Source organism: Albimonas donghaensis (assembly GCF_900106695.1).
Classification (GTDB): Bacteria; Pseudomonadota; Alphaproteobacteria; order Rhodobacterales; family Rhodobacteraceae; genus Albimonas; species Albimonas donghaensis.
In genome coordinates, this window is the sequence record NZ_FNMZ01000007.1 from 115,344 (window position 1) to 170,886 (window position 55,543).

The following is a 55,543-nucleotide window of genomic DNA, read 5'->3' on the forward strand; positions in this document are numbered from 1 at the left end:
AGGCAGGCCCCGGCCCCGGCCGCGCCCATCAGCCAGCCCGCCAGGTCGAACTCGCCGGCGGTCATGCGGCGCAGCTCCCACCCCATGCCGGCGGCGATCAGGGCGGCGAGCGGCGCGAAGGCCCAGTCCCCGACCCCGACCGCGGCGATGGCCACCACGGACATGGCCAGCGCGGTCAGCGTGCGCTGGCGCAGATCGGCGAAGCCGCCCTTGCGGGGGCCGCGCCCGGCATCGGCGGGCTCGCCAGGTTCCATGACGATCAGTCGGCCGCGCCGAAGCGGCGGTTGCGCGCCCCGAAAGCGGCGCAGGCGCGCGCGAAAAGCTCCGGCGTGAAATCGGGCCAGGTCTCGGGCACGAAGGCGTATTCGGCATAGGCCGACTGCCAGGGCAGGAAATTCGAGGTCCGCATCTCCCCCGACGTGCGGATCACCAGGTCCGGATCCGGCAGCTCCCGCGTGTCCAGCGCGGCGGAGAAGGCGTCGGCGTCCAGCGCCTCGGGCGCCAGGCGGCCGGCGGCGATCTCGGCGGCCAGCCGGCGCACGGCGCCGAGGATCTCGTCCCGCCCGCCATAGTTGATGGCGATGGTCAGGTTGAGCCGGTCATTGCTCTCGGTCGAGGCTTCCAGCCGGCCCATCTGCTCGGCCAGGTCGCGGTTCAGGCGCGTCCGGTCGCCGATGAAGCGCACGCGGGCGCCCCGGCGCTTGAGCTCCTTGCCCTCGCGCCGGATGTAGATGGAGAACAGCTCCATCAACCCCTGCACCTCTTCGGAGGAGCGTTTCCAGTTCTCGGTCGAGAAGGCGTAGAGCGTCAGATAGGACACGCCCGAATCCGGCGCGGCCTCGACGATGCGGCGCACGACCTCCGCCCCGCGCCGGTGACCGGCGAGGCGGGGCAGCCCGCGGGATTTCGCCCAGCGGCCGTTGCCGTCCATGATGACCGCCACATGACGCGGGCGGCCGGCCCCGTCCCCATGCGTCGTGACCGCTGCGGCGGCCTCGGTCGCGGGGGCGGGCGAGGAATTGAACATTCGCGTCTCCTGTCGGCGCGTTCGGGCGCCGGCGGCCTGGCCCTCCGGCGCGCCCTGCGCGCGCCGAGGGGATCAGACCTGCATGATCTCTTCCTGCTTCGATTCCAGCGCCTGATCGATCTTCTTGATCGTGGCGTCGGTCATGGCCTGGATCTCGTCCGAGTAGAACTTGGCGTCGTCTTCGCTCAGCCCCGCGGACTTGGCCTTCTTGACCATGTCCATGCCGTCGCGACGCACGTTGCGCACGGCGACCTTGGCGCTTTCGGAGTATTGCCCGGCGACCTTGACCAGTTCGCGGCGTCGTTCCTCGTTCAGCTCGGGGATCGGCAGGCGGATCAGCGTGCCGTCGACCACCGGGTTCAGACCCAGGCCCGAGGAGCGGATCGCCTTGTCCACCTTGCCGACCAGGGCCTTGTCCCAGATCGACAGGGTCAGCATCCGCGGCTCGGGCACGTTGATGGTGCCCACCTGGTTGATCGGCGTGTCGGCGCCGTAGGCGTCGATGCTCACCGGGTCCAGCATGGACGCCGAGGCCCGCCCCGTGCGCAGCGAGGCGAAATCGTTTCTCAGGGACGCGATCGCCCCGTCCATTCGACGTTCGAGGTCGTCAGTATCGATCTCGATCTCATCGCTCATGGATGTCCTCCCGGCGACGGCGCGCGGCCGATGCGGCGCGCCCCCGCATCATGACTGCTCGACAATGGTGAATTTTCCGCGACCGCTCAAGACCTCGGCGAAACCGCCCGGGGAATGCAGCGAGAAGACGATCAGCGGCAGATTGTTATCGCGCGCGAGCGCGATGGCCGAGGCGTCCATCACCTTGAGGTTCTTGATCAGCACCTCGTCATAGGTGATCCGCTCGTAGCGCTTGGCGTCCGGGTCCAGCTTGGGATCGGCGGTATAGACGCCGTCCACCTGGGTGCCCTTCATGATGGCCCCGCAATTCATCTCCATCGCCCGCAGCGCGGCGGCGGTGTCGGTGGTGAAATACGGGTTGCCGGTGCCGGCGGCGAAGATGACGATGCGCCCCTTCTCCAGGTGGCGCACGGCGCGGCGGCGGATATAGGGCTCGCAGATCTGGTCCATGGGGATGGCCGAAATCACGCGCGCGTGGACGCCCAGATCCTCCAGCGCGGACTGCATGCCCAGCGCGTTCATAACGGTCGCGAGCATGCCCATATAGTCGGCGGAGGCGCGTTCCATCCCCTGGGCGGAGCCCTGCAGGCCGCGGAAGATGTTGCCGCCGCCGATGACGAGGCAGATCTCGACGCCCAGGTCATAGACCGCCTTCACCTCATCGGCGATGCGCTGGACGGTGGGGGGATGCAGGCCGAAGCCCTGATCGCCCATCAACGCTTCGCCGGATATCTTGAGCAGAACGCGCGGATAAAGGAGCGGGGACGGCGTTTTGGCGGCCTCGGTCATGCGCGAGTCTCTCCTGTCGGCTGGCGCGCGCAATCTGTCCGAAGGGGGGCGCGGATGCAAGGCGCGCGGGGCCGCAGGGGGGCGGATCGCGGGCGAATGTCGCCGGGCCGGAAACTCCGGGACCGGGATGCTGGCCGAACCCGGGGCGGCGGCGACGCGAGGCCGCGGCGACGCCGCCGCTCCGACCCGCGCGCGCACCGCCCGCGCGCGGCCTTCGGTCCGGGGTTCCGGATCAGGCGCCCTGCTGGATCGCCTTGTCGGCGCGCGCGACCTGCCGGGAATGGCAGCCCTGGGAGCCGGAGCGCCGGCCCTTCTTGTTGTAGGTCACCACGCAGCCGTCGTCGAAGGTCACGCGTGAGGCGCCGCCTTTCAGCTTGTGAACCTTGAGCCCGCCGCCCCCGCGCGACTTCGCGTCGGCCTGCACGGCGGCGTCGGCCTTTTCGACCTGGCCCGCCCGGCAGGCCTGGGAGCCGGAGCGCCGGCCATCCTTGTTGTAGGTGACGATGCAGCCATTGGTGTAGCGCACCGTGTAGGCGCCGTTGTCCTGGCGGTTCACCCGCGGCTCGCCCCCGCCCGGCTGCGCCTTGAGCGGCTCGGTCTCCGTCGGCAGGCAGGCGGAGAGGGCGAGGGCCGCGAGGGCGGCCAGGGTCGTGCGCGCGATATGTTTCATGCGCCCCAGCGTAAAGCCGCCGCCCCGGAAGTCACGCGGCGATTTGAAGGCGGCGCCTGGGCGGGCCGGCGCTGACCATCGGGCCCGCTCAAGCTAACGGCGATGAAAGCTTGCCCTCTGTCTCAAGCGGTATGCGCACCAGTCCGGAGGCCCGCTCGACTTCGCGGATCACATTGCAGACTTCCAGAAAGCAAGGCCCCAGCATGGCGAAGACTCCCTGACCACCAAAGGGTTCGACCTCAGGAGAAAAGACCAGTTCCAACGATTGAAACGGCTTGCCCACGAACGCGGCGTCGGCTGGAAGGTCGGAGATCAGCACCTGACGGGAGCCGGGCTGCCCGATGAAGCCGACATTCTTCATGTGAAAGCCGGTCCCAAGCACCTCCGGAGCTTGCGCGACTGACTGAGCGACCGACAGCAGAATGAGATTGTGCTTGTCCAGGTTCGCCAGCTTCCCGAGCCCCCAGATAAGGCGATTTCCCTCCGGGTAAGGCTTGAACTTGTCCCTCAGCAAAGCCTCCATCGCCGGAAGCGCGGCGATTACCTTCCTCAGCTCGGGGAGCTTTTTCTTGCCGGAGACTTTGGCTTCCAGGTCATTCGCGTCCTCTGAGATCGGGAATGAGGCTCGACCACGTTTGCCGTCCGCGGCGACAATGGCGGACGAGACATAGTCGAGGGCGGCGCGCCCGCACTGAACGGCATCGCCAATGGCCAGCGACAAAAGGGCGGGGTTCAGGGTTGGCCCGTCGAACCGGATACCGCCAGCACGCAACGCCAGCCCGCCGTCTCCGCCTGTCGCCTTGAGCAGCTCTGCTCTGTAGTTCTGGAAGTGAAATGAAGCTTCTCGCAGGTGGTCATGCGCGCGCAACAGCTTCGCGTGCGCCTGACGCAACCGCTTCTCCAGCATCGCCTTGTCCATCGAAACACCAAAATGAAAATGGCGGGCCAATCGGCCCGCCATTCACTTAGTGTGCGCATCTCGTCTTTGGAAGGCGCCCGGCGATCAGCCGGCGGCGGCCTTGGCGACCTCGGCCGCGAAGTCTTCCTCTTCCTTCTCGATCCCCTCGCCGACCTCGACGCGGGCGAACCCGACGATCTTGATGTCGGCGCCGGCCTCGGCGACCGCCTTCTCGACGGTCAGGTCCGGGTTGATCACGAAGGTCTGCTTCAGCAGGCAGACCTCCTGGAAGAACTTGTTCAGACGGCCGACGATCATCTTCTCGATGACGTTGTCCGGCTTGCCCGACTCGCGGGCCTGGTCGGTCAGCACCTGCTTCTCGCGCTCGACCAGCGCGGGGTCCAGGTCGGCCTCGGACAGCGAGGCCGGGTTGGTCGCGGCCACATGCATGGCGACCTGCTTGCCGATGGTCTCCATCGCCGCGGCGTCGGAGCCGGTCATCGCGACCAGAACGCCGATCTTGCCCATGCCGCCGGCGACGGCGTTGTGGACATAGGAGGCCACAACGTCGCCCTCGAGCTTCGCCATCCGGCGCACCGACATGTTCTCGCCGATGGTGCCGATCTTGGCGGAGACGGTGTCGGCGACGGACTTGCCGCCCATGTCGGCGGCCAGCAGCGCCTCGGTGTCGGCGACGCCCAGCGCGGCCTGGGCGATGCCCGAGACCATCGCCTGGAACTCGGCGTTGCGCGCGACGAAGTCGGTCTCGGAGTTCACCTCGACCGCGACGCCCTTGCCGCCCTCGGAGGCGACGGCCACCAGGCCCTCGGCGGCCACGCGGCCGGCCTTCTTGGCGGCCTTGGCCAGCCCCTTGGCGCGCAGCCAGTCGACCGAGGCCTCCATGTCGCCGTCGTTCTCGACCAGGGCCTTCTTCGCGTCCATCATCCCCGCGCCGGTCTGGTCGCGGAGTTCCTTCACCATCGAAGCGGTGATCGCCATCGGGTTTCTCCTATCGGTCCTGACGCCTGCCGGCGCGCGGTGGGGCCCCTGGTCGTCCGGCCCGTCTTCCCTGAACCCGCGGGTTCAGGTCGTCGGGCGGCGGCGGCGCGGGACCCGGGCTCCGCCGGGGGCTGTCTGGGCGGCGAGGCCCGTCGCGTCAAGCGGAACGGGCGTCATCGAAATGTCGTGTCGAAAGGTCTTCGGATCGCGCCGCGCGGGGTCCGGCTGCGCCGGAGGCCCCGCGCGGCGCGGGATCGCATCAGGCCTCGGCCGGGGTCTCGGCGGGCTTTTCGGCCTCGGCGGGGGTCTCGGCGGTCTCGGCCGGAACCTCCTCGAGGGCCTCTTCCATCGGCAGCTCTTCCATCTCGCCGAGATCGAAGCCCGACTCGCCCATCGCGGCGGCCATGCCGTCCAGCGCGGCGCGCGCGGCCAGATCGCAGTAGAGCGTGATGGCGCGCGAGGCGTCGTCGTTGCCCGGGATCGGGAAGGCGATGCCCGAGGGATCCGAGTTGGTGTCGAGCACCGCGACCACCGGGATGCCGAGCTTGTTCGCCTCGGCGATCGCCAGCTGCTCCTTGTTGGTGTCGATCACGAAGATCAGGTCGGGAACGCCGCCCATCTCGCGGATGCCGCCCAGCGAGGCGTTGAGCTTGTTCCGCTCACGCTCGAGGCTCAGGCGCTCGCGCTTGGTGAAGCCCTCGGCGCCGCTGTCGAAGGTCTCGTCCAGCTTGCGCAGACGGTCGATCGAGTTCGACACGGTCTTCCAGTTGGTGAGCGTGCCGCCCAGCCAGCGGTGGTTCATGTAGTACTGGGCGCAGCGCTCGGCGGCCTCGGCCAGCGGGATCTGGGCCTGGCGCTTGGTGCCGACGAACAGCACCCGGCCGCCCTTGGCGACGGTGTCGCGGATCGCCTGCAGCGCGGCGTCGAGCAGCGGGACCGTCTGGGTGAGGTCCATGATGTGGACGCCGTTGCGGTCGCCGTAGATGTACGGGCCCATCTTCGGGTTCCAGCGATGCGTCTGGTGACCGAAGTGGACGCCAGCTTCAAGCAGCTGGCGCAGGGAGAATTCCGGCAGAGCCATTCCGTTTCCTTTCCGGTTTCAGCCTCTGCGGGGGTGAGGGCGTGCGCCCAACCGGAGGACCGGCGCGGGATGTCTCCCCGTCCGGCCCGAACCCCGCATGCGGATTACGTGCGCGGCCTCTACACGCGGCCGGGACGGAAGGCAAGCCCGGACGAACCCGGCGAGGGGGGAGGGAGGGAGGGGGAAAGGGGGGAGAAAGGGGGAGGACGCTTCGGGACGGACGGGGCGGCCCTCGCGCCGCTGCGCGTCGCATCGCCCCGCCCGACCGTCCCCGTCCTATCCGCGCGGCGGAGAGGGGCCCGCCTTCCCCGTCAGGCGCTTTCACCCGAAAGAGCCGCCGCGAAAGACCGAGGCGGCGCCTCTTCCTGCGGGGGGACTCTGATTCGCCCGCCCCGCCCGGAGCGCGGCCCCGAGGGCTGCAGGGCGGGGCGATGTCGGGGCGAAGCCGCGACGAGGGCCGCGCGGCGGCCCATACGGCCCGGCGCGCCCTCGGGGAAACGCGAAAAGACCCGACCGCGGGGCGCCGCGTCAGGCCATCTAATCGTTCAACCCTGAGGAAGGAAAGGGGGAGATGGTGGAGCCAGGGAGGATCGAACTCCCGACCTCTTGCATGCCATGCAAGCGCTCTCCCAGCTGAGCTATGGCCCCATTCTCCCGCGCCGGCTCTGGTGTCTCCGGCGGCGTGGGGCGGTGTCTAGGCCAGGCTCCGGCGGGTTGCAAGAGGGAAATTTCACCCGCCTCGCTCCGCCGTTTTCCGGCCCCGCGCGCCGCCCCGGCGCGCGTCCTTCGCCGCGCCGCGCCCCGGCCCCGCAGGGGCGAGGCGGGCGCGGCGCCCGAAATCAGGTCGCCCCGATCTCAGGTCTCCTCATCGTCCTTCTCGCCGGCGACGGCGCCCAGATCGCTGAGATCGTCATCATCGTCGTCGTCATCGTCGTCGAGCAGCACGTCGTCGACCACGGCGTCTTCTTCCGAGTCGTCATCGTCGTCGATCAGCGCGTCGCCGCTGTCGGCCACGACGGCGGCCGCGGCCGCCTTCTCGGGCTTGGCCTTGGCGCGCGAGGGCGCGGCCGGCTTGCGCTCGGTCAGCGCGGAAAGCGGGAAACTCGCGCCGCAGCTCGGGCAGGCGACGGGATCCCGGAGCAGATCGTAGAAGCGGACGGCGCAGCTCGGGCAGCTTCGCTTCGCGCCCCATTCAGGTTTGGCCATGGGGACCCTCCAAGGCGGCAAGTCTGCGGGAATGCGCGCCTCTGCCACATGATTCCGCCCCACGCAAGGGCTCACGCGCGGCCGCGCCCGGCCCGCGGCCCGCCCGCGCCCCCCGCTTTCGCGGCCCGCGCCCCCTTTCGACGCGCTGCGGAAACGCTTTCCGGAGGCGCCCGCCCGCGCCCGCCCGAGGCTTTCCGGCGACAGGTTCCGACGAACCGCAGGGTTTCGTCCCGAAACCGCGCGACGGGGCGCCGTCGGCGCCTCCCGGCGCTTGCCGCGCCGCGTCCCCGGGACTAGCGTTCATCCTCCCGCCGCGGCCGCCTCGCGCGTCCGGCGCCTTCCGGCAGCGCCTCGCCCGTCTTCCGCGGCGCGGCCCGGCCATGGAAACCGCATGCTCTACCACGCCTACGAGTTCGCCCATGCCGCCGTCGCCCCCTGGCGCGCCGCGGCACGGCTGGGTCGCCAGGCCCTGACCGCGCCGCTCAACCCCTGCGCCGCCAGCTTTCCGGCCCGCGCCGGCGCCGCGGCCCTGCAGGTCTTCGTCAACGCCACCGCCCGCTACGGCAAACCGGAATTCGGCCTGACCTCGACCCGGCTCGACGGCATGGAGGGGGACGAGACCGCGCCGATCATCCAGCGGACCGTCGCCTCGACCCCGTTCTGCGACCTGGTGCATTTCCACCGCGACCACCCTGCGGCCGAGGCCCGGCGCGACCCGCCGCTGCTGATCGCGGCGCCCCTGTCCGGGCACTTCGCCACGCTGCTGCGCGGCACGGTGGAGGCGCTGGCCCCGCATCATGACGTCTACATCACCGACTGGCGCGACGCCCGCAACGTGCCCGTCGCCGCCGGCGCCTTCGACATGGACGACTGCACCGAGACGCTGATGGCCTTCTGCCGGATGATCGCCAGCGACGCCGACGGCGACGTGACGCGGGAACGGCCGGCGCTGCTCGCGGTCAGCCAGGCGGGCGTGCCGGCGCTCGCCGCCGCGGCGATGATGGCCGAGGACGACGATCCGGCGCGCCCGGCCTCGCTGGTGCTGATGGGCTCCCCCATCGACGTGGCGCGCAACCCCAGGGCGGCGGCGGGGCTGATCGCCTCGCACAGCGCGTCCTGGCTCGAGCGGAACGCCATCGTCACCGTGCCCTGGCCCAATCCGGGCTTCCTGCGGCGGGTCTATCCGGGGTTCCTGCAGCTCTCGGGCTTCATGCAGATGAACCTCGACCGGCATGTGGACGCCCATATGGACCATTTCCGCCACCTGATCCGGGGGGATGGCGACGGCGACGCGGCGCATCGGCGGTTCTACGACGAATTCCTGGCGGTGATGGACCTGACCGCCGAGTTCTACCTGCAGACACTCGACCGGGTGTTCCGCCGTCGGCTGCTGGCGCGGGGGCTCTACCGGCACCGGGAGACGCGGCCCGTGCGGCCCGAGGCGATCCGCGACATCGCGCTGATGACGCTGGAGGGCGGGCGCGACGACATCACCGGCCCCGGCCAGACCCGGGCCGCCCATGACCTCTGCGCCGCCCTGCCCGACGCGATGCGCGCGCATCTCACGGTCGAGGAGGTCGGGCATTACGGCCTGTTCAACGGCTCGCGCTGGCGGACGGGCACGGCGCCGCGCGTGCGCGACTTCATCCACGCCCAGCGCATTCCCGCGCGGGGCCGGGCCCCGGCGGACGCCGGGACGGAAACGGGGGCGGACGCCGGGACGGAAACGGGGCCGAACGCCGGGACGGAAACGGGGGCGGACGCCGGGACGGAAACGGGGGCGGGGGCGGCCGCGGGCTGATCCCCGCGACCGGCCGCGTGGGCAGCGGCGCCGGCGACCGCTGGACAGGCGCGGGCGCGCGCGGCATCAGGGGCGAACGACCGGACGGCGCGCGCACGCGCCGGGACGAGCCGGGACGAACCAGGAGGGGACGCGGTTGGCGCGATCCGGCGCGGGCGGAATCGGGGGACGGATGGCGGCGCTGGCGCGCGCCGCCGCGGCCGCCGCGCGCCCCGACACCCGCCCCGGCGCCCGCCCCGCGACCGAAGCCCGGAAGGAGGAGGCGCTGTTCCTCGACCCGCCCGGCGTGCGCGTGGCGCTGCGCCGCTCGGCCCGCGCCCGACGCTTCACGCTCTCCGTCAGCCGGGTCGACGGCGCGCCGCACCTGACCCTGCCCCAGCGCGCCTCCGTGGCCGAGGCGCTGGACTTCCTGACCCGCCAGGCCGGCTGGCTGGAGGCCGCCATGGCCCGGGTCCCGCCCGAGCGGGTGGTGGCCCCCGGCCGCGCCCTGCCCTTCCGCGGCGGCTCGGTGGTGCTGACCCTGCGCCCGTCCGGCCCGCGCCGCGCGCCGACGCTGGAGAACGGGCGGCTGATGGTCTCCGGCCCCGCCGCCGAGGCCCCGCAGCGGGCGATGAGTTTCGTGAAGGAGACCGCGCGGGCCGAGCTGGTCCCCGCCGCCCGCGCCTACGCCGCCCGGCTGGGGCGCGAGGCCGGGCCCATCACCCTGCGCGACACGCGGTCCCGCTGGGGGTCCTGCGCGTCCTCGGGGGCGCTGTCCTTCTCCTGGCGGCTGGCGATGGCGCCGCCGGACGTGCTGGACTACGTGGCCGCGCATGAGGCGGCGCACCTGGTGGAGATGAACCACGGCCCGGATTTCTGGGCGCTGGTGGACGGGCTGCGCCCCGACTGGCGGGAGTGCCGCGACTGGCTGCGGCGGCACGGGCCGGAACTGCACCGGGTGCGGTTCGCCCCGCCCGCCTCCTGACACGCCCCTCCGGCGCCCCGACGCCGGGCGCCGGAGGGGCGACGCGATCCGGAGATCAGATCGAGGTGACGGCGACCACGCAGACCAGCACCAGCCAGACGGCCAGCGCGGTGATCGAGAAATACTGCGCCCCGATCATCATGCTGCGCCAGTAGAAGGCGCGCTGCAGCGCGAACAGAAGGGGGGTGCCGAACAGGTAGCCCCAGACCAGGAACTGCAGGGTCCCCAGCGGGCGTCGGGCCTGCGACGGCGCCACGCCGGGCAGGTTGAGGTCGGAGAGCCGCTGGGTGTCGATGCTCTGAACCGTGAGGTCCCCGCTGCTGGCGGCGCCCTTGGCCAGAGCCAGGACGAAGCCCACGCCGAGCAGGAACATCAGCGCCACCAGAAAATGCGGCAGCGACACCAGCTTCTTGCGGTACTTGCTCTTGCGACGGCGATTGCGGCGCTTGTCCCGCGTGCTCGGACGCTGGGCGATGCGGGCGACCTGACGGCCGCCGCCCTCGGCTTCGCTCCGGTCGTCGTTCACGTGGTCGCCTCGGCCGAATGCGGACCTGCCGTCCGCGCCTCGCTGCGCTCGATCATCCCGACGTTCACCCCCACAAAATCGCGTCTGATTCGTTGCCGCCAAGGTCCCCCGACCCGGCGCTGAAAATCTTGTGCGCTCAACGCTTGTTGAGCTCGTTCCTGTCCTGAGGCGGCGGCGGCGCTTCCGCTCCGCCCCCTCCTCCGGACCCGCCGAACAGGCGCGCCACGCCGGCGAGCAGCCCGCCGACCGCATTCCCGACGCTGTCCGCGGCGTCGCGGATCGCGGCCGGGCCGTCGTCGTCGCCGCGCGACGCGATCGGGCCGGAACCGGCACCCGATGCATCGGCCGGCGCTTCCATGTCAAGGGGACGTATCGGAAGGTTGACGTGAAGGTCCAGCATCACTTCGCGCCAAATTTCAGCGGGCAGCCCCCCGCCCGTCACACCCGAGAGCGGCGTGTTGTCATCATACCCCATCCACACGCCCGTAACATAGTCGGCTGTGAAGCCGATGAACCACGCGTCGCGCGCCGCCTGGGTGGTGCCGGTCTTGCCCGCCGCCGGACGCTCGCCCAGGCTGGCGCGCCGTCCGGTGCCGCGCTCGATCACCTGGGACATCATCCCGGTCAGCCGCCGCGCGGTCCGCTCCGACATCGCGGTCAGGCCGGATCCCTTCGCATGGGTCATCAACGGCATGTCGTCCCCGCGCAGGGTGACTTTCTCGATCCCGTAGGGCTCGGCCCGCTTCCCGTGATCGGCGATGGTCGCGTAGACGCCGGTCATGTCCAGCAGCGTCGCCTCCGACGTGCCCAGCGCGATCGCCGGCCCCGGCGCCAGCGGCGAGGTCACGCCCATCGCGCGCGCCATGTCGCGCACTTCGGGCAGGCCGGTCTCCACCGCCGTGCGCACCGCCACCGTGTTGACCGAGCGGGCCAGCGCGTCGGTCAGGGTCATCGGGCCGAAGCGCTCGTTCCGGTAGTTCTGCGGGGTCCAGCCCTTGATGGTGATCGGCTCGTCCCGCACCCGGTCGGCGGGGGAGCGTCCGGCCTCCAGCGCCGCGGCGTAGACGATGGGCTTGAAGGCCGAGCCGGTCTGGCGCAGCGCCTGGGTGGCGCGGTTGAACTGCCCGCCGGTTCCCGACACGTCGCGCCCGCCGACCACGGCGCGCACCGCGCCGTCGGGGGTCATCACCACCACCGCCGCCTGGGCGTCCGAACCTTCGCGCACCTTCTCCTCGAAGACCCGCGCCAGCGCCGCCTCGGCGATCCTCTGGGCGCGCCGGTCGAACGTGGTGCGGATGGTGACGTCCTCGGTGGTGTCGCGGGTCAGCCAGCCGGGGCCGGAGGTCATCAGCCAGTCGGCGAAGCCGCCGCCCGCCCGGTCCTCGGCGGCCTTGGACAGCGCGGCGGGATGCGCCCGGGCCTGCGCCGCCTGTTCGGCGGTCAGGTAATCCTGGTCCTCCATCAGCCCCACGATCAGCGACGCCCGCGCCCGGCTCTGCTGAAGGTCGGAGGTCGGCGCGTAGCGGGACGGGGCCTTGAGCAGCCCGGCCAGCATCGCCGCTTCCGCAGGGTTCACCTGCCGGGCGGACTTGCCGAAATAGCGCTGCGAGGCGGCCTCGAACCCGTAGGCGCCGGCGCCCAGATAGACCCGGTTGAGATAGACCGAGAGGATCTCGTCCTTGGTGTATTTCAGCTCCATGGCCATCGCCATGGGCAGTTCCTTGAGCTTGCGCTCGACCGAACGCTCGGAGGTCAGGAACACGTTCTTCGCGGTCTGCTGGGTGAGCGTCGAGCCGCCCTGCACCAGCCGGCCGGCGGCGAGATTGGCGGCCATGGCGCGGGCCAGGCCGATCGGGTCGACGCCCCAATGATCGAAGTAACGCCGGTCCTCGGTGGCGATGACCGCGTGGATCAGGTGGGGCGACATTTCGGTGGCGCGCAGGGCCCCGCCGAACTGGTCGCCGCGCCAGGCGAAAACCTCGCCGTCGCGATCCACCAGCGTGACGGAGCCGCGGGCCCGGCCGTCGAGCAGGTCCGAGGCGGGCGGCAGGCTCTGGTAGAACCAGGCGACCGAGACGCCGAGCACCAGCAGCAACCCCAGCGCCAGCCGCGAGCCGACCAGCCAGGTCCAGCGCGCGATGAAAAGCACGAGCCCGCGGGCGGCGCGGTCGATCCAGCCCATGCCTCCACGGCCGCCGCCGCCCCGCTTGCCGCCCCCCCGCCTGCGCGATGCCGCCGGCTTGCGACGGGCGACGGGCTTGGCCTTGCCGGTGGTCGGGCGCGAGGGCGCGCGCTTGCTCGCGCCGCCGCTCGTGGTCGGAGACGCGACGCCGCGACGGGTCGCGGGCGGCTCTCGCCGGCCCTTGTCATTCCTGTTTCGCGCCACGCCCCTCGGTCTCTTCTGACTTGTGTTCGGGTTCGGTTCCGGGCCCGCCTGCTCGTGCGGACTGTGACGCCACCAGACTAGAGCAATGGGGCGAGGATGTGGAGACGCGCCGACGATGAGGGGGCGATGCCGCAGCGGCGCCCGGCCGTGGAAGGAAGGGGAGGAGTGGAGGAGGGGCGCAGCGGCGTCCGCGGCCTGAAACGTCCCGACGCGGAGGGCGTTGGCGCGGGGGCGATGTCAGTCCATCGCGGCTCGAACCAATTGTATCCAGTTCATGCGAATTAATCGCGCAGGGCTTTTGCTGATTTTTTGGGCGCCTTTTGCCTGCCCCGGTCGTCCTCGCCAGCCTCGGGCGCCCGCCGGGCCGCGACTCTGGCGGGCGGGCCTCCGGCCACCCCGGGGCGACGCAGGCGGCGGGCGCGGCGTCCCGACGCGGCGCCCTTACGAAAACCGCGGCGACGCGCCCGAATTCGAAAGTTGGCACGCGCCTTGAATAACCGGGGTCGATGCAACCGCACACAGTCACTAACGGGGACGCAGGATGAAGCTGATCATCGCCGTCATCAAACCCTTCAAGCTCGAAGAGGTCCGCGAAGCGCTGACCTCCGCGGGCGTGCAGGGTCTCATGGTCTCGGAGGTCAAGGGCTACGGACGTCAGTCCGGTCACACCGAGATCTATCGCGGCGCCGAATACGTCGTGAACTTCGTGCCGAAGATCAAACTCGAGATCGTCGTGCCCGACGCCGCCGTCGACAAGACCGTGGAGACGATCGCCTCCACCGCCAAGACCGGCAAGATCGGCGACGGCAAGATCTTCGTGCTGGACGTCGAGCAGGCGCTCCGCGTCCGCACCGGCGAGACCGGCGAAGACGCGCTCTGAGCCCAGCCAACGTACAAAGAGGGATCGCAACGATATGAACCGTATCTTTCTGAAATCCGCGGGACTGGCGCTCGGCGCCGCCGTGGCGCTGGCGCTTCCCGCGCTGGCTCAGGATGCCGAGGCGCCCGTCGCGGGCGCGGTGCCCGAGCAGTCCGTGTTCGTCTTCAACACGCTTCTGTTCCTGATCGCCGGCTTCCTGGTGATGTTCATGGCCGCGGGCTTCGCCATGCTCGAAGCCGGCCTGGTGCGCACCAAGAACGTCACCATGCAGCTGACCAAGAACATCGCGCTCTTCGCCATCGCCGCGATCTTCTACTACCTGATCGGCTACAACCTGATGTACCCGCTGGGCGCCTGGTCCATCGGCACGGATGACACCGGCGGCTACCTGGGCGCCTTCGGCGTCGCGGTGATGGAAGCCGTGGGCGTCGGCGCCGCCGAGGCCGACGACCTGTCCTACGCCACCACCGGCTCGGACTTCTTCTTCCAGCTGATGTTCTGCGCGACCACCGCCTCGATCGTCTCGGGCACCCTGGCCGAGCGCATCAAGCTGTGGCCGTTCCTGATCTTCACCGTGATCCTGACCGCCTTCATCTACCCGATCCAGGCCTCCTGGAAATGGGGCGGCGGCTTCCTGGACAGCCAGTACGGCTTCCTGGACTTCGCCGGCTCGACGGTGGTGCACTCGGTGGGCGGCTGGGCCGCGCTGGCCGGCGCCCTGATCCTCGGGCCGCGCCTGGGCAAGTACAAGGACGGCCGCGTCACGCCGTTCCCGGGCTCCAACCTGCCGCTGGCCACGCTGGGCACCTTCATCCTGTGGCTGGGCTGGTTCGGGTTCAACGGCGGCTCGCAGCTCGCCCTGGGCTCGGTCGGCGACGCCGCGGACGTGTCCCGCATCTTCGTCAACACCAACACCGCGGCCGCCGGCGGCGCCATCGCGGCGATGATCCTGACCCAGGTGGTCTACGGCAAGATCGACCTGACCATGGTGCTCAACGGCGCCCTGGCCGGCCTGGTCTCGATCACCGCCGAGCCGCTGACCCCCACGCTGGGCATGGCGACCATCATCGGCGCCGTCGGCGGCGTGATCGTCGTCTTCGCCGTCCCGATGCTGGACCGCATGAAGATCGACGACGTGGTCGGCGCCATCCCGGTGCACCTGTTCTGCGGCATCTGGGGCACCCTCGCGGTGCTGCTGACCAACTCGGACGCCACCATCGGCGGCCAGGTCATCTCGATCGTCATCGTCGGCGTGTTCGTCTTCGCGGTCTCGCTGGTGGTCTGGCTGATCCTGAAGATGGTCATGGGCATCCGCGTGTCGGCCGAGGACGAGATCGCCGGTCTCGACAGCGCCGAGCTGGGCATGGAGGCCTATCCCGAGTTCGGCAAGGGCTCGCAGATCTCCTGATCCGCACGACTACGGCCAGGGGGCGCGCCAAGCCGCCCCGGGCCGACCCATCGGCGGCGGGTCCCCTCACCGGGGTCCCGCCGGTCCTCCCCGGGGCGCCTGGCGCCCTCACTTCACGGCCCGGCCTCCGCTTCGACGCGGGCGCCGGGCCTTTTTTTCGCCGGAGCTCCGGGCGCCGGGCGCCGGGGCTCCGGGCGCGGCGTTGACCGCGCGCGCTTCGCCGCGGCAGGGTCGGGGGCCCTTCGAAGCTTCCTCCGTATCGCGTCAGGATCCCGCCCCATGCCCGCCCTTCTCCGCGCCGCGCTCGCCGCCGCCGCCCTTCTGCTCGGCCCCCTCCCCCATGCCCGCGCCGAGGGCCTGTCCTGGGTCGTCGTGACCGGCGTCGCCGCGGGCGATGTGCTGAACGTGCGCGAGGCGCCCGACGGCGACGCCCGCGTGCTGGGCGCGCTTTCCCCCGGCGCCCTCGTCGTCTCCAGCGGAGAGACCGCGCGAAGCTCCGTCGAGTGGACGCGCGTCGCCTCGGGGGAGCTGGAGGGATGGACCGCCAGCCGCTTCCTCGCCCCCGCGAAGTTCGAGACCCTGGACGACCACCGCCTGCCCGTCGCCGGCGCCTGCGGGGGCGTCGAGCCGTTCTGGGGCGCGCGCTGGGCGGATGGCGCGCTGACCCTGACCGCCCCCGGCGAGCCCGACCGCACCCTGCCCATCGTCTCCATCCCCAAGGCCGAGGGCCGGCCCTACGGGCTGATCCAGGCGAAGGGCGGGCACGGCGCGCAGGTGCTGCTCGCCTATGAGGAGACGCAGTGCCGCGACGCCATGATCGACGCGCCGGTGCTGGGGCGCGGCGCCCTGATCGTCATCGAGGGCGACGAAACCCGCTGGTATTCCGGCTGCTGCCGCCCCGCGCCCGGCGCTTTGGCGGTCGAATAGACGCGGCGCCGGGAAAGCATGGCGGAAAGCGCCTCGGGCCCCTTGCGACTCCTCCGGGGCTTCGCTATGGACACGGCTCCGAATTCACCTCGCCGAGATGAGGCGCCCGGCGTGGCGCCGCAGGAGACGCAACGATGAAGATCAAGAACTCGCTGCGGTCCCTGAAGCAGCGCCACGCGGACTGCCGCGTCGTTCGCCGCAAGGGCCGCGTTTACGTGATCAACAAGACCCAGCGCCGCTTCAAGGCCCGCCAGGGCTGAGGACGCGCGCCGGCCCCCTTCGCAAGACGCAGGGGGCGGGTCGATGGAATGGAAAGGGGCCGCGCTCGCATGGGCGCGGCCCCTTTCGCATGGGCGGGCGCGCCGCGGACCTGCGCAATTGCGCGGAACCAGCCCCCGCGCATTGACCTTTCGCCAACCTCGCCCGCGCAGACTGCGCCGCGGGTGAGTGAGGAAGGGGGGCGATCGCCATGACGCTGTTCGCGATGTTCGATGTCGAGCGATGGGCCGACAGGCTGCTGGACCGCCTGCTGGGCGAGGCCCCGGCGCCGGTGGCCCGGGACGCGCCGGACGGGTGAGCCGGCTTTCCGAGCCTTGCGCCCCCGCGTGGGGACGGGGCGCGCGCAAGGCGGGCTCGCAGGCGCCCCGCATTCCGCGCCCGGCCCGTAGGGCGGGTTTCAACCCGCGTCCCCGGCCTCCGGCCCGCGCTTCCCCCCGGCCCGGCGCCCCGGATGCGCCGGACCGGCCGCGGCGCGTGATCTGCGCGGGTCAGGTCGCGCCCGGTCAGGTCAGGCGCCTGCGGCCGGTCAGGTAGCCCGCCGCCTGGCGTCACCCGTAGGTGCGGGTGTCCTCGATGACCTTGCCGTCATTGGGCAGGCTGCCCGGCGCCACCAGCTCCACCGCGCCCTTGAGCTTGAGCACCGCGGCCACGCTGTCCGCCGCGGCGGCCGCGAAGCCCTCGCCGGCCTCGGTCTCGATCAGCACCTTCATCGAGTCCTGCTCTCCGTCGCGCCCGGCCACCACGCGGGCGCGTTGGATCTCCGGATGGCGCTTCACCAGCTCGGCCACCTGCTCGGGCCGCACGAACATGCCCTTGATCTTGGTGGTCTGGTCGGCGCGGCCCATCCAGCCCTTGATGCGCATGTTGGTGCGCCCGCAGGGCGAAGTCCCCGCCAGCACCGCCGACATGTCCCCGGTGGCGAATCGGATCAGCGGGTAGTCGCGGTTCAGCGTGGTCACCACCACCTCGCCGACCTCCCCCGCCGGGACCGGGTCGCCGGTGCCGGGGCGCACGATCTCCACGATCACGCCCTCGTCGACGATCATCCCCTCGACCGAGCCGTCGGGGCCCGGGCTCTCATGCGCGATATTGCCCAGATCGGCGGTGCCGTAGCTCTGGTAGCAGGCGATGCCGCGATCCGCGTATTCCGCCCGCAACGACGGAAACAGCGCCCCGCCCCCGACCGCGGCGCGCTTCACCCGGCTCAGGTCCAGGCCCAGCGCATCGCCCTTGTCCAGGATCACCTTCAGGAAATCCGGCGTGCCCGAATAGGCGGTGACCCCGCAATCGGCCATGGCGCGGGCCTGCAGTTCCGTCTGCCCGGTGCCTGCGGGAAGCACAGCGGCGCCCACCGCGGCGGCGCCGTTCTCGAACATCATGCCCGCCGGGGTCAGGTGGTAGGAGAAGCAGTTCTGCACCAGGTCTCCCGCGCCGATGCCGATGGCGTTGAGAAAGCGCCCGATCCGCCACCAGTCCCGCGCCCCGCCGCCCGGCTCGTAGATCGGGCCGGGGGACTGGAAGACATGGCGGAAGCCGCTCGGCGCCAGCGTGGCGAAACCGCCGAACGGGGGCGCGGCCTTCTGCTTCTCGCCCAGCGCGGACTTGCGCAGCACCGGCAGGCCGGCCAGCGCGTCCGGCCCGGTGACGGTCGCCGGGTCGACGCCGTCGAGATGCGCTGCCATGGCCGGAGCGGCGGCCTTGGCATGGGCGATCAGCGCCGGAAGCTCGGCCGCGAGATCGGCGGCGCGCTGGTCGGCGGAGCGGGTTTCGAGGGCGTCGAAATAGCCTTCGGTCATGACGTCTCTCCGGTGTCGGATCGGGGGTGTCGGATCGGGGAACGGGATGCGGTTCGGTCTCGGCGCGCGCGGGAGCCGGGCGGCCGCGGCGCAGCGTGGCTTCGGCCCCGCGCAGGGCGGCGAGCGTCCTCCCCCTCCGCCCGCTTCAGGACGGCTGGAAACCGAGCCCGGGACGGCGCGGCCGCGTCCGCAGGGCGGCGTCGCCGTCCTTCGGCGCCCTGCGGACCGGCGGGCGCGAAGGCCCCGCCCCGCGCCGCGCCGGGTTCGTCGCCGGAAAGGCCGGACGCGCAGCCCCGCCCGCGACCGGCGCCGCCGCAGCGGGCTCGCCGGGCGCGACGATCACGGCGTCAGCTCAGCCAGCGCTTGCGGCGGCGGTAGGAGCGCACGTCGCGGAACGACTTGCGGCCCTGGTCGGACATGCCGAGGTAGAATTCCTTGACGTCCTGGTTCTCCCGCAGGGCCTTGGCCTCGCCGTCCATCACCACCCGGCCGTTTTCCAGGATGTAGCCGTAATGAGCGTAGCGCAGGGCGACGTTGGTGTTCTGCTCGGCCAGCAGGAAGGTCACGCCCTCCTGCTCGTTCACCGATTTCACGATCTCGAAGATCTGCTCCACCAGCTGCGGCGCAAGGCCCATGGACGGCTCGTCCAGCAGCACCGTCTCGGGCCGGGACATCAGCGCCCGCCCGATGGCGCACATCTGCTGCTCGCCGCCCGAGGTGTAGCCGGCCTGCGAGGTCCGGCGTTCCTTCAGGCGGGGGAAATATTCGTAGACCATCTCCAGGTCGCGCTTCACGTCCGCGGAGTTGGAACGGGTGTAGGCGCCGGTGAGAAGGTTCTCCTCCACCGTCAGATGCTCGAAGCAGTGCCGGCCTTCCATCACCTGGATCAGGCCGCGCTTCACGCCTTCGGCCGGGTCCTGGGCGGCGACATCGGCGCCGCGATACAGGATGCGGCCCTTGGTGACCTCGCCGCGCTCGGACTTGAGCAGGCCGGAGATCGCCTTGAGCGTGGTGGTCTTGCCGGCGCCGTTGCCGCCCAGGATGGCGGTGATGCCGCCCTTGGGAACGGTCAGGCTGACGCCCTTCAGCACCAGGATCACGTGGTTGTAGATGACCTCGACATTCGAGACCTGCAGCAGCGGCTCTCCCTTTGCCGGATCGGCGGGGGTGGAGACGGGGGGCTCGGCGATGGCGGCGTCGGTCATCTGGCGTCGAAGTCCCTTTCTGGCCGGGGGCGCGCAGGGCGGCCCGTCCCGGCGGGAATGGCGGGCGTGGTTCGGAAGGGGCGGGGGCCGCGAAGCCCCCGCCCGGGTCGGATCACTCGCAGGTGCGCGGGGTGATGTTGTTCTCGGCGGCGAAGGCCATCGAGTCCTCTTCGATCAGCGGGTTCACGACGTCGTAGTCGGGCTCCATGAAGTCGGACACCAGGGTCCACTTCTTGGCCTTCGCATCCCACTGCTGCATGGCGCCCATATGCGGCGCGCCGTGGTCTTCGCAGGAGTTCTGGAAGGCCGGGGCGAAGCCGGGCAGGCCCAGCTCGGTCCAGCGCTCGTCGGTGATGCCCAGCGCCTCATAGGCGTCGCGCATGTCGGCCGGGGTGATCTCGCCGCCGCCGGTGGCTTCCTGCGCGATGCGGATCGCCTCGGCCACGAGCACGGCGGTGTAGAGGCCGCGGTCATAGCCGACTTCGCCGATCTTGGAGCCGTCGCCCGCCGCCTTGCCGGCGTCGACCACATGCTTCTGGATGTCGTCGAAGACCGGGAAGTCCTTGCCCGGCGCGTGCCAGGTCACCGACTTGTAGCCATCGGCGCCGTCGCCCACCGGCACCACGTCGCCCTCGGAGCCGGACCACCACACGCCCATGAACTTCTCCATGGGGAAGCGGATGTTGGCGGCCTCCTGGATGGCGACCTGGTTCATCACGCCCCAGCCCCACATGAAGACGTAGTCCGGACGCTCGCGCCGGATCTGCAGCCACTGGGACTTCTGCTCCTGACCCGGATGGTCGACGGCCAGCTCGGTCAGCTCGTAGCCGTGCTTCTTGCCCAGCTCCTGCAGCGTGCGGATCGGCTCCTTGCCATAGGCGGAGTTGTGGTAGACCAGCGCGATCTTCTTGCCTTCGAGGCTGCCGCCCTCCTGCTCAAGCGCGTACTTGATCATGATCGAGGCGGCGTCCCAGTAGGTGCCCGGATTGATGAACACCCAGGGGAACACCTTGCCGTTGACGGCCGAGGTCCGCCCGTAGGCCACCGAATGCACCGGGATCTCGTCGGCCGTGGCCTTGGGGATCAGCTGGTAGGTGATGCCGGTGGACTGCGGGATGTAGATCAGCGAGCCGTCGCCCTTGGTCGCCTCGTAGCACTCCACGCCCTTCTGCGTGTTGTAGCCCGTCTCGCATTCCAGAACGTTGACCGGGACGCCGCCGATGCCGCCGTCACGCTCGTTGAGCAGGGTCATGTAGTCGGTGAAGCCGTCGGCATAGGGAATGCCGGAGGGCGCGTAGGCGCCGGTGCGGTAGCTGAGCAGCGGGATCGTCAGATCCGCGAGCGCGGGGCCCGCCGTCATCATGGCGGTCGCGGCCATTGCGGCGATGGTGGACAGTCTCATTTCAAGCCTCCCTTGAGTCGTCCGAATTCGGGTGTCGCGCCCCGGTTGGCTCCGGGGTCCGAGTGATTGGGGCGCGGGCCGGCCCCCTCCCAGGCGCGGGCCCCGCCGTGTTCGTCGCCGCGCGCGGCGGCGGCCTCACCCTAGTGCGGGAAGGGCCACAGGCGCAGCTTCTCCTTCATCAGGCGGGCGAGCTGGGCCAGCCCGTGCGGCTCCAGGATCAGGAACACGATGATCAGGCCGCCGACGATGATGAACTCGAAATGGGTGGCGAGCGTCGTGTCCCAGCCCAGCGCGCCGGCCATGACGTTCTTCAGCAGCACCGGCAGCATGATCATGAAGGCCGCGCCGGCGAAGCAGCCGAAGATCGACCCCAGGCCGCCGATGATGATCATGAACAGCACCAGGAAGGACTGCTGGATGCCGAAGGCCTCCGTCGGCTCGGCGGCGCCGAGATAGACCGAGAAGAACAGCGCCCCCGCCACGCCCACGTAGAAGGAGCTGACCGCGAAGGCGATGAGCTTGGTCTTGAGCGGATGCACGCCGATGATCTCGGCGGCGATGTCCATGTCGCGGATGGCCATCCACTGCCGCCCGACCTTGCCGCGGGTCAGGTTGCGCATCAGCCAGGCCAGCAGCACCACGAAGGCGAGGCAGAACAGGTAGGACGCGTAGGCCGGCACCGAGGGGCCGGTGACCGCGATCCCGAACACCGTGCGCTCGGGCGCGGTGATCTGGCCGGTGGCGGAGTAGTTGAAGAACCACGGCACCTTGTTGAACAGCCACACCAGGAAGAACTGGGCGGCGAGCGTCGCCACCGCCAGGTAGAACCCCTTGATGCGCAGCGACGGCAGGCCGAAGGCCGCCCCCACCAGCGCCGTGACCCCGCCCGAAAGCAGCACCACGAAGAAGATGTTCAGCTCCGGGAAGGCGGTCATCAGCTTGTAGGAGGCGTAGGCCCCCACCGCCATGAACCCGCCGGTCCCCAGGCTGACCTGCCCGCAATAGCCGGTCAGGATGTTCAGCCCCATCGCGGCGATGGAGAACACCAGGAACGGCACCATGATCGACTTGGCCCAGTAGCTGTCGATCACCAGCGGGATGATCACCGCCGCCACGATCAGGATGGCGTAATAGCGCCAGCGGTCGAAGGCGATGGGGAAGGTCTGGGCGTCGTCGGCATACGTCGTCTTGAAGTCGCCGGCCTCACGGTAAAGCATCGGTCAGACCCTCTCGATGATCTTGTCGCCGAACAGGCCCTGCGGCCTGAACACCAGGAACACCAGCGCCAGCACATAGGCGAACCAGTTCTCGGTCGCCCCGCCGACCATCGGGCCCACGTAGAATTCGAACAGCTTCTCGCCCACGCCGATCATCATGCCGCCGACGATGGCGCCGGGGATCGAGGTGAACCCGCCCAGCATCAGCACCGGCAGCGCCTTGAGCGCGATCAGCGAGAGCGAGAACTGGACGCCGGACTTGGCCCCCCACATCGACCCCGCGACCAGCGCGACCAGGCCCGCGATCGCCCAGGTCACCACCCAGATGTAGCGCAGCGAGATCCCGACCGAGAGCGCGGCCTGGTGATCGTCGGCCACCGCGCGCAGCGCCCGCCCGGTCTTGGTGTACTGGGAGAAGAGGGTCAGCGCGATCACCAGGCAGATCGCGACGGAGGCCGCGATCACGTCGAGCACGTCGACATACATGCCCCAGTAATCCGAGCCCTCGGCCGCCCAGGTCTTGGTCACGTCCTCGAACCAGAAGGACCCGCCCTGCGGCAGCCCCAGGTCCATCGTCTTGATGTCCGAGCCCCACATCATGTCCCCGAACCCTTCGAGGAAATAGGCGAGCCCGATGGTGGCCATGAACAGGATGATCGGCTCCTGGTTGACCAGGTGCTTCAGGATCAGCCGCTCCACGATGATGGCGAACAGCACCATCACCGCCAGCGCGCACAGCGTCGCGAGGATCGCCGGCATGGTGAAGCCGAAATGGTGCACGTCGGTGCCGAACACCGCGTTGATCAGCTCCGCGAACGGGATCTGCCCGCTCTGGAAGCCGACCAGCGTCAGCGCGGCGAAGAGCGACATGACCCCCTGCGCGTAGTTGAAGATGCCCGAGGCCTTGAAGATCAGAACGAAGCCCAGCGCGACCAGCGAATACATCACGCCGGTCATCAGGCCGTTCAGGATCACCTCGATGGTGTTGAGCAGTCCGACGCCCATGCCGCGGTCCCCTCCCTGTCAGGATCGCGTTGAAGAAAGATCAGTCGTGCGACACGCCGAGATAGGCGTCGATCACGTCCTGGTTGGAGCGCACCTCATCGGGGGTCCCGTCCCCGATCTTGCGCCCGTAATCGAGCACCACCACCCGGTCGGCGATGTCCATGACCACTCCCATGTCATGTTCGATCAGGCAGATGGTGGTGCCGAATTCGTCGTTCACATCGAGGATGAAGCGGCACATGTCCTCCTTCTCCTCGACGTTCATGCCGGCCATCGGCTCGTCCAGCAGCAGCAGCTTGGGCTCGGCGGCGAGCGCCCGGCCCAGCTCCACCCGCTTCTGGAGGCCGTAGGGCAGACGGCCCACGGGGGTCTTGCGGATCGCCTGGATCTCCAGGAAGTCGATGATCTCCTCGACCCGGCGGCGATGCTCGACCTCCTCGCGCTCGGCCCCGCCTTTCCAGAACGTGTGCTGCCAGAAGTTCGACTTCATCAGGGTCATGCGGCCCGTCATGATGTTGTCGAGCGTCGACATGCCCTTGAACAGCGCGATGTTCTGGAAGGTGCGCGCGATGCCCTGATGGGCGATCTCGTGCGGGCGCATGGGTCCGCGCTTCTCCCCGCGGAACCAGATCTCGCCTTCCTGCGGGTGGTAGAACCCGTTGATCACGTTGAGCATCGAGGACTTTCCCGCGCCGTTCGGACCGATGATGGCGCGGATCTCATGCTCGCGGACATCGAAGGAGATGTCCTTGATCGCGGTCACGCCGCCGAAGCGCAGCGTGATGTTCTTCATCTCCATCACCACGTCGCCGACGCGGCGCGGTTCGATCCCGTGAGCCTCTTCCTGCGCCGCGTAGGACGCATCGTCCTTCGCGGCTTCGGCGGCGTGAATGCTCATTCGGCCTCCCCCTGGCGCCCGCGCGGGCGGCGGGCGCCGGCGCGTGTGTCAACTCTCATTCAGGCATTCCCCAACGCCGACCGGCTCCTCGACCGCGGCGAAGAAAACGAAGCTGTCGTTCTCGCCGATCTCCATGACGATGGAGACCTGCACCCCGGGCCGCACCTCGGACCGGGTCTTGATCTTGCGGGCGTAGACCCGGGCGCCGAACTGGCAGTCGATGTCGCGGAACTCGCGGTTCGACACGTTGTTGGCGATCCAGCTTTCGAACTTGTCGCGGAGCTGGGTGATGTTGAAGTTCACCGAGGTCCAGATCTCGTCCGGGTAGCCGATGCGGCAGCCCTTGAAGGTCTCGCCCTCGATCTCCACGGTCATCGGGATCACCCGGATCCAGCCGGCGGGGCTGGTCCACACGTCGCCGCCCGAACGCACGTCGATGCGGTTGGCCTCCAGCGTCGAGAGCTTGGTCAGGCCGTCGGTGACCAGCGGCTGGGCGTTCATGATCGGCGTGGCGCAGCGGTCCATGGCGTAGTTGAACCACTCGTCCTCCACATAGCCGGCGCGGGCCGAGCCGGGGACGAACGCGCCGAGCCCGGCGGCCAGCGCGCAAAGCGCGAGCAGACCCGGCGCGCGACGACGCGGCAGAATGGCGAGGATGCGGGAGACAGGCGGCATCACGATACTCCGAAGCCAGCGGCCGCCGCCGGCTTGGACGGGACCGCGAAAACGCGACCGACCCCGCGCGGACCGGCGCCCCGCCCCGCCGCAAGGACGAGGCCACAGGGCCGGCGCCGCGACGGCGTCGACTGAACACGTGCAGAATACCGGATGCGAGCGCCCGGCTGAACCGAATTATCAGCGAAACGCTCCGGTCGCGGCGCAATGACCGCCCCGCGCGCGCAGGCGCCCGCGTCCCGGCGCAGGCCGGCGTCGCCGCCCCGCGCGGGAGCGGCGGCCATAGCGGCGGCGGCGCGGATCATTCGGCGGCGACCTGGCCGGCGCCCGTGGGGGGGAACACCTTGGCGTCCCGGATCTCCAGCGTGCCGTTGATCTCGCCCTTGCGCCCGTCCTCATAGGTCACTTCGACCGAGGCGTAGACCGTCGGCGACCCGTCGTAGAGCGCCGCGATCAGCGCCGCGTAACGCTCCGCCACGAAGCGGCGGCGGACCTTGCGGGTGCGGGTGATTTCGCCGTCATCGGCGTCCAGCTCCTTGTGCAGGACCAGGAAGCGCGAGATCTGGCAGCCCGACAGCATGGGGTCGGAGGCGAGATCGGCGTTCACCTCCTCCACATGCCCCTGGATCATGGCGTAGACCTGCGGATGCGCGGCCAGCTCCTGATAGGAGGCGTAGGAGACGTTGTTGCGTTCGGCCCAGTTGCCGACCGCGGTCATGTCGATGTTGATCATCGCCGTGCAGCTCTCGCGGTCGGCGCCGAACAGCACGACTTCGAGGATCGCCGGGAAAAACTTGAGCTTGTTCTCCACATACTTGGGCGCATACAGGCTGCCGTCGGCCATCTTGCCCACGTCCTTGGCCCGGTCGATGATCTTGAGGTGGCCCGAGGCCTCCTCGATATAGCCCGCGTCGCCGGTGGCCACCCAGCCCTCGGCGTCCTTGGTCTCGGCGGTCGCTTCGGGATTGCGGTAGTATTCCACGAAGGCGCCGGGGGAGCGGTAGAAGATCTCGCCATTTTCGGCGATGCGGATCTCCACCCCCGGCGCGGGCACGCCGACCGTGTCGGCGCGGACCTCGGCGTCCGGCTGAATGGTGATGAAGACCGAGGCCTCGGTCTGGCCGTAGAGCTGCTTCAGGTTGATGCCCAGCGCCCGGTAGAACTGGAAGATCTCCGGCCCCACCGCCTCGCCCGCCGTGTAGCCGACGCGGATGCGCGACAGGCCCAGCGCGTTCTTCAGCGGCCCGTAGATCAGGAACTCGCCCAGCGCGTATTTGGCCTTGTCCCCGCCCGACATCGGCCGGCCGTCGAGGATGTCGGCCCCGACCTTGCGGGCATGGGCCATGAAATAGTCGAACATCCGCTTTTTCAGCGGCCCGGCGTCCTCCATGCGGATCGAGACGTCGGTGAGCAGCGTCTCGAAGATCCGCGGGGGCGCGAAGTAATAGGTCGGCCCGATCTCCTTCAGGTCGGCCATCATCGTGTCCGGCCCCTCGGGGCAGTTCACGCAGAAGCCCGCCACATAGGCCTGGCCCATGGAGAAGATGAAATCCCCGACCCAGGCCATCGGCAGATAGGCCAGCACGTCGTCGGTGTCGGTCAGCTTGTCGAAGGCCACCGTAGCGCGGGCGGTCTTGATGATGTTGTCGTTGGACAGGACCACGCCCTTGGACCGCCCGGTGGTGCCCGAGGTGTAGAGCATCACGCAGGTGTCGGCGCCGGTCTGGGCGGCGCAGATGGCGTCGATCTTCGGGCCCAGCGCGGCGGCGGCGGCGCGGCCGCGGGCCTCGATATCCGCCATCGGATGCAGGGTCGTGTGGTCGTATTTGCGCAGGCCGCGGGCGTCGAGATAGACGATCTCGCGCAGCGCCGGGGCGTTCTCCTTGGCGGCCAGCAGCTTGTCCACCTGCTCCTGGTCCTCGACCACCGCGAAGGCGGCGCCGGAATGGTCCAGCACATAGGCGGTCTCTTCGGCGGAGGCGTCGGCGTAGACGGGCACGGGAATGGCGCCGCACATCTGCGTCGAGACCATCGACCAGTAAAGCTTGGGACGGTTCTTGCCGATCACCACCACGCTCTCGCCCGGGGCGAGGCCGAGATCCATCAGCCCCATGGCCAGCGCGCGGGCTTCCTCGCGCAGCTCCGACCAGGTCCAGCTCTGCCAGATGCCGAACATCTTCTCGCGCGCCGCAGGGCGGGCGCCGCGGGACGCGGCGTTGTGGTCGAGCAGTTTCGGAAACGTATCGAGCGCGCCATCGGGCGCGTGCGCGGTGCTCACCGGCGATGTCCTCCCTGCAGACGGCGCGCGGACATGCGCGCCATGAGCCCCTCCCCGGTCTCCGTCCCGTCGGTCTCCCCCCGCGCCTCTCCTCCCAGAGGGGTGCGGGCCCGACGGTCGCGGCGTTTGCGCCTGCGGCCGAGTTCGAACGCTTGCGAATCTTCTAGACGATCGTCGCGTCACGCGCCAGAGGGCGCCGCAGTCCGGCCATCATGTTCCCGCGCAACGCGAAACGGCCCGCGAGCTTTCGCTCGCGGGCCGTCGAAGCGGCGGGGGGCCGCGCCTGAGGAACCGACGCCTCCCCCGCCGTCGCGACGGGGGCGCGGTTACTCGGTCGCGCCCTCGATGGCCTTGGTCTCGGTCGCCTCGGAGTGCCGCCCGGTCGCGATCTCGATGCGGCGGGGACGCAGCGCCTCGGGCACTTCGCGGACCAGGTCCACATGCAGCAGGCCGTTTTCGGTGCGCGCCGCCACGGGGCGCACGTGATCGGCAAGCTGGAAGCGACGCTCGAAGGCGCGCTCGGCGATGCCGCGATGCAGGAAGTGACGCTCGCCCTCGCCCTGCGGCTCGCGCTTGCCGGCGATCAGCAGCTGGCCGTCGCGGCTTTCCACCGTGAGGTCCTGCTCACGGAAACCGGCGACGGCGACCGAGATGCGATAGGCGCTCTCGCCCGTCTTTTCGATGTTGTAGGGGGGGTAGGCCGGCTGGGCGGTTTCGCCCGCCATGGCCGCGTCCATGAGCCCGGCGAGCCGGTCGAAACCGACGGTCGAACGATAGAGCGGCGAAAAGTCGAAGTTGCGCATGGGGTGCATATCCTCTGCCAAGCGATATGTCCGGTCGGGCCTTCCATCTGGACAGGTCCGGCGGCTGTGATGCGGCCCCGAAATCGGCGGCCACGGCAGAGATCTGGGCGCCCGGCGCCCCCGGTTCAAGGGGCGCCGGGGCGGTTCCGGAAAACGGAAGCTCAGTCCGCCGTGACCTGCGGCGGGCGCGAGGACTTGCCGACGCCCGACGCGCTCAGCGCGCTGGCCTGCGCCTGGCCGCCATCGCCCGCCTGCGGGACCGAAACGGTCTTGCGCGCCGCCACCGGCGCCGCGCCCGCGCCGCCGCTCCCGAAGGTCACGGAATCGCCCGAGGGCAGCAGGTCGCCGGCCGAGCTCACGTTGCCCATGAAGTCCGGCAGCTCGCCGCTGCCGCCGATGATCGAGGATCCCGCCGCCGCGATCTTGCGCGCCACTTCCAGCGGACCTTCGAGCGCGGCGAGCATGGTCTCCCCCACCGCGGCGGGACTGGAATTGTCCACGCTCAGCTTTCCGACGCCTTCCCCGAGATCGAACATCCCGAAGGACGCCAGCATTCCGATGCCGGCGGTGGGCATGAGCACATATTTGCCGAGGGTCTTCAAAAGCATGACGTTACTCCTGGTCATCGCGCGCCCCGACCGGGGGCGTCGCGCACGCAATCGCTGGGGCGGCGGGACAGTCCCCGGCCGCCGGCGGGGTCATTCGCTGGGCGGCCGGACGCTTTTCCAGCCGCCGGCCCTGTTGGGCAGCAGGGTCCGTGTCTCCGGTTCGTCGCGGGGAACGGGCGCCGCGCGCATCGGCGCGGAGCCCGCGGCGGGGGCGCCCATCAGCGGCGCCAGCGCGCGACGCGGCGCGACATCCGCCGCCGCCATCGCCTGCCGCAGCCCCGGCAGCGTGTCCGACACCGCCGACGCGTAGCTCAGGCGCCTGCCCTTGGCCGAGATCACCCCGGCCAGCCTGAGCGCTCCGTCCGGGCCCCGCGTCAGCACGGGAGAGCCGGAGGAGCCCGGATCCGCCTCACAGTCCAGCTGCGCCACGGGACCGGCCCGCTGCAGGACCCGGCACGGCTCCTGCAACGAAAGCGCGCGGTCGCGACCCTGACCATAGGACAGGAGCGCGACCGCGCCTCCGGGCGGGGGCAGATCGCCCGGAAGGTAATTGGGGAATTCGGAGGTCAGCAGCGGCTGGTCGAGCTCCACCATCGCCACGTCCACGGCGATGTCGGAGGCGCTCGCCAGCCGCCCGTTCCAGCGATAGGCGGGATGGGGCACGGCGCGGCGCACCTGGCGCACCGCCTGCTGGGCGCCGTCGCGCAGGCCGGCGCGGAACCACATGCCGGCGCTGGGGCGGCGGCGGCCGGCCTCGTCGAACAGGCAATGCGCCGCGGTCAGCGCGTGGCGGTCGTCGAACAGGGTGGCGGTGCAGTAGCCGTCGCCGAAATCCAGCCGGCCGATCCCGCGGAATTCCATCTGCTCATGCGCGCTCAGCATCCGGCGGGGAGAGACCTCGACCTCCTGCGCCCGGCCCGGCCCGGTCAGCAGGGCGCAGGCGATGGCCGCCAGCGCCGTGGCGCGGATCGGGGCGCGGATCGGGGCGCGGATCGGGGCGCGCGGGCTCACTGGGCGGCCTCCGCCCGGGCGAGTTCCGCGCGCAGGGCGTCGAGCAGCGGCGCCGCCTCCACCGCCAGGGCCTGCCCGCGAAGGGCCGGCGGGGCGGCGTTGAGCGCGGCGACGATCACCGCCAGAAGCTCCGGCCCCTCGGCCCCCCGGCGCAGCAGCGGCGCGCCGGAGACGCCGGGCGTCGCCTCGCAATCGGTCAGGGCCACGGGGCCGGCGCGGTCCAGCACCTGGCAGCCGGTCTGGATCGACATCGCCTCGGGCCGGTCGCGGCCATAGGACAGCGCGATCAGCCCCAGCCCTTCGTCCAGCCGGGCCAGGCGCATCGGCGCGATGCCGGCCTGCGCGGCAGTGTCGGCGCCCTCGACCGGGACCAGCCGGACCAGCGCCATGTCATGATCGGGGGTGGGTTCGTCCAGATAGCCCGGCGCCAGCGCCAGCGCCGCGCCGCGCATATGCGCGAGGTAGTCGCCCGTCCGGTAGCCCGCCAGGAAATTCAGCCGCGAGGCCCGCCACACAGCGCCGGTGCGCGCGTTGACCAGGCAATGCGCGGCGGTGAGCGCCAGGTCAGGCTCGATCAGCGTCGCGGTGCAGCGCCCGGTTCCGCCGATATTGAGCCGCCCCACCGCGCCCCAGGTGCTGCGCGCCGCCTCCGGCAACAGGGTCCGCGCCTCGGTCCCCGCCCGAGAGGGGAGAACGAAGACGAGGGCCATGCACAAGACCAGAACGCGATACGCGGTACACATGACTGAAACATGAACGAAAACAGGGATTCGGGCAACCCCGCGTCGCCCGCAATTGTTCGCATCCGGGCCGCCCCCGCCCCGCGCGCCCGGCGGGACGGCGTTTCGCCAACGGCGCCCGGGACTTCAGACGGTCTCGGGCTGACGCTGAGGCGCCTTGGCGGCGGTCGCGGCCAGCCGCTCGGCCAGCCCTGCGGGGACCGGCCCGCCGGTCGCCCAGTCCAGAAGCTGCACGGTGTGAATCACCGGCGCCCCGGCCGCGGCGCCGATCTGCATCATGCAGCCGATATTCCCCGCCGCGATCACGTCCGGCGAAATCGCCGCCAGCGTGGCCACCTTGCGGTCCCTGAGCTCCCCCGCGATCTCGGGCTGCATCAGGTTGTAGGTCCCCGCCGAGCCGCAGCACAGATGCGGGTCGCGCGGCTCGCGCACCTCGAAGCCCGCCTCGCGCAGCAGGACCTTCGGGGCCTCCTTCACCTGCTGCCCGTGCTGGAGCGAACAGGCCGAGTGGTAGGCCACCCGCAGCGGCGGCACGACGGGCTCGCCGCCGGGCAGGTCCAGCCCGATCTCCTCCATCAGCTCGGAGATGTCGCGCGCCAGCCCCGCCACCCGCGTCGCGTCGCCCTCCATCGGGTCGCCGGCGAACATGTGGCCATAGTCCTTCACGGTGGTCCCGCAGCCCGAGGTGTTGATAACGATGGCGTCGAGCCCGTCGCCCTCGATCTCCTTCGTCCAGGCCCGGATATTGGCGGCGGCCGAGCCATGGGACAGGTCGGTCTTGCCCATGTGATGGGTCAGCGCCCCGCAACAGCCCATGCCCTCGGCCACCACCACCTCGCAGCCATGGCGGGTGAGCAGGCGGATCGTGGCGGCGTTGATCTCGGGGTCGAGCGCGCGCTGGGCGCAGCCGGTCAGCAGGGCGACGCGGCGTTTCCGGGGCGTCGTGGCCGGGGTGACGCCGGGCTGGTCCTCGGGGATCGGCCCGGCGATCTCGGCCGGCGCGATGGCGAGCATCGCCCGCAGCCGCGCCGGCAGGATCGGGGAGAGCGGCCTGGCCAGCTTCGCCCCCAGCATCGCCAGCCGGAAGCGGTTGGGATAGGGCAGGATCCGGGCCAGCACCGCCCGCAGGGCCCGGTCGGCGAGGGGCCGGCGGTAGGTCTTCTCGATATGCTCGCGGGCATGGTCGACCAGGTGCATGTAATGCACGCCCGAGGGGCAGGTGGACATGCAGGCCAGGCAGCTGAGGCAGCGGTCCACGTGGCGGACCACCTTCTCGTCGGCGGGACGGCCGGATTCCAGCATCTCCTTGATCAGGTAGATGCGGCCCCGCGGGCTGTCGAGTTCGTCGCCCAGCACCTGATAGGTCGGGCAGGTCGCCGTGCAGAACCCGCAATGCACGCAGGCCCGCAGGATCTTGTTGGAATGCGCGATGGCCGGGTCGCGCAGCTGTTCGGGGGTGAAGAGCGTCTGCATGTCGGATCAGCCTCGCATCCGTCCGGGGTTGAGCAGGCCCCTGGGGTCGAATTTCGCGCGCACCCCCTCGGACAGGGCGGCGAGCGCGGGGGCCTCGGGCTGGAAGGCGCCGGCGGCGGCCCGGTAGGGGGCGGCGGCGCGGACCAGCGTGGCATGGCCCTTCAGACGGGCGGCGGCGGCGCGGATGGCGGCGGCGGCCGCGTCGGTCTCGGGCGCCAGCAGCCACACCAGCCCCCCGCCCCAGTCGTAAAGCGCGGCCTCGGGCGCCGCGTCCTCCCCCAGCCCGGCCACGAAGCCTGGCGCGTCGGAGGGGCGGAGCGACACGCGCCACACCGCGCCCGGCCGGTCCGCGAAGGCGGTCACGTCGCGCACGCCCGCCCATTCCGCGGCGACCGAGGCCGGGTCGTCCTCCGTCTCCACCGGGCCGAATTTCCCAAGCAGGCGGGCGAGGCGCCCGGTGCGATAGGCGACGGAGGGGCCGAGCCCCTCGACCCGGATCAGCGTGCGCGGCTCCGCCCCCGGCAGATGCGCCGCGCCCGAGACGTCATAGGGCGAGCCCAGCGCCGCGGTCATGGCGCCCAGCGCCTCGGCGTCCGAAAGCCCGCGCAGGGTCAGCGTCGCGGCGGCCTCCGGCGCGGGGGCGAGCTTGAAGGCCAGCTCGGTCAGCACGCCCAGCGTGCCCCAGGACCCCGCCAGCAGCTTCACGAGGTCATAGCCGGTGACGTTCTTCATCACCCGCCCGCCATTGCGCAGCACCTGCCCGGTCCCGTCGACGAAACGCACGCCCAGCAGCGCATCCCGGCAGGCCCCTGACTGCACCCGGCGCGGGCCGGAGACATTGCAGGCGGTCACGCCCCCGATGGTCGGCTCCCCGCCCGCGCCCAGCAGGGGGCGGTGGTCCATCGGCTCGAAGGCCAGGCGCTGCTTCTCGGCGGCGAGCAGGGCCTCGATTTCGGCCAGCGGGGTGCCCGCGCCGGCGACCAGCGTCAGCGCCCCCGGCTCGTAGAGCTTCACGCCCGACAGCCCGGCGGTCGAGAGCGTCGCCCCCGCCTGCACCGGCCGCCCGAGCCCGAGGCGAGAGCCGCCGCCGCGGATCTCCACCGGCTCGGTCAGCCCGGCGATGGCCTCGGCCAGCTCCGCCTCGTCGCGAGGTTCCTGCATCGTCTCTCCCGTCGCTCCCAAATTCGCGGCGCCCCGATCTCGAAGCCCCCCCTGCCCGTCCGCGCCCGCCGGCGGTCACGCCGGCGCGCCCGCGGGGCTCCCCCCGTCTTCGGGGGGAGACGGCCCCCGCGGGCGCCCTCCCCTCCCCTTCCTCTCCCCCCGCGCGCCGGTCAGACCCGGCGGCCGTTCCGCATGTCCAGCGGGAACACCTTGGCGGGGTTCAGCAGCCAGGCCGGGTCGAACACGTCCTTCATCGCCATCTGCGCCTCAAGATCCGCCTGCCCGTATTGCCGGCCCATCAGGTCGCGCTTCTCCACGCCCACCCCGTGCTCGCCGGTCAGGCAGCCGCCCTGCTCGACGCAGAGCAGCAGGATCTCGGCGCCCAGCGCCTCGGCCTTGCGCAGCTCCTCGGGGTCGTTGGCGTCGAACATGATCAGCGGGTGCAGATTGCCGTCGCCCGCATGAAACACATTGGCCACCCGCAGCCCGTAATCCGAAGCCAGCTCGGTCATCCGCCCCAGCGTCTCCGGCAGGGCCGAGGTCGGGATGGTCCCGTCCATGCACAGGTAGTCCGCCACCTGCCCGGTCGCGCCGAACGCCGCCTTGCGCCCGGCCCAGATCGCCTTGGACTGCGCCTCCGACGCGCTTTCGCGCAGGGTGGTGGGGTTGTGCCGCTGGGCGATGGCCTTGATCCGCGCCAGCTGGTCGTCGATCTCGGCTTTCGAGCCCTCGACCTCCACGATCAGCAGCGCCTCGGCGTCCATCGGGTAGCCGGCGCCCACGAAGGCCTCGGTCAGGTGGATGATCGGCTTGTCCATGAACTCGATCGCCACCGGCAGCACGCCCGCGCGGATGATGTCGGACACGCAGGCCCCCGCCGTCACCGCCGAGTCGTAGGCGATCAGGATCGGCCGCGCGCCTTCGGGCTTGGGCAGGATGCGCAGGGTGGCCTCGGTCACCACGCCGAGCTGCCCTTCGGAGCCGCAGATCAGGCCCAGAAGGTCGTAGCCGGCCGCGTCCATGGCGGGGCCGCCGATCTCCATGATCTCGCCGGCCATGGTCACGAAGGTCACGCCCAGCAGGTTGTTCGTCGTCACGCCGTATTTCAGGCAATGCGCCCCGCCGGAGTTCATCGCGATGTTGCCCGCGATGGCGCAGGCGAGCTGGCTGGACGGGTCGGGCGCGTAGAACCAGCCGTCCGCCTCCACCGCGCCGGTGACCGACAGGTTGGTGCGTCCGGTCTGCACCCGGATCAGGCGGTTGTCGTAATCCGTCTCCAGCACCGCGTTCATGCGCGCGACGCCCAGCACCACCGCATCCGCCGTGGGCAGCGCCCCGCCGGTCAGCCCGGTGCCCGAACCGCGCGGGATCACCGGCACGCCCTCGTCCGAACAGATGCGCAGCACCGTCGCCACCTCCTCGGTGGTGCGCGGCAGGGTCACGGCCAGCGGCGGGCAGGAATAGATCGACAGCGCGTCGCAATCATAGGCCCGGGTCTGGCGCGGGTCGGAGATCAGCGCGTCCTCGGGCAGCGCCTCGGCCAGCCGCGCGACGATGGCGTCGCGACGGGCGAGGATGTCGGCGTTGGCTGCGGGCATGTCCATGTGGTCGCCTCCCGTGGCGTATCCGGAGACGCGGAGCATGCGGCCGAAGCCCGGCTTTGCCAACCCGCGCCCGCAAGGTTGCGGAGCGATATTCCACAGGGCGGCGCCGACGCCCTCCCAGCCGGACCGCGGGAAAGGCGGCCCCGCCACGGATGCGGGCGCCGGAGGGGCGGGCGCCGCCTCCGCGCGCCGGGGAGCCCGCGCATCCCCTCTCCGCGGCCGGCGCATCTCGGGGAACGGAGCGGCTGGGCGCCGGCGCGGCGGCCGGCTAGGCTCTTCCCGGCCCGCCGCCGCGCAACCCCGGAGACCCGCCCGACATGGAGCCCACGGCCGAGCTGCTGCCCCGCTTCTTCTCCTGGACCGATATCGCGGCCCTGGCCCTGTTCCTCGTCGCCTGGAACGGCATGACCTGGCTGATCGAGCGGCCGACCGGCCCGCCCTCGGTGCAGCGGATCATGGCCGGGCACCGGATCCGCTGGATGGAGGCGATGCTGGAGCGCGAGCCCCGCATCATGGACGCCAACCTGCTGACCGCGCTGCGCGCCGGGGCGTCCTTCTTCGCCTCGGGCGCGATGATCGCCATCGGCGGCGTGGTGGCGATGATGGGCCAGGCCGAGCGGCTGGCCACCGTCGCCCGCGATCTGCGCCTGGACACCGAGATGAGCCGCGCGGGATGGGAGGCCAAGCTGCTGATCCTGGCGCTGGTGCTGGCCTCGGCCTTCGCCAAGTTCGTCTGGGCGCATCGGCTGTTCGGCTATTGCGCGGTGCTGATGGGGGCGGTGGGGCCGAAGGGCTCGACCACCGACGCGGATCGTTCGCTCGCGCGCAAGGCGGCGCTCATCAACATCACCGCGGCCAAGAACTTCAACCGCGGCCTGCGCACGGTCTATTTCGCCATCGCCATGCTGACCTGGCTGCTGGGCGGCCTGCCGCTGATCCTCGCGACGCTGGCCACGGCGGCGACGCTCTACCGGCGGGAATTCCGGTCGTCCTCGCGCGATGCGCTGCTGGCCGAGGACGCGGATCTGGTCGCCGAGACGACGCCGCTCCAACGCAAGCTGGAGGACTGAGCCCGCCGCCGCGGGCGCGCCCGGGCGAAACGATCAGGTCCGGGGCTATCAGGTCCGGGGGCGATCAGGTCCGGGGCGGGCGGCTGCGATAGGTGGGCAGGCGCCAGCCGAACAGCAGGCTTCCGGCCCGCAGCGCCAGCGTCGCCGCCACGCACAGCCCATAGGCCTCGACCGGCGAGGCGTCGAGCGCCAGCGCCCCCACGCCCGCCCCGGCGCCCGCCAGCGCCGCGGTGACGTAAAGCTCGCCCTGGCGCAGCGCCACCGGCACCTCATTGCACACCACGTCGCGCATCAGCCCGCCGAGACAGCCGGTCATCACCCCCATGACGATGGTCGCGGTGGGGCCGTCCCCGGTCTCCACCGCCGCCGAGACCCCGGCCGTCACCGCCACCGGCAGGGCCAGCGCGTCCAGCCAGTCCAGCGCCCGGCGGCGGGAGGCGATCCAGGGCGCCCAGAGGAACATCAGCGCCCCGCCCGCCGCGGCCAGCCCCAGATTGGCCGGCTCGATGGTCCAGAACACCGGCCGGTCGAGGATCACGTCGCGCACCGTGCCGCCGCCGACCGCGGTCAGCGTAGCGATGAAGAGGAACCCCACGGGATCGAGCTGCGCCCGGCTCGCCGCCAGCCCGCCCGTCAGCGCGAAGATGAAGACCGAGCCGTAGTCCAGCGCCTCGCCCAGGGTCATGGCCGCCATCATCGCCAGGGGCTCCGGGCGAGGGGACGCGACGGCGAACGGACGGTCCCCGACCTGCGCGCCGCGGCCGGCCCGGTCACAGCAGGTCGCCGACGCCCGCGTCGCGCGCCCAGCCGGCCAGCGCGCCGCGCAGGTTCACGTCGCCGCGCCCGATGCCGGCGTCGATCACGCCCCGGACCTCGCGCAGGTCGACCGAGCGCAGCAGCCGCTTCACCGGACCGATCGAGGCCGGGCGCATCGACAGCGTCCGCACCCCCATCGCGGTCAGGGCCATCGCCTCCAGCGGGCGGCCCACGTCCTCCCCGCAATAGCTCAGCGGCGTGCCATGCGCCTCGCAGCGATCGACGATCATGCGGATGAAGCTGAGATAGGAGGCGTTGAAGGCGTCGTAGCGCCGGCGGACCCGCTCATTCTCCCGGTCCGCGGCGAAGAAGAACTGCTTGAGGTCGTTGCCGCCGATGGAAATGAAATCGGCCTCGCGGAAGAAGTGGTCCGGCGCGAAGGCGAGGCTCGGCGTCTCCAGCATCGCGCCGATCTCCAGCCGCGAAGGCGCCGGCCAGCCGTTGCGGATATGCCGCTCCAGCTGCTCCAGCGTCATGGCGCGGGCCTGGGAGAATTCGGAGGCCTGGGCGACCATCGGGAACATCACCGCGAAGGACCGTCCGGCCGCGCCGCGCAGCAGCGACTGAAGCTGCATCTTCAGTATGTTGGGCCGGTCGAGGCTGATCCGGATCGCCCGCCAGCCCAGCGCCGGGTTCGGCTCCTCCAGCCGCTTCATGTAGGGCAGGACCTTGTCCGACCCGATGTCCAGCGTCCGGAACACCACCCGCTTGCCGCGCGCGTTGGACAGCACCCGGTCGTAAAGCGCGGCCTGCTCGCTGCGCAGCGGCACGCGGGCGCGGATCAGGAACTGCAGCTCGGTGCGGTAAAGGCCCACGCCCTCCGCTCCGGACCCTTCCAGCGAGGGCAGGTCGGTCAGCAGGCCCGCATTCATGTGCAGCCCGACGCGCTGGCCGTCCAGCGTCAGCGCGGGTTCGTCGCGCAGCGCCCGCCAGGCCTCCATCGCCTGGGCGCGCATGTCGAGCTTTTCGCGGAAGGCGCCGTGGATGGTGTCGTCGGGGCGCAGATGCACCGCGCCCACATCGCCGTCGACCAGGATCGGGTCGCCGTTGCGGGCCTCCAGCGTCAGGCGCCCGACCTGGATCACCAGCGGGATCGCCAGCGCCCGGGCCACGATGGCGGCATGAGACCCGATGGCCCCTTCCTCCAGCACCACGCCGGCGAGCCGGTCGCCGTAGTCCAGCAGCTCTCCCGGCCCGATATTGCGGGCCACCAGCACCGCGCCGGGCGGCACCTCGCGCTGGCCGCGCTCGCCGGCGAGATGGCGCATCAGCTTGTTGGCGAGGTCGTCGAGATCATGGGCCCGTTCGCGCAGATAGGGGTCGGCGATCCGCGCGAGCCGGGCGCGCACGGCGGTCTGCTCCCGCTCCACCGCGACTTCCGCCGCCAGGCCCGAGTCCACCGAGGCCAGCATCCGCCGCAGCCAGCCCTTGTCATTGGCGAACATGCGATAGGCTTCGAGCACGTCGCGATGCTCTCCGGCCCCGCCCAGCAGGTCGCCGGCCAGCAGGTCGTCGACCTCGCCGCGCAGGGCCTCCACCGCCTCGGTCAGGCGGCGGCGCTCCTCCTCCACGTCCTCGGCGACGGGATTGGCCAGCATCACCCGCGGCTCATGCAGGTGCACCACGCCCTCGGCCGCGCCTTCCTGGGCCGACACGCCGCGGGCGTAATAGGGCCGGACATGGGACCCCGCGAGCTCCGCGTCGCCCTCGCCCAGGAACGCGCCCAGCTCGGTCATCTCGGCCAGCAGCATGGCCACGACTTCCAGCCCGTGAACGTCGTCCTCGCTGTAATGCCGCGCCTCGCGGTTCTGCACGACGAGCACGCCCAGCACCTCGCCCAGGCGCTGGATCGGCACGCCGAGGAAGGACATGTAGACCTCCTCGCCGGTGCCGGGGATATACTGGAACCCGCGGGTGTTCTGGGCGTCGGCGGTCTTGATCGGCTCGGACCGGCTGGCGATCTGCCCGACCAGGCCCTGCCCGACCAGCAGGAAGGCGCGATGCACCGAATCCCGGTTCAGACCCTCGGTGGCGCAGAGCTCCAGCTTGCGGTCGCCGCGGCGCAGGTAGATCGAACACACCTCGGTCGACATCGAGGACGCGATCAGCGTCACGATGGCGTCCATGCGCTGCTGGCCGTCGCCGGCCTCCGCCATCACCCCCGCGAGCCGCTTGAGAAGCAGACGCGAGCCTCCGCCCGGCGAGGCCTGCGCCGCGCCGTTCTCCCCCGTTCCCGGGGGGCCGCCGCCTTCCGGCGCGGTCATGCGGTGGGCTCCGTCATTCGGGGCTCCGGGCTCGGGGATCGGATCAGGCGACGTCGAGTTCGAAGGCCGCGTGCAGGGCCTGCACCGCGAGCTCCATGTACTTGCGGTCCACCAGAACCGAGACCTTGATCTCCGACGTGGTGATGACCTTGATGTTCACGCCTTCGGAGGCCAGCGCCCGGAACATGCGCTGGGCGACGCCGGCATGGGACCGCATGCCGATCCCCACCACCGAGACCTTGGCCACCGCATCGTCCACCACCATCTCGCGCCAGGCGATCTCGCCGGCGGCCGCGGCGGCGTCCAGCGCCTTGCGGGCGCGGGAAACGTCGTCGACGGGCAGCGAGAAGGTCATGTCGGTGCGGCCCTCCTCGGAGATGTTCTGGACGATCATGTCCACCACCACGCCGGCCTCGGCCAGGGGGCCGAAGATGGCGGCGGCGACGCCGGGCCGGTCCGCGACCGCCAGCAGCGTGATCTTGGCCTCGTCGCGTGAGAAGGCGACCCCGGAGACGATCTTCGATTCCATGATTTCATCCTCGTCGCAGACCAGCGTCCCCTCATCGTCGGAGAACGATGACCGTACCATGAGCCGCGTCTTGTAGCGCAGGGCGAGTTCGACCGAGCGGGTCATCAGCACCTTGGCGCCCAGCGAGGCCAGTTCCAGCATCTCCTCATAGGCGATGCGGTCGAGCTTGCGGGCGCGTTTCTCGATGCGCGGATCGGTGGTGTAGACCCCGTCCACGTCGGTGTAGATGTCGCAGCGCTCCGCCCCCAGGGCGGCGGCCAGCGCGACGGCGGTGGTGTCGGACCCGCCGCGGCCCAGCGTGGCGATGCGCCCGTCCGGGCCGATGCCCTGGAAGCCGGCGATCACCGCGTGCAGCCCTTCGGAGAATTTCTGGTGCAGCGCCTCGGTCCCGATGGAGTCGATGCGCGCGGCCCCGTGGGCGTTGTTGGTGCGCAGCGGGATCTGCCAGCCCTGCCAGGACCGGGCGGGAACGCCCATCTCCTGCAGCACCAGCGACATGAGGCCCGACGTCACCTGCTCGCCCGACGCCACCACGGCGTCGTATTCGCGGGCGTCATACAGCCCGCCCGAGTCCGAGCCGGGGGGATTCGACGCCTCGCGCACCCAGCCGACCAGCTCGTTGGTCTTGCCGGACATGGCCGAGACCACGACGGCGACGTCGTATCCGGCGTCGACTTCGCGTTTGACCTTGCGGGCCGCGTTGCGAATGCGGTCGAGGTCGGCGACGGAGGTGCCGCCGAATTTCATCACGAGTATGGGCATGGCGGCCGGCCTTCCGAGACGCTCCGGTCTTGCGAATATGCGCCGCGTCTTACGGTCTGGGCGCGTCGCGCGCAAGGCGCGGCGGCGGCCGCCCCCCCGGCAAGACGGCGAGAGGAGCGGCGGCTGGCCGGCCCCGCTCCCCCCGCGGCGCGCCCCGTTTCGCCAAGCGGTTCCACGTGCCGCGTCCCGCCCCCGCCGCGTCCCCCCGCCGCGTCCCCCCCGCCGCGTCCCCCGTGCCGCCGTCGGACCTGTCGCGGTCAGCCCCGTCCGACGCGCCCTTCCGAAAACAGCGGCATGGCCAGCGCCAGCAGCGCCAGCGCGAGACCGACGGTGATCAGCCAGGTCTCGGGCTGGGTCTGCATCGAGCGCCCCAGCGCCCCGAGAATGGCGGCGGCGCCGGTGGCGGCCTCCGGGTCCGCGGGCGCGGCGTGGATCACATCGGCGCGGAAGGCGGCGAGCTCGGGCGTGAGGCGCATGGCAGGTCTCCCGGTCGGGCGCGCGGCCCGGGGATCGGGCGATCGGCGCGGCGTCAGGGAGGGGTCTGCCATCCCGGGCGATTCCCGGGAATTTCGGACAAGTTTAACGGCATCGGAATCAAACTTAACGCAACGGCCGGACCCGACGGCCCGGGTTCCGGGCGCGCGATCCGGCAGCGGCGGGCGGCGGCGATGCGCTTCGCGGCGGAAGGCGCCCCGGCCGCTCCGGCCTGTTCAGACGGCGCGCCGGCCCCGGCGCGCCGTGTGCCGCAGCCCCAGCAGCGCCGCGCCCAGCAGAACGCCGGAGGCGGGCAGCGGGACGGCCGCGAGATCCGGGTCATCCTCGGCGTTCAGCAACAGGTCGCTGCCGCCCAGGACCAGACCGTCGGAAAGGAACTCCATCCCCGTCAGCCCGTTGTTCTCGAACCAGACCAGCGTCACCGCCACCGGGTTCACGTCCGTCACCTCGAAGGTGAAGCCGGTATAGCCGAAGGCCCGCGACTCCGGATGCGACGCCGCCTCCTGCCCGTCCAGATAGAGCACGAACCCGTCATCCGTGCCGACCTGCATGGCGTAGGTCCCGACATCCAGGTCGAACCAGCCGGTCAGCCGCCAGACGCTGTAGCTGAGCTCGGCGATCTCGGCCCCGGCGTAGTCCTCGGCGTTGGGCCCGAAATAGTCGCGCAGAGACGAGGTGTTGGCCAGGTCCTCCTCCCCGTTGGGGAAGCTGAGCGTGGTGGCGCGGAACACGACGTCGGGGGTTTCGCTGTCGGCGATGGCCTCCGCGGCCGCGGCGTTGGGAATGAAGGACGACTGATCCCAGAATTCGCCGGACAGCCCGTGGATCACCGCCGCCCCGGCCGGCGCCGCGGCGACGAGCGCCGGCGCCATGCAGAGCCAGGCGAGAGCGGACCGGCGGCGGGAGGAGGGACGCGCGCGGGAGAGGAGGGGCGAAAGGATACGCATGACGATCTCCGGTGCGGTCTGACGGCCTGGATACGGGACAGCCGCGACCCTGCCGCACCGCAACATGGACGGCAAGACTTTTCGATTGTCCCGTGCGATCAATGACCTTCAGAGAACAAGTCAGGACTGCAGCGCAATAATTGGTCGTCGCCTGGAAACGCCGGCGCGGCCCCGCAAGCCGTCCGCCGCCCCCGCCGGGGACTCGCCCGCGCCTCGCAACGCGAACGGGCGGCGCCTGTTCAGCGCCGCCCGCGGGAACTTGGCCCATGGGGAGTTGGAATGCGGCGGGGTCCGCCCCGCCGCGAGGCTCAGTGGCCGAGGATCTGGCTGAGGAACAGCTTGGTGCGGTCCGAGCGCGGGTTCAGGAAGAACTCCTCCGGCTCGTTCTGCTCCACGATCTGGCCCTGGTCCATGAAGATCACCCGGTTGGCCACCTGCCGCGCGAAGCCCATCTCATGGGTCACGCAAAGCATGGTCATCCCCTCCTCCGCGAGGCTGATCATGGTGTCGAGCACCTCCTTGATCATCTCGGGGTCGAGGGCCGAGGTCGGCTCGTCGAACAGCATGATCCGCGGCTTCATGCACAGGCTTCGCGCGATGGCAACGCGCTGCTGCTGACCGCCCGAAAGCTGACCCGGATACTTGTGGGCCTGGTCGGGGATCTTGACCTTCTCGAGGAAGTGCATCGCCGTCTCCTCCGCCTCGCGGCGAGGGGTCTTGCGGACCCAGATCGGGGCCAGGGTGCAGTTCTCCAGGATGGTCAGGTGCGGGAAGAGGTTGAAGTGCTGGAAGCACATCCCGACTTCCTTGCGGATCGTGTCGATGTTCTTGAGGTCCGAGGTCAGCTCGGTCCCGTCCACCACGATCTTGCCGGCCTGATGCTCCTCCAGCCGGTTGATGCAGCGGATCAGGGTCGACTTGCCCGAGCCCGAAGGCCCGCAGATCACGATCCGCTCGCCGCGATTGACGGTGAGGTTGATGTCCCGCAGCACGTGAAACTCACCGTACCACTTGTTCATCTTGGAGATCTGGATCGCGACCTCGTCGCTGACGGTCATCGTCGAGCGGGCGGTCGGGGCGGCGGCGGCGGTTGCGTCGGTCATGGCGTCACTCCTTGGCCCGGCTCAATGGTTGTCGGTCTTCAGCTTCTTCTCCAGGTACATGGAGTACCGGGACATGCAGAAGCAGAAGGCGAAGAAGAAGAGGGCGACGAAGACGTAGAATTCCCAGACCAGGCCGTTCCAGTTGGAGTCGGCCCGGATCGGCGTGATCATCCCCACCGGGTCCAGCAGGCCGATCACCGACACCAGCGTGGTGTCCTTGAACAGCCCGATGAAGGTGTTGACGATGCCGGGAATGGAGATCTTCAGCGCCTGCGGCAGGATGATCAGGCGCATCGACTTCCAGTAGTCGAGGCCCAGGCTGTCCGCCGCCTCGTACTGGCCCTGCGGCAGGGCGGCGAGACCGCCCCGGATCACCTCGGCCATGTAGGCCGACGAGAACAGCGTGGCCATGATGACCACGCGCAGGATCAGGTCCAGCGCGGTGCCCGGCGGGAAGAAGTAGTTCAGCACCGAGGACGCCACGAACAGCAGCGTGATCAGCGGCACGCCGCGGATGAACTCGATGAAGACCACGCAGATCGTCTTGATGAAGAACAGATCCGACTTCCGACCCAGCGCCAGCAGCACCCCGAAGGGCAGCGAGGCCACGATCCCGGTCACGCCGATGATCAGCGCCAGCAGGAAGCCGCCGATCTTGGAGCTTTCCACCGGCTCCAGCCCCAGCCCGCCCCAGATCAGGAAATAGGCGAGGAAGGGATAGGCGGCCGAGAACCACAGCATCGGCTTGGGCAGGCTGCGGAACAGCACCGGGGCCATGGCCACGAACATCAGCACGAAGGCCAGGACCGGGCGCCACAGCAGCTCGTTCGGGTAGAAGCCGAACAGGAACTGGTTGAAGCGCTCGTTGATCACCGCCCAGCAGGCGAAGGCGCCTTCGACCCCGTTGGCGGCGGCGATCTCGCGGCACTCGGACAGCGAGCCCGCGGACCAGACCGCGTCGATGAAGGCCCATTGCAGGATGGCCGGGACCGCCGTGATGATCACCAGCGCCGCGATGACCGTCAGGATGCCGTTGGCGACCGACGAGAACATGTTCTCCCGCAGCCACTTGACGGCGCCCCGATCCTTGGCCGGCGGCGGGCTCGGCGGGATCTGCGACCCGGCGACGAAGGCGACGGTGTTGGAATGCAGGTCCGACATCAGGCGTCCCTCTTCACACGGGTCAGGTAGGTGACGTTCGGCCGGTCGCCGAGCATCAGGTAAGCGATGGCCGCGAGCTGCAGGGCCAGGCCTCCGACCACCACCACCACGTCGGGCAGCATCGGCAGCAGCCCGCCGATATCCGCGCCGCACAGCGCCGCGACGACCCAGAGCACCGCGGTCAGCGTCGCGAAGTCCGCCACCCGGAAATGCTTGAACAGCCCGGTCAGCAGGGTCGCCACGCAGGACGCGGTCAGCGCCAGGTAGCTGAGCTGCGCGAGAAAGCTCCATTCCACGTAGGGAATGCGGACCTCCGGCACATGGGCGAGGAACAGCCAGTCCAGCAGCCCCACCAGGATCGCCGCGTAGAGCAGCACCACCAGGTTCAGGAACCCGGCCACGCCGTAGTTGGTCTTGTGCGCGGCATCGCCCTTCTTGAGGTTGTCCCAGGGCCCGGTGGTCTTGTCGAACAGCTTGGCCATGGTGAATGTCGTGCCCGAGGCCGAAGTCCGCTCCACCAGCTTCACCTGCTCGTTATACAGGTTCATGATCATGGAGATGGTCAACGAGATGCACAGGTAGAACGCCATCAGCAGCAGCAGCGTCTCGAACTCGCGCCCGGTCTGGTTCAGCGTGATGCCGCCCAGCGTGCCGGTGGCGTCCATGTAACCCACCGCGATGGCCAGCGACGAGTTCTTGGTCAGGTTCAGATACTGCGAGATCAGCGGCGGAATGATCACCCGCAGCGCCTGCGGCAGGATCACCAGGCTCATGGTCCGGTTGGGCCGCAGACCCAGCGCGAAGGCGGCCTCCGACTGGCCCTTGGACACGGACTGGATGCCGGCGCGGACGTTCTCGGCGATGAAGGCGCCGGTGTAGATCGACAGGGCCAGCCACAGCGCCACGAGGCTGTTGCGCATGTAGATGCCGCCCTGGAAGTTGAAGCCCTTCAGCGCGGGCTCCTCCACCGCGATCGGCGCGCCCGCGATGATCGAGACCAGCAGGAACATCACCAGCGGCGGAACCACCCACAGGGCCAGGCGCACGCGCCCGACAGGCAGGATGCGGCCGGTGTCCTGCTGGATCGCCTTCGCCTTGCGCGCGTACCAGACGGACCCGATCACGCCGGCGATGAAGGCCAGCACCACCCAGACCGAACCGTCGCCGAAGATCAGGCCGGGCACGTAGAAGCCGCGGTTGGTGGCGACGATGCCGCCTTCCATCAGCCCGAACAGGGTCCAGGGCTCCGCCTGGCGGGGCGAGGGCAGGAATTCGTCGAAGACCGCGGCCAGAAGCAGGATCTGGATCAGAACCGGCACGTTGCGCACCAGCTCGATATAGACGGTCATGACCTTGGAGATCAGCCAGTTGTTGGACAGCCGCAGCACGCCGGCCACGACGCCCAGAACCGTGGCGGTGATGCAGCCCAGAAAGGCCACCAGCAGCGTGTTGAGGATCCCGACCACCGCCGCCGTGGCGTGAGAGGATCGGGAGTCGTACTCGATCAGCCGCTGGTTGATGTCATAGGAAGCCGGGTCCTCCAGGAACCCGAAGTCGAAGGTCTTGCCCAGCGCCGCGAGATTCGCGAGCACGTTGGACACAAGGTAGCTCACCCCGAGAATAACGAGGATCAGGGCGATGATCTGGATGGTCAGCGATCGGTATCGCGTATCGGTCCAGAGCATCCCCAGCCGGAACTCCGCGCGGGGCGCGTCCGTCATGGCCGCCATGGCCAGCTCCTTCACCTGTTGCGGCGCCCGACCTCCCCAAAGCCGCCGGTTGATCCGGTCGTGCCGCGGCGGGCGTCCGATTATGTGAGAGGGGCGCGCCGTTCCCGGCGCGCCCCAATTGGTCGCTCAGTCCGCGATCAACGGAACGGCGGGGAGTACTGCAGGCCGCCCTGGGTCCACAGCGCGTTCAGGCCGCGCTCCAGCCCGACGGCGGTGTCGGTGCCCAGGTACTTGGCGAAGATCTCGCCGTAGTTGCCCTCGGCCGAGATCACGTGCACGGCGAAGTCGGCCGGCAGGCCGAGCATCGCGCCGTACTCGCCTTCGGAGCCGAGCATGCGGTTGATCTCCGGGTTGTCGGTGCCCTTGGCCATCTCGGCCACGTTGTCCTTGGTCACGCCCAGCTCTTCGGCGATCATCAGGACGTTGAGCGACCAGCGCACCACGTCGCCCCACTCGGAGTCGCCGTGACGGACGACCGGGCCGAGCGGCTCCTTCGAGATGATCTCGGGAAGGATGATGTGATCCTTCGGGGTCTCGAAGGTCGAGCGCGACGCGGCCAGCGCCGAGCTGTCGGTGGTGTACACGTCGCAGGCGCCCGCGAGATACTTCTGCTGGGCCTCGGCGTTGGTCTCGACGGGGACCGGCTCGTAGCTCATCCCGTTGACGCGGAAGTAGTCCGCCAGGTTGAGCTCGGTGGTGGTGCCGGTCTGGATGCACACGGTGGCGCCGTCCAGTTCCTTGGCCGAGGTGACGCCCAGCGCCGACGGGACCAGGAAGCCCTGGCCGTCATAGTAGTTGACGCCCGCGAACTCGAACTTCAGGTCGACATCGCGGCTGAAGGTCCAGGTGGTGACGCGCGACAGCATGTCGATCTCGCCGGAGGCGAGCGCGGTGAAGCGCGTCTTGGCGGTGGTCGGGGTGAACTTCACCGCCTTCGGGTCGCCGAAGACCGCGGCGGCGACGGCGCGGCAGACCGCGACGTCGAAGCCGGCCCATTCGCCGTTGGCGTCGGTGAACTCGAAGCCCGCGACGCCGGTGGCGACGCCGCAGCTGAGGAACCCCTTGGCCTTCACGTCGTCTAGCGTCGCGGCCGCGGAGGCGCCGGCCGACAGCGCCACGGCGGCGGCGGCGGCGCCGATCAGGTTGTTGAGTTTCATAGGTGGATGTACCTCTTCCTGTAGGGTCCAGAACCTTCCGTTCTGTTTTCGGTCGTCGCGCGTGGGCCGGAACCCGGGACGCATGAGCGTGGTCGCCTGAGCGGCCAGGATGCCCTCGCTCATCACGAACTTTGAACGGGGCCTTCACAGGAGGTCAACCCCTGCCGCAGCCACTATCATGCCGCAAAGCGGCGAGAGTATGAACGCCTGATATCAGGGCGGTTTACGCGCAGGGCGCCTCGGAATGCATCGCGCTGCGAACACGCGATCGCCGGCCGATTGGCCTTTGATTCCATTCGCTGATTCGAAATCTCGGTTGACGTTGCGTCCGGGGCGCCGCGATGCGGGGCCTCGACGCCGAGCGCCCGCGCCGACAGAATCACCCCAGGGGCGAGTCAGGCCGTCCGCAGAAAACCCGAAAGCGGCGCCCCGTCGGGCATCCGGGCCTCGACCAGCCAGGGCTCCTCGTTCACGTCGGAGACCTCGGCATGCTCCGGGCCCTCGCGGCAGGCGTCGAGGATCCGGCGGACCCGATCCTCGGGCCCCACGGCCATCAGCTCCACCGATCCGTCGGAGAGGTTGCGCACATAGCCCCAGAGCCCGAGCTCCCACGCCGCGCGGCAGGCCCAGTCCCGATATCCCACGCGCTGAACCCTGCCCCGGATGATGGCCCGCACGGCGATGTGGTTCATGGCGCAGTCCCCGGCAAAGGCGTCGCGGCGTGAGATCGAGCTTAGCGCAGGCGCGCGCGCCGATACAGTCCCGCGCGCTCGGGTCGCATGTCCGCGGAACCGCCGGCCTCAGCCCCCGAAGGGCAGCCGACGCAGCAGGCGGAACGGCGCGCCGCCGCCCGGATCGCCGTATAGCGCCACCTCGCGCACGGCCAGCGGCGCCGCGCGGAACGGCGCGACATGGGGGGCGAGCGCGGCGGCCGTGGCCTCCAGGTCCTCCGGCGACAGGGCCGAGGACAGGGTGAGGTGAAAGCGGAAGCCCGGCCCCACATAGGGATAGCCCCAGCGGGCCAGCATCGCCTCCTGCTCCGCTGACAGCGGGTTGGCGCGGCGACGCTCCAGCTCGGCCTCCGAGGGCGGGGCGCGGAAGCGGTCCAGCGTCTCGACGCAGGTCATCGCCATGGCGGCCATCGCCTCCGACGGCTCGGACAGGCGCAGGGAGGCGAAGCGGCCGAGGGCGTGCAGCGCCAGCGGCGGGGCCTCGAACGGGATCATCCGCGCGGCCATCGCCTCCGCCGCGGCCAGCAGCTCGGCGGGGGAGGTTCCGTCGGCCAACGCGAAGGGCGGCTTCAGGGTGCCGTGGAACCCGTAGCGGCGGGGAGAGGCGGTGAGATCCTCCGCCGGGGCCGGCAGGCCGGAGACCTCGGGGCGGGGCGGAACCTCGCCGGTCTCCGCGTCCCAGCCCAGCCAGGCCGAGCCGAAGCGCCAGAGCGGCGAGCCCGCCTCCGGCGCGTAGTAGATCGCGTAGCGGGCGTAGCCCTCGATCGCCGGTCCGGTCATCGCCGCCCCTCTCCCCCTGCCCTGTGCCGCCCTGTCCCTGCGCCGCCCTGCCCGGTCGCGTCCCGGCCTCGGCCGCGATCTCAACCGGAGAACGCCACCGCTTCCTGCCGCTGGGACCCGAGCCCCTCGACCCCCAGCTCCAGCACGTCGCCGGGCCGCAGGAAGCGCTGCGGCTTCATCCCCATGCCGACGCCCGAGGGCGTGCCGGTGCAGATCAGGTCCCCCGGAACCAGCCGCATGAACCGGCTGAGATAGGAGATGATCTCGGCGACCGAGAAGATCATGTCGGAGGTGTTGGAGTCCTGCTTGCCCTCGCCGCCGTTCAGCGTCAGCCAGATGCGCAGCGCCTGCGGGTCGGGGATCTCATCCGCCGTCACCAGCCACGGGCCGGTCGGGCCGAAGCCGGGGGCGGACTTGCCCTTGACCCACTGGCCGCCGCGCTCCTGCTGCCATTCGCGCTCGGACACGTCGTTGACCACGCAATAGCCGGCGACGCGGGACAGGGCTTCGGCCTCCGAGACATGCTCGGTGACCTGGCCGATGACCACGCCCAGCTCGCATTCCCAGTCGGTCTTAACGCTGTCCTTCGGGATGGTCAGCGGGTCGTTCGGCCCGGCGAGGCAGGACGACGCCTTGGAGAACACGATCGGCTCCTTCGGGTGGGCCATCCCGCTTTCGTCCGCGTGCAGGCCGTAGTTCAGCCCGATGGCGTGGAAGGTCGGCACCCGGGACAGGCAGGCGCCCAGCCGCGGCGCGTCGACCAGCGGCAGGTTCGCCGGGTCGATCCCGCGCAGCCGGTCCAGCGAGGCCGGGGTCAGCGCGTCGCCCGCCAGGTCGCCCAGCGTCCCCGACAGGTCCCGCACGCCGCCGGAGGCGTCCAGCATCCCCGGCTTCTCCGCCCCTTTGGGGCCCCAGCGCAGCAGCTTCATCGCAACTCTCCCTGTTTTGGCGTCCCGAGGCTCTTGCCGGCCCCGGTCAGCCGATATCGAACACCAGGCAGGTGGTGGTGGCCGAGGCGTAGACCTTGCCGGCCGCGTCCACCAGCGTTCCGTCCGCCGTCGCGGTCTGCCGCCCGACATGCCGGGCGACGCCCAACGCGCGCAGGCGCCCGGTGTCCTCCCGCGCGCCGCGCAGGATATTCACCTTGTATTCCAGCGTAAGATAGCCCTTGCCGGCCGGCAGCTTCGTATGGATCGCGCAGCCCATGGCGCTGTCCAGCAGCACGCCGTACCAGCCGCCATGCACCGAGCCGATGGGGTTGTAGAGGTCGAAGGAGGTCTCGCCCTCGAAGGTCACGGTCCCGTCGCCGACCTCGGTCATCTGGAAGTTCAGCAGCCGGGCGATGGGGGCGGAGGGCAGCTTGCCGTCGCGCACCCGCTCGATCATCTCGCGCCCGGAAAGCGCGGCCATCTGCGCCGGCGTCGGCATGTCGGCGAGGCTTTCGGGCCAGAGCGGGGCGGGGCGGCCGGAGGTGGGGTCGGTCATCGCATGTCCTCGCTCTGACGGGGCGGTCGGGAAAAGCTCAGCCCAGCAGGTCGAGCAGCCGGCGGGCCTGCAGGAAATCGGCGCGTTTCAGGGCGGCGACCTCGGCGGCCTCGGCGTCCTCGCCCCAATGCTCGGCCTGGAAATCCTCGTCCAGCCGGGACAGGCGCCAGCCGGCCTCGGCCTCCAGCGCGCCCTCCGACACCGCCAGCCCGATGACCAGCGAGCCCGAGAGCGTCACCAGCTCATGCAGGGCGGCGAGCCGATAGGCGTCATGCGCCTCCACCGCCGCGGTCAGGGCGGCGAGCGCGGCGGGGTCCTGGGCCACATGCATGACCCCCTCGGCGCAGATCAGCCGGGCGCCGTGGCGGGTCTCGGCCCAGGCGACCCAGGGGTCCCAGGCCTCGGCCTGGCGCGCGGTCAGGGGGCGGGGATGGGGCGCGCGGTAGCATAGCAGGTCCGAGCCGCCGAACTCCGCGATCATGCCCACCACCTCGGCCTTGTGGGCGCTCACCCGGTCGATGACCGTATTCAGCGCCCTGGTCAGCGGCAGGGTCGCGGGGTCGAGCATCTCGCCCTGCGCATTCCACTCCGCCGCCGTGGCGTCGCCGAGCGCCCTGGTGGGGGCGACCAGCGCCGCGCCGCCGGGCGTGCGCAGGGGCTTGCCGTCCAGTTCGACGGCCCATCCGGCGCCGTCCCCGGCGGGCAGGCAGGCGGCTTCGGTCCAGAAACGCTTGGGCGCGGCGCCGGCGACGGCCATGGCTCAGACCCCTTCCTCTTCGAGCGCGGCCAGCGCCGCCTCCAGTTCATGGTAGCCGTGGATCACGGCATGGGCCCCGGCGGCGCGCAGGCGCGGCTCGTCATGGTAGCCCCAGGTGACGGCCAGCGCCGCGAAACCGGCGTTGCGGGCCATCTCCATGTCGTATTCGGTATCGCCGATCATCACCGCGTGGGCGGCCTCGGCCCCGGTTTCGGCCAGCGCCCGCAGCAGCATCGAGGGATGCGGCTTGGAGGGGTGGTCGTCGGCCGTCTGCAGGGTCTGGAAGAACCCGCCGAGGTCATGGGCGGCGAGCGCGTGGTTCAGCCCGCGCCGGGCCTTGCCGGTGGCCACGCCCAACAGCATTTCGGGCCGGGCCGCCAGCCGCGCCACCGCCTCGCGCGCGCCGGGATAGAGCGGGCTGGACGCCTCGCCCCCGGTCTCCGCCCGGATCGCCACGAAGGCGGCGCGATAGGCGGCGCAAAGCCGGTCGATGGCGGGGCCGTCCTCGGAGGGCGCGAGCCTGCGGAACGCCTCGGGCAGCGACAGGCCGATGATGCCCAGCGTGTCGGAGGGCGGCGGCGGCGCGCGATGCTCGGCCGCGAAGGCCCGGTCCATGGCCGCGAGGATCAGCGCCTGGCTGTCGATCAGGGTACCGTCCATGTCGAAGACGACCAGACGCAGGGGCGTATCGGGGGTCACGATCTCGGCGGTCACGATATCGGGGGTCACGGGGCTCGGGCTCCGGTGCAGGGGCGCGGCCCCGCGGGGCCCGGGAAGTTGGGTATCGCCCGGGGGGCCGCCTGTCCAGCGAGCGCGGGCGCGCTCAGCGCCTGCCCTTGGGCTTGTCCCGGCTCCTGTCCTCGTCCCGGTCCGGGTCGAACGGATCGGCGGGGGCGTTCTCGACCTTCCAGCCGAACGTGTCCCAGGTCCGCTGCATGTGCTCGGGCAGCGGCGCCGCCACGGTCAGCATGCGCTTGGTGGTCGGATGCTCGATGGTCAGCGAGCGCGCGTGCAGGTGCAGCTTGCGGCTGATGATGCCGCCCAGCTGCGCGCCCCAGCCGTCGCCCTCGTTGGTCAGGCCGGAGCCGCCATACTTGCCGTCCCCCACCACCGGCGTGCCCAGCGCGTCCATATGGGCGCGAAGCTGGTGCGTGCGCCCGGTGATCGGCGACAGCGCCACCCAGGCGGCGCGCGTCCCCACCGCCTCGAACACCTGGTATTCGGTCAGCGCGCGCTTGGCGCCCTCGGTGGCCGCGACCTCGTCGGGATGGACCAGGCGCATCTTCTCGCCCTCGCCGCCGCCGCCGCGGCCCGGCGCCTTGACCAGCCCCCAGCGGATCGCGCCCTGCTCGGGGTCCGGCACGCCGGAGGTGACCGCCCAGTAGATCTTGCGGGTGTTGCGATGCCGGAAGCTCGCGGTCAGCGCCCGCGCCGCCCCCGGGGTGCGCGCCAGCACCAGCACGCCCGACGTGTCGCGGTCGAGCCGGTGGACCAGCTTGGGCCGCTCCTCCAGGTCGAATTTCAGCGCCTCGGTCAGCCCGTCCACATGCCGGTCCGACTGGCCGGAACCGCCCTGCACGGGCAGGCCGGCGGGCTTGTTGAGCACGATCAGCTGGTCGTCGCGATAGATCACCGCCTCGCGGATCATCTTCGCGTCGCCGGGCGCGATGCGGGCGCGCTGCTCGGCCCGCTCGGCCTCGCGCCGCGCCAGATATTCCGGGGTCTCGTCGGGCATCGGCGGCACGCGCACCACCTGCCCCACCTCCAGCCGGGTCGAGGACTTGGCCCGCCCCCCGTCCACCCGCAGCTCGCCCTTGCGCAGCATCTTCTCGATCCGCCCCTGGGACAGCTGCGGAAAGCGCTTGCGCAGCCAGCGGTCGATGCGCTGGTCGGCGTCGTCGGTCTCGATCTCGATATTCTGCACGCCGGGCATGGCTCACCCCTCTCCGAAAACGGCGCGGCCGAGGCTGAGCCCCGCCCATAGCGCGAAGACCGACGCCGCCACCGAGCCGAGCATGTAGCTCGCCGCCACGCCCATGCGGCCGCGCTCCAGCAGATAGAGCGCGTCGAGCGAGAAGGCGGAGAAGGTGGTGAAGCCGCCGAGCACGCCGGTCATCACCAGCGGCGCGAAACGCGCCCAGGCGCCCGGCGCGCGTTCCATCAGCACGACCGCGGCCAACCCCATGAGGAAGGCGCCGATGACGTTGACCCCGAACGTCCCCCACGGAAATCCGGTCCCCAGCGTGCGCAGGGCCCAGCCGGAGAACAGGAATCGCAGGGTCGCGCCGAGGGCGCCCCCGAGGGCGACGAAAACATAGGTCATCGCGGGCTGATGCGCCAAAGCCCGTGCGACGTCAAGCGGCGCGCGCGCCCGGCCGCCCTGCGCGCCGCGCATCCCGGCGGGCCCGCCCCGTTTCCCGGCCGAAGCGGGGTGGGCGGGCGGGAGCTTCGGCCGGGAAACGGGAGCCCGTCAGGGCTCCTCCCCGCTCCCGGCCCTGCGCTTCGCCCGCAGCTTGTCGAAATAGGCCACCCGCTTGGCCAGATCCCGCTCGAAGCCCCGCTCCACCGGCGCGTAGAGCTGCGGCCGCGCCATCCCGTCGGGAAAATAGTTCTGCCCGGAGAACCCGTCCTCCGCGTCATGGTCATAGGCGTAGCCCGCGCCGTAGCCCTGTTCCTTCATCAGCTTCGTCGGCGCGTTCAGGATATGGGCCGGCGGCGGGGCCGAGCCGGTTTCCTTGGCCAGCCGCAGCGCCCCCTTCCAGCCCCGATAGACCGCGTTCGACTTGGGCGCGAGCGCCAGATGCACGATGGCCTCCGCCAGCGCCAGCTCCCCCTCCGGCGAGCCCAGCCGCTCATAGGTCTCCCATGCCGCGAGGCAGAGCGGCAGCGCCTCGGGATCCGCCAGCCCGATGTCCTCGGAGGCCATGCGGGTGATGCGGCGGGCCAGAAAGCGCGGGTCCTCGCCCCCCTCGATCATCCGCGCCAGCCAGTAGAGCGCCGCGTCCGGGTCCGAGCCGCGCACCGATTTGTGCAGCGCCGAGATCAGGTTGTAATGCCCGTCGCCGGACTTGTCGTATTGCGCCGCCCGCCGGGTCAGCCGGCGCGACAGCCCCTCCCGGTCCACCGGCCCCGGCCCCATGCGCAGCGCCTGCTCGGCGAGGTTCAGCAGCGCCCGCCCGTCGCCGTCGGCCATGCCGATCAGCGCCTCGCGCGCGTCGGGGGTCAGCGGCAGCGGGCCTTCGGACGCCTCCGCCCGCGCCAGCAGCCCCGCCATCGCCGCATCGTCGAGCCGGTGCAGCACCAGCACCTGCGCCCGCGACAGCACGGCGGCGTTCAGCTCGAAGGACGGGTTCTCGGTGGTCGCGCCGACCAGCGTGATCACGCCGGCCTCCATATGCGGCAGGAACCCGTCCTGCTGGGCGCGGTTGAAACGGTGGATCTCGTCGACGAAGAGCAGCGTGCCCACGCCGTTGCCGAAGCGGATGCGCGCCGCGTCGAACACCTTCCGCAGCTCCGCCACGCCCGAGAAGATCGCGGAGATCTGCACGAAGGCCTGGTCCGTCGCCTCCGCCAGCAAGCGGGCCAGCGTGGTCTTGCCCACGCCGGGAGGCCCCCAGAGGATCAGCGAGGGCAATTCCCGCGCCGCCACCATCTCCGCCAGCGGCCCTCCGGGGCCGAGCAGATGGTCCTGGCCGATGACCTCCTCGATCCGCGCCGGGCGCAGCCGATCGGCCAGCGGACGCCGGGCGCCGCCCTGCCCCGCCTGCCCGCCCGGCTCGCCGCCGGGCGCCCGGTCATCCGACCCGCCGAAAAGATCCGCCGCCATGCCCCCGCCCCCGCTCAGCGCCGGAAGCGCAGGACGCCGTGACGGCCGCCGCGCTCGATCCGCACTTCTTCCGGATAGGGCCCCTTGCGGGCCAGCCGCTCAAGCTGCGCGGCGTTCGCCACGTCGCGCCCGTTGATCGCCCGGATCACGTCGCCCACCCGCAAGCCCGCGCGGCCGGTCGGGCGGGCCACCTCCACCACCGCCACGCCCTCGGTCCCCAGCGGCAGGCCCAGTTCATGGGCCAGCGCGGGGTTGAGATTGGCCACCGTCAACCCGCCCAGCGGCGTGCGCCCGACCAGCGCCCGCGGATCGCGCGCAGGCGTCTCCGGCGCCGAGGCCAGCGCCAGCGAGGCGGCGCGCGCCGTCCCCCCCGACAGGAACGCGACCTCCGCCGTCTCGCCCAGCCCCAGCGCGGCCAGCCGGAATTCCAGCTCCGCCTGCGTGCCCACCGGCCGCCCGTCCACCGCGAGGATCACGTCCCCCCGCGCCAGCCCCGCCGACGCGAAGGGCGACAGCGGGTGGATCTTCGAGATCACCAGCCCTTCGGGCGAGGCCATCCCCAGCGCCTCGGCCATGGCGCCGTCCACCGGCTGGCCCGAGAGCCCCGACCACGGCCGCGCGAGGGTCGAGCGCCCGGCCTCCGCCTGCGCCACCACCTGCCGCACCAGCGCCGAGGGCACCGCGAAGCCGATGCCGATGGACCCGCCGGAGCGGCTGAGAATCGCGGTGTTGATGCCCAGCAGCCGGCCCTGCATGTCCACCAGCGCGCCCCCGGAATTGCCTGGATTGATCGCCGCGTCGGTCTGAAGGTAGTAGCCCGCGCCCCCGCCCGGCGCCGCCCGCGACCGCGCCAGCGCCGACACGATGCCCGAGGTCACCGTCTGCCCCACCCCGAACGGGTTGCCGATGGCGAGCACCAGGTCCCCGACCTCCACGCCTTCGGATTCCGGGTCGCGCAGTTCCAGCGCCGGCAGGTTCTCCGCGCCCTCCAGGCGCAGCACCACCAGGTCGCTTTCCGGGTCCGAGAGCACCACCTCGGCGTCGAACTCGCGACGGTCGGCGAGCACGGCCCGGATCTCGGACGCGTCGCCCACCACGTGGTGATTGGTCACCACCAGCCCGTCGCCCGTCACGATGACGCCGGAGCCCAGCGCGTTCTCCACCCGCCTGCCCTGCGGCATGGCCTGGCCGAAGAACCGCTCGAAGAACGGGTTGCCGGCGAAGGGGCTGGGGCGGCGGGTCACCACCCGGCGGGCGTAGATGTTGACCACCGCCGGCGCGGCCGCCTTTACCACCGGCGAGAAGGAGAGCTGGATCTCCGCCATCCCCTCCGGCGTCCGGCGCGCGATCTCCGCCCAGGCGGGCGGCGCGGTCCACGCGGCGGCGAGCGCCAACGCGAGCAGACCGGCGCGGCGAGGGGCGATGATCGTCATGGGCGGGACCTCCGTTCGGGACCGGAATCTAGGCGCCCGCGTCGGCAAGCGAAAGGGCCGCCCCCGTGAGGGAGCGGCCCTGATCGTCGCGCAGATCGGCGTCCGGCGCCCCCGAAGGGGCCGCGGCGGATCACTCGTCGGCGG

Annotated in this window: 52 protein-coding genes, 1 tRNA gene and 1 pseudogene (2 of these 54 only partly in view); 7 read left to right on the plus strand and 47 right to left on the minus strand. The window is 70.9% G+C overall.

Annotated elements, in window-relative coordinates; all coding sequences use genetic code 11:
- The 10 genes from BLV24_RS16650 to BLV24_RS16695 form a co-directional block, all read right to left on the minus strand.
- On the minus strand, positions 1 to 254 hold the 5' portion of the coding sequence (locus BLV24_RS16650) for a phosphatidate cytidylyltransferase (RefSeq protein WP_092683859.1). It extends 595 nt beyond the left edge of the window; the window shows 254 of its 849 coding nt (coding positions 1–254); its start codon is at positions 252 to 254; its stop codon lies off the left edge, out of view.
- Between the two features lie 5 nt (positions 255 to 259).
- Positions 260 to 1,027: a polyprenyl diphosphate synthase gene (uppS, locus tag BLV24_RS16655; protein ID WP_092683861.1), complete on the minus strand. Its 768-nt coding sequence runs from the start codon at positions 1,025 to 1,027 to the stop codon at positions 260 to 262.
- A 72-nt stretch (positions 1,028 to 1,099) separates the two neighbouring features.
- On the minus strand, positions 1,100 to 1,663 hold the full coding sequence (frr, locus tag BLV24_RS16660; protein WP_092683863.1) for a ribosome recycling factor: 564 nt from the start codon (positions 1,661 to 1,663) through the stop codon (positions 1,100 to 1,102).
- Between the two features lie 48 nt (positions 1,664 to 1,711).
- A complete protein-coding gene (gene pyrH / locus BLV24_RS16665; protein ID WP_092683865.1) occupies positions 1,712 to 2,452 on the minus strand; it encodes a UMP kinase in 741 nt (246 codons plus the stop codon).
- Between the two features lie 232 nt (positions 2,453 to 2,684).
- Positions 2,685 to 3,122: a hypothetical protein gene (locus BLV24_RS16670; protein ID WP_092683867.1), complete on the minus strand. Its 438-nt coding sequence runs from the start codon at positions 3,120 to 3,122 to the stop codon at positions 2,685 to 2,687.
- A gap of 88 nt (positions 3,123 to 3,210) precedes the next feature.
- Positions 3,211 to 4,071 carry a hypothetical protein gene (locus tag BLV24_RS16675; RefSeq protein WP_143040344.1) on the minus strand — a complete coding sequence of 287 codons (861 nt, stop codon included), beginning with the start codon at positions 4,069 to 4,071 and terminating at the stop codon, positions 3,211 to 3,213.
- A gap of 54 nt (positions 4,072 to 4,125) precedes the next feature.
- Positions 4,126 to 5,019: a translation elongation factor Ts gene (gene tsf, locus BLV24_RS16680; protein ID WP_092683871.1), complete on the minus strand. Its 894-nt coding sequence runs from the start codon at positions 5,017 to 5,019 to the stop codon at positions 4,126 to 4,128.
- A 259-nt stretch (positions 5,020 to 5,278) separates the two neighbouring features.
- The gene (gene rpsB, locus BLV24_RS16685) at positions 5,279 to 6,100 is read right to left on the minus strand and encodes a 30S ribosomal protein S2 (RefSeq protein WP_092683873.1); all 822 of its coding nucleotides are present in this window, start codon (positions 6,098 to 6,100) and stop codon (positions 5,279 to 5,281) included.
- 572 nt (positions 6,101 to 6,672) lie between these two features.
- A tRNA-Ala gene (locus BLV24_RS16690) sits at positions 6,673 to 6,748 on the minus strand.
- A 207-nt stretch (positions 6,749 to 6,955) separates the two neighbouring features.
- Positions 6,956 to 7,306, minus strand: a complete 351-nt coding sequence (locus BLV24_RS16695; protein ID WP_092683875.1) for a TIGR02300 family protein — start codon at positions 7,304 to 7,306, stop codon at positions 6,956 to 6,958.
- A gap of 391 nt (positions 7,307 to 7,697) precedes the next feature.
- Here BLV24_RS16695 and phaZ point away from each other — a divergent pair, with 391 nt between their 5' ends.
- Both phaZ and BLV24_RS16705 read left to right on the plus strand, forming a co-directional pair.
- Positions 7,698 to 9,107, plus strand: coding sequence for a polyhydroxyalkanoate depolymerase (phaZ, locus tag BLV24_RS16700; RefSeq protein ID WP_218133453.1), 1,410 nt, complete (start codon positions 7,698 to 7,700; stop codon positions 9,105 to 9,107).
- A gap of 172 nt (positions 9,108 to 9,279) precedes the next feature.
- On the plus strand, positions 9,280 to 10,071 hold the full coding sequence (locus BLV24_RS16705; protein WP_092683877.1) for a M48 family metallopeptidase: 792 nt from the start codon (positions 9,280 to 9,282) through the stop codon (positions 10,069 to 10,071).
- A 55-nt stretch (positions 10,072 to 10,126) separates the two neighbouring features.
- On the opposite strand, the gene BLV24_RS16710 is transcribed toward BLV24_RS16705, so the two are convergent.
- On the minus strand, positions 10,127 to 10,597 hold the full coding sequence (locus BLV24_RS16710) for a hypothetical protein (RefSeq protein ID WP_092683879.1): 471 nt from the start codon (positions 10,595 to 10,597) through the stop codon (positions 10,127 to 10,129).
- 136 nt (positions 10,598 to 10,733) lie between these two features.
- Positions 10,734 to 12,779 carry a transglycosylase domain-containing protein gene (locus tag BLV24_RS16715; RefSeq protein WP_092683881.1) on the minus strand — a complete coding sequence of 682 codons (2,046 nt, stop codon included), beginning with the start codon at positions 12,777 to 12,779 and terminating at the stop codon, positions 10,734 to 10,736.
- Between the two features lie 745 nt (positions 12,780 to 13,524).
- On the opposite strand from BLV24_RS16715, the gene BLV24_RS16720 reads away from it, so the two are divergent.
- The 4 genes from BLV24_RS16720 to ykgO all read left to right on the plus strand — a co-directional run bounded on the left by BLV24_RS16720 (position 13,525) and on the right by ykgO (position 16,458).
- Positions 13,525 to 13,863, plus strand: a complete 339-nt coding sequence (locus tag BLV24_RS16720) for a P-II family nitrogen regulator (protein WP_092683883.1) — start codon at positions 13,525 to 13,527, stop codon at positions 13,861 to 13,863.
- A 34-nt stretch (positions 13,864 to 13,897) separates the two neighbouring features.
- A complete protein-coding gene (locus tag BLV24_RS16725) occupies positions 13,898 to 15,271 on the plus strand; it encodes an ammonium transporter AmtB (protein WP_092683885.1) in 1,374 nt (457 codons plus the stop codon).
- Between the two features lie 279 nt (positions 15,272 to 15,550).
- Positions 15,551 to 16,198: an SH3 domain-containing protein gene (locus BLV24_RS16730; protein ID WP_092683887.1), complete on the plus strand. Its 648-nt coding sequence runs from the start codon at positions 15,551 to 15,553 to the stop codon at positions 16,196 to 16,198.
- A 134-nt stretch (positions 16,199 to 16,332) separates the two neighbouring features.
- Positions 16,333 to 16,458 carry a type B 50S ribosomal protein L36 gene (ykgO, locus tag BLV24_RS16735; RefSeq protein ID WP_092683889.1) on the plus strand — a complete coding sequence of 42 codons (126 nt, stop codon included), beginning with the start codon at positions 16,333 to 16,335 and terminating at the stop codon, positions 16,456 to 16,458.
- Between the two features lie 567 nt (positions 16,459 to 17,025).
- On the opposite strand, the gene BLV24_RS16740 is transcribed toward ykgO, so the two are convergent.
- The 15 genes from BLV24_RS16740 to BLV24_RS16810 all read right to left on the minus strand — a co-directional run bounded on the left by BLV24_RS16740 (position 17,026) and on the right by BLV24_RS16810 (position 34,353).
- Positions 17,026 to 18,273 (minus strand): phenylacetate--CoA ligase family protein, encoded by a 1,248-nt coding sequence (locus BLV24_RS16740; protein WP_092683891.1) that lies wholly within the window; start codon positions 18,271 to 18,273, stop codon positions 17,026 to 17,028.
- A 347-nt stretch (positions 18,274 to 18,620) separates the two neighbouring features.
- Positions 18,621 to 19,478 (minus strand): ABC transporter ATP-binding protein, encoded by an 858-nt coding sequence (locus tag BLV24_RS16745; RefSeq protein WP_092683893.1) that lies wholly within the window; start codon positions 19,476 to 19,478, stop codon positions 18,621 to 18,623.
- 112 nt (positions 19,479 to 19,590) lie between these two features.
- A complete protein-coding gene (locus BLV24_RS16750; RefSeq protein ID WP_092683895.1) occupies positions 19,591 to 20,880 on the minus strand; it encodes an ABC transporter substrate-binding protein in 1,290 nt (429 codons plus the stop codon).
- Between the two features lie 140 nt (positions 20,881 to 21,020).
- Positions 21,021 to 22,097 (minus strand): branched-chain amino acid ABC transporter permease, encoded by a 1,077-nt coding sequence (locus BLV24_RS16755; RefSeq protein WP_092683897.1) that lies wholly within the window; start codon positions 22,095 to 22,097, stop codon positions 21,021 to 21,023.
- Between the two features lie 3 nt (positions 22,098 to 22,100).
- Positions 22,101 to 23,102: a branched-chain amino acid ABC transporter permease gene (locus tag BLV24_RS16760; RefSeq protein ID WP_092683899.1), complete on the minus strand. Its 1,002-nt coding sequence runs from the start codon at positions 23,100 to 23,102 to the stop codon at positions 22,101 to 22,103.
- Between the two features lie 40 nt (positions 23,103 to 23,142).
- Positions 23,143 to 23,901 carry an ABC transporter ATP-binding protein gene (locus tag BLV24_RS16765; protein WP_245710629.1) on the minus strand — a complete coding sequence of 253 codons (759 nt, stop codon included), beginning with the start codon at positions 23,899 to 23,901 and terminating at the stop codon, positions 23,143 to 23,145.
- Between the two features lie 147 nt (positions 23,902 to 24,048).
- Complete coding sequence (locus BLV24_RS16770; RefSeq protein ID WP_092683903.1) at positions 24,049 to 24,675, minus strand: hypothetical protein; 627 nt, start codon at positions 24,673 to 24,675, stop codon at positions 24,049 to 24,051.
- Positions 24,676 to 24,976: 301 nt separating this feature from the next.
- Positions 24,977 to 26,953 carry an AMP-binding protein gene (locus tag BLV24_RS16775; protein WP_092683905.1) on the minus strand — a complete coding sequence of 659 codons (1,977 nt, stop codon included), beginning with the start codon at positions 26,951 to 26,953 and terminating at the stop codon, positions 24,977 to 24,979.
- A 326-nt stretch (positions 26,954 to 27,279) separates the two neighbouring features.
- On the minus strand, positions 27,280 to 27,756 hold the full coding sequence (locus tag BLV24_RS16780) for an Hsp20 family protein (protein ID WP_092683907.1): 477 nt from the start codon (positions 27,754 to 27,756) through the stop codon (positions 27,280 to 27,282).
- Positions 27,757 to 27,917: 161 nt separating this feature from the next.
- On the minus strand, positions 27,918 to 28,364 hold the full coding sequence (locus BLV24_RS16785) for a hypothetical protein (protein WP_092683909.1): 447 nt from the start codon (positions 28,362 to 28,364) through the stop codon (positions 27,918 to 27,920).
- A 90-nt stretch (positions 28,365 to 28,454) separates the two neighbouring features.
- On the minus strand, positions 28,455 to 29,375 hold the full coding sequence (locus BLV24_RS16790; RefSeq protein ID WP_092683911.1) for a trypsin-like serine peptidase: 921 nt from the start codon (positions 29,373 to 29,375) through the stop codon (positions 28,455 to 28,457).
- The gene (locus tag BLV24_RS16795; RefSeq protein ID WP_176954791.1) at positions 29,372 to 30,085 is read right to left on the minus strand and encodes a trypsin-like serine peptidase; all 714 of its coding nucleotides are present in this window, start codon (positions 30,083 to 30,085) and stop codon (positions 29,372 to 29,374) included. Before BLV24_RS16795 ends, BLV24_RS16790 begins: the two co-directional genes overlap by 4 nt.
- Positions 30,086 to 30,241: 156 nt before the next feature.
- A complete protein-coding gene (gene glcF / locus BLV24_RS16800) occupies positions 30,242 to 31,588 on the minus strand; it encodes a glycolate oxidase subunit GlcF (RefSeq protein ID WP_092683915.1) in 1,347 nt (448 codons plus the stop codon).
- Positions 31,589 to 31,594: 6 nt separating this feature from the next.
- A complete protein-coding gene (locus BLV24_RS16805; protein WP_092683917.1) occupies positions 31,595 to 32,749 on the minus strand; it encodes an FAD-binding protein in 1,155 nt (384 codons plus the stop codon).
- Between the two features lie 170 nt (positions 32,750 to 32,919).
- Positions 32,920 to 34,353, minus strand: coding sequence for an FAD-linked oxidase C-terminal domain-containing protein (locus BLV24_RS16810; protein WP_092683919.1), 1,434 nt, complete (start codon positions 34,351 to 34,353; stop codon positions 32,920 to 32,922).
- Between the two features lie 317 nt (positions 34,354 to 34,670).
- Between BLV24_RS16810 and BLV24_RS16815 the strand changes: the two genes are divergently transcribed.
- The gene (locus tag BLV24_RS16815; protein ID WP_092683921.1) at positions 34,671 to 35,423 is read left to right on the plus strand and encodes a DUF599 domain-containing protein; all 753 of its coding nucleotides are present in this window, start codon (positions 34,671 to 34,673) and stop codon (positions 35,421 to 35,423) included.
- A 64-nt stretch (positions 35,424 to 35,487) separates the two neighbouring features.
- On the opposite strand, the gene BLV24_RS16820 is transcribed toward BLV24_RS16815, so the two are convergent.
- The 20 genes and pseudogenes from BLV24_RS16820 to rplQ all read right to left on the minus strand — a co-directional run.
- A complete protein-coding gene (locus BLV24_RS16820) occupies positions 35,488 to 36,108 on the minus strand; it encodes a trimeric intracellular cation channel family protein (RefSeq protein WP_425426109.1) in 621 nt (206 codons plus the stop codon).
- An 85-nt stretch (positions 36,109 to 36,193) separates the two neighbouring features.
- A complete protein-coding gene (gene ptsP, locus BLV24_RS16825; protein WP_245710630.1) occupies positions 36,194 to 38,395 on the minus strand; it encodes a phosphoenolpyruvate--protein phosphotransferase in 2,202 nt (733 codons plus the stop codon).
- Between the two features lie 151 nt (positions 38,396 to 38,546).
- Positions 38,547 to 39,794, minus strand: a complete 1,248-nt coding sequence (locus BLV24_RS16830) for an aspartate kinase (protein ID WP_092683925.1) — start codon at positions 39,792 to 39,794, stop codon at positions 38,547 to 38,549.
- 257 nt (positions 39,795 to 40,051) lie between these two features.
- Positions 40,052 to 40,270 (minus strand): hypothetical protein, encoded by a 219-nt coding sequence (locus BLV24_RS16835; RefSeq protein ID WP_092683927.1) that lies wholly within the window; start codon positions 40,268 to 40,270, stop codon positions 40,052 to 40,054.
- A gap of 234 nt (positions 40,271 to 40,504) precedes the next feature.
- The gene (locus BLV24_RS16840) at positions 40,505 to 41,236 is read right to left on the minus strand and encodes a hypothetical protein (protein WP_092683929.1); all 732 of its coding nucleotides are present in this window, start codon (positions 41,234 to 41,236) and stop codon (positions 40,505 to 40,507) included.
- Positions 41,237 to 41,544: 308 nt separating this feature from the next.
- Positions 41,545 to 42,339 carry an amino acid ABC transporter ATP-binding protein gene (locus tag BLV24_RS16845; protein ID WP_092683931.1) on the minus strand — a complete coding sequence of 265 codons (795 nt, stop codon included), beginning with the start codon at positions 42,337 to 42,339 and terminating at the stop codon, positions 41,545 to 41,547.
- 21 nt (positions 42,340 to 42,360) lie between these two features.
- Positions 42,361 to 43,500: an amino acid ABC transporter permease gene (locus BLV24_RS16850; protein ID WP_176954792.1), complete on the minus strand. Its 1,140-nt coding sequence runs from the start codon at positions 43,498 to 43,500 to the stop codon at positions 42,361 to 42,363.
- A 509-nt stretch (positions 43,501 to 44,009) separates the two neighbouring features.
- A pseudogene (locus BLV24_RS16855) lies at positions 44,010 to 45,230 on the minus strand (amino acid ABC transporter permease); the annotation flags it as partial.
- Positions 45,231 to 45,367: 137 nt separating this feature from the next.
- Positions 45,368 to 46,387, minus strand: coding sequence for an amino acid ABC transporter substrate-binding protein (locus tag BLV24_RS16860; RefSeq protein ID WP_092683935.1), 1,020 nt, complete (start codon positions 46,385 to 46,387; stop codon positions 45,368 to 45,370).
- Positions 46,388 to 46,782: 395 nt separating this feature from the next.
- Positions 46,783 to 47,079 carry an acylphosphatase gene (locus tag BLV24_RS16865; RefSeq protein ID WP_092683937.1) on the minus strand — a complete coding sequence of 99 codons (297 nt, stop codon included), beginning with the start codon at positions 47,077 to 47,079 and terminating at the stop codon, positions 46,783 to 46,785.
- Positions 47,080 to 47,187: 108 nt separating this feature from the next.
- Positions 47,188 to 47,898 (minus strand): DUF1045 domain-containing protein, encoded by a 711-nt coding sequence (locus tag BLV24_RS16870; RefSeq protein ID WP_092683939.1) that lies wholly within the window; start codon positions 47,896 to 47,898, stop codon positions 47,188 to 47,190.
- A gap of 80 nt (positions 47,899 to 47,978) precedes the next feature.
- Positions 47,979 to 48,827 carry a fumarylacetoacetate hydrolase family protein gene (locus tag BLV24_RS16875; RefSeq protein ID WP_092683941.1) on the minus strand — a complete coding sequence of 283 codons (849 nt, stop codon included), beginning with the start codon at positions 48,825 to 48,827 and terminating at the stop codon, positions 47,979 to 47,981.
- A 46-nt stretch (positions 48,828 to 48,873) separates the two neighbouring features.
- Complete coding sequence (locus tag BLV24_RS16880) at positions 48,874 to 49,383, minus strand: PaaI family thioesterase (RefSeq protein WP_092683943.1); 510 nt, start codon at positions 49,381 to 49,383, stop codon at positions 48,874 to 48,876.
- Positions 49,384 to 49,420: 37 nt separating this feature from the next.
- Positions 49,421 to 50,140 (minus strand): ATP12 family chaperone protein, encoded by a 720-nt coding sequence (locus tag BLV24_RS16885; RefSeq protein WP_092683945.1) that lies wholly within the window; start codon positions 50,138 to 50,140, stop codon positions 49,421 to 49,423.
- A gap of 3 nt (positions 50,141 to 50,143) precedes the next feature.
- A complete protein-coding gene (locus tag BLV24_RS16890; RefSeq protein WP_245710627.1) occupies positions 50,144 to 50,869 on the minus strand; it encodes an HAD-IA family hydrolase in 726 nt (241 codons plus the stop codon).
- Between the two features lie 94 nt (positions 50,870 to 50,963).
- Complete coding sequence (locus tag BLV24_RS16895; protein ID WP_092683947.1) at positions 50,964 to 52,073, minus strand: RluA family pseudouridine synthase; 1,110 nt, start codon at positions 52,071 to 52,073, stop codon at positions 50,964 to 50,966.
- A gap of 3 nt (positions 52,074 to 52,076) precedes the next feature.
- Positions 52,077 to 52,463, minus strand: a complete 387-nt coding sequence (gene crcB / locus BLV24_RS16900) for a fluoride efflux transporter CrcB (RefSeq protein ID WP_092684035.1) — start codon at positions 52,461 to 52,463, stop codon at positions 52,077 to 52,079.
- A gap of 147 nt (positions 52,464 to 52,610) precedes the next feature.
- Positions 52,611 to 53,966 carry a replication-associated recombination protein A gene (locus tag BLV24_RS16905; protein WP_092683949.1) on the minus strand — a complete coding sequence of 452 codons (1,356 nt, stop codon included), beginning with the start codon at positions 53,964 to 53,966 and terminating at the stop codon, positions 52,611 to 52,613.
- 14 nt (positions 53,967 to 53,980) lie between these two features.
- Entirely contained in the window at positions 53,981 to 55,399 is a 1,419-nt protein-coding gene (locus BLV24_RS16910; RefSeq protein ID WP_092683951.1) for a trypsin-like peptidase domain-containing protein, read from the minus strand.
- Positions 55,400 to 55,529: 130 nt separating this feature from the next.
- Positions 55,530 to 55,543: the final stretch of a 50S ribosomal protein L17 gene (gene rplQ / locus BLV24_RS16915; protein ID WP_092683954.1), read on the minus strand. 409 nt of this gene lie beyond the right edge of the window; only the last 14 of its 423 coding nucleotides appear in the window; its start codon lies off the right edge, out of view; it ends in the stop codon at positions 55,530 to 55,532.

What these genes read in the sequence shown, in the direction of transcription:
- uppS (WP_092683861.1), bottom strand. Translation starts at nt 1,027, where the DNA reads ATGTTCAATTCCTCGCCCGCCCCCGCGACCGAGGCCGCCGCAGCGGTC.
- frr (WP_092683863.1), bottom strand. Translation starts at nt 1,663, where the DNA reads ATGAGCGATGAGATCGAGATCGATACTGACGACCTCGAACGTCGAATG.
- pyrH (WP_092683865.1), bottom strand. Translation starts at nt 2,452, where the DNA reads ATGACCGAGGCCGCCAAAACGCCGTCCCCGCTCCTTTATCCGCGCGTT.
- BLV24_RS16670 (WP_092683867.1), bottom strand. Translation starts at nt 3,122, where the DNA reads ATGAAACATATCGCGCGCACGACCCTGGCCGCCCTCGCGGCCCTCGCC.
- tsf (WP_092683871.1), bottom strand. Translation starts at nt 5,019, where the DNA reads ATGGCGATCACCGCTTCGATGGTGAAGGAACTCCGCGACCAGACCGGC.
- rpsB (WP_092683873.1), bottom strand. Translation starts at nt 6,100, where the DNA reads ATGGCTCTGCCGGAATTCTCCCTGCGCCAGCTGCTTGAAGCTGGCGTC.
- BLV24_RS16695 (WP_092683875.1), bottom strand. Translation starts at nt 7,306, where the DNA reads ATGGCCAAACCTGAATGGGGCGCGAAGCGAAGCTGCCCGAGCTGCGCC.
- phaZ (WP_218133453.1), top strand. Translation starts at nt 7,698, where the DNA reads ATGCTCTACCACGCCTACGAGTTCGCCCATGCCGCCGTCGCCCCCTGG.
- BLV24_RS16705 (WP_092683877.1), top strand. Translation starts at nt 9,280, where the DNA reads ATGGCGGCGCTGGCGCGCGCCGCCGCGGCCGCCGCGCGCCCCGACACC.
- BLV24_RS16715 (WP_092683881.1), bottom strand. Translation starts at nt 12,779, where the DNA reads ATGGGCTGGATCGACCGCGCCGCCCGCGGGCTCGTGCTTTTCATCGCG.
- BLV24_RS16720 (WP_092683883.1), top strand. Translation starts at nt 13,525, where the DNA reads ATGAAGCTGATCATCGCCGTCATCAAACCCTTCAAGCTCGAAGAGGTC.
- BLV24_RS16725 (WP_092683885.1), top strand. Translation starts at nt 13,898, where the DNA reads ATGAACCGTATCTTTCTGAAATCCGCGGGACTGGCGCTCGGCGCCGCC.
- BLV24_RS16730 (WP_092683887.1), top strand. Translation starts at nt 15,551, where the DNA reads ATGCCCGCCCTTCTCCGCGCCGCGCTCGCCGCCGCCGCCCTTCTGCTC.
- ykgO (WP_092683889.1), top strand. Translation starts at nt 16,333, where the DNA reads ATGAAGATCAAGAACTCGCTGCGGTCCCTGAAGCAGCGCCACGCGGAC.
- BLV24_RS16740 (WP_092683891.1), bottom strand. Translation starts at nt 18,273, where the DNA reads ATGACCGAAGGCTATTTCGACGCCCTCGAAACCCGCTCCGCCGACCAG.
- BLV24_RS16745 (WP_092683893.1), bottom strand. Translation starts at nt 19,478, where the DNA reads ATGACCGACGCCGCCATCGCCGAGCCCCCCGTCTCCACCCCCGCCGAT.
- BLV24_RS16750 (WP_092683895.1), bottom strand. Translation starts at nt 20,880, where the DNA reads ATGAGACTGTCCACCATCGCCGCAATGGCCGCGACCGCCATGATGACG.
- BLV24_RS16755 (WP_092683897.1), bottom strand. Translation starts at nt 22,097, where the DNA reads ATGCTTTACCGTGAGGCCGGCGACTTCAAGACGACGTATGCCGACGAC.
- BLV24_RS16760 (WP_092683899.1), bottom strand. Translation starts at nt 23,102, where the DNA reads ATGGGCGTCGGACTGCTCAACACCATCGAGGTGATCCTGAACGGCCTG.
- BLV24_RS16765 (WP_245710629.1), bottom strand. Translation starts at nt 23,901, where the DNA reads ATGGAGATGAAGAACATCACGCTGCGCTTCGGCGGCGTGACCGCGATC.
- BLV24_RS16770 (WP_092683903.1), bottom strand. Translation starts at nt 24,675, where the DNA reads ATGCCGCCTGTCTCCCGCATCCTCGCCATTCTGCCGCGTCGTCGCGCG.
- BLV24_RS16780 (WP_092683907.1), bottom strand. Translation starts at nt 27,756, where the DNA reads ATGCGCAACTTCGACTTTTCGCCGCTCTATCGTTCGACCGTCGGTTTC.
- BLV24_RS16785 (WP_092683909.1), bottom strand. Translation starts at nt 28,364, where the DNA reads ATGCTTTTGAAGACCCTCGGCAAATATGTGCTCATGCCCACCGCCGGC.
- BLV24_RS16795 (WP_176954791.1), bottom strand. Translation starts at nt 30,085, where the DNA reads ATGGCCCTCGTCTTCGTTCTCCCCTCTCGGGCGGGGACCGAGGCGCGG.
- glcF (WP_092683915.1), bottom strand. Translation starts at nt 31,588, where the DNA reads ATGCAGACGCTCTTCACCCCCGAACAGCTGCGCGACCCGGCCATCGCG.
- BLV24_RS16805 (WP_092683917.1), bottom strand. Translation starts at nt 32,749, where the DNA reads ATGCAGGAACCTCGCGACGAGGCGGAGCTGGCCGAGGCCATCGCCGGG.
- BLV24_RS16810 (WP_092683919.1), bottom strand. Translation starts at nt 34,353, where the DNA reads ATGGACATGCCCGCAGCCAACGCCGACATCCTCGCCCGTCGCGACGCC.
- BLV24_RS16815 (WP_092683921.1), top strand. Translation starts at nt 34,671, where the DNA reads ATGGAGCCCACGGCCGAGCTGCTGCCCCGCTTCTTCTCCTGGACCGAT.
- BLV24_RS16820 (WP_425426109.1), bottom strand. Translation starts at nt 36,108, where the DNA reads ATGACCCTGGGCGAGGCGCTGGACTACGGCTCGGTCTTCATCTTCGCG.
- ptsP (WP_245710630.1), bottom strand. Translation starts at nt 38,395, where the DNA reads ATGGCGGAGGCCGGCGACGGCCAGCAGCGCATGGACGCCATCGTGACG.
- BLV24_RS16830 (WP_092683925.1), bottom strand. Translation starts at nt 39,794, where the DNA reads ATGCCCATACTCGTGATGAAATTCGGCGGCACCTCCGTCGCCGACCTC.
- BLV24_RS16835 (WP_092683927.1), bottom strand. Translation starts at nt 40,270, where the DNA reads ATGCGCCTCACGCCCGAGCTCGCCGCCTTCCGCGCCGATGTGATCCAC.
- BLV24_RS16840 (WP_092683929.1), bottom strand. Translation starts at nt 41,236, where the DNA reads ATGCGTATCCTTTCGCCCCTCCTCTCCCGCGCGCGTCCCTCCTCCCGC.
- BLV24_RS16845 (WP_092683931.1), bottom strand. Translation starts at nt 42,339, where the DNA reads ATGACCGACGCAACCGCCGCCGCCGCCCCGACCGCCCGCTCGACGATG.
- BLV24_RS16850 (WP_176954792.1), bottom strand. Translation starts at nt 43,500, where the DNA reads ATGTCGGACCTGCATTCCAACACCGTCGCCTTCGTCGCCGGGTCGCAG.
- BLV24_RS16860 (WP_092683935.1), bottom strand. Translation starts at nt 46,387, where the DNA reads ATGAAACTCAACAACCTGATCGGCGCCGCCGCCGCCGCCGTGGCGCTG.
- BLV24_RS16865 (WP_092683937.1), bottom strand. Translation starts at nt 47,079, where the DNA reads ATGAACCACATCGCCGTGCGGGCCATCATCCGGGGCAGGGTTCAGCGC.
- BLV24_RS16870 (WP_092683939.1), bottom strand. Translation starts at nt 47,898, where the DNA reads ATGACCGGACCGGCGATCGAGGGCTACGCCCGCTACGCGATCTACTAC.
- BLV24_RS16875 (WP_092683941.1), bottom strand. Translation starts at nt 48,827, where the DNA reads ATGAAGCTGCTGCGCTGGGGCCCCAAAGGGGCGGAGAAGCCGGGGATG.
- BLV24_RS16880 (WP_092683943.1), bottom strand. Translation starts at nt 49,383, where the DNA reads ATGACCGACCCCACCTCCGGCCGCCCCGCCCCGCTCTGGCCCGAAAGC.
- BLV24_RS16885 (WP_092683945.1), bottom strand. Translation starts at nt 50,140, where the DNA reads ATGGCCGTCGCCGGCGCCGCGCCCAAGCGTTTCTGGACCGAAGCCGCC.
- BLV24_RS16895 (WP_092683947.1), bottom strand. Translation starts at nt 52,073, where the DNA reads ATGCCCGGCGTGCAGAATATCGAGATCGAGACCGACGACGCCGACCAG.
- crcB (WP_092684035.1), bottom strand. Translation starts at nt 52,463, where the DNA reads ATGACCTATGTTTTCGTCGCCCTCGGGGGCGCCCTCGGCGCGACCCTG.
- BLV24_RS16905 (WP_092683949.1), bottom strand. Translation starts at nt 53,966, where the DNA reads ATGGCGGCGGATCTTTTCGGCGGGTCGGATGACCGGGCGCCCGGCGGC.
- BLV24_RS16910 (WP_092683951.1), bottom strand. Translation starts at nt 55,399, where the DNA reads ATGACGATCATCGCCCCTCGCCGCGCCGGTCTGCTCGCGTTGGCGCTC.